The 57,671-nt window shown below is 58.5% G+C and carries 50 protein-coding genes, 2 tRNA genes and 1 pseudogene (1 of these 53 running past the window's edge); 24 read left to right on the top strand and 29 right to left on the bottom strand.

What is annotated here, in order from left to right; genetic code table 11:
- From MF268_RS12405 to MF268_RS12395, 3 genes are all read left to right on the top strand, one after another.
- Positions 1 to 381, top strand: partial view of a vWA domain-containing protein gene (locus tag MF268_RS12405; RefSeq protein WP_238371190.1) — the 3' portion only. Its footprint begins 804 nt before the window's first position; 381 of the gene's 1,185 nt are visible here — the last part of the coding sequence; the start codon falls outside the window, past its left edge; the stop codon is at positions 379 to 381.
- An 89-nt stretch (positions 382 to 470) separates the two neighbouring features.
- Positions 471 to 1,100 carry a carbohydrate binding domain-containing protein gene (locus MF268_RS12400; protein WP_238371189.1) on the top strand — a complete coding sequence of 210 codons (630 nt, stop codon included), beginning with the start codon at positions 471 to 473 and terminating at the stop codon, positions 1,098 to 1,100.
- 144 nt (positions 1,101 to 1,244) lie between these two features.
- Entirely contained in the window at positions 1,245 to 1,928 is a 684-nt protein-coding gene (locus MF268_RS12395; protein WP_238371188.1) for a M48 family metalloprotease, read from the top strand.
- Between the two features lie 6 nt (positions 1,929 to 1,934).
- On the opposite strand, the gene MF268_RS12390 is transcribed toward MF268_RS12395, so the two are convergent.
- From MF268_RS12390 to MF268_RS12370, 5 genes are read right to left on the bottom strand one after another with little or no spacing between them, the layout of a single operon-like run.
- Positions 1,935 to 2,474, bottom strand: a complete 540-nt coding sequence (locus MF268_RS12390) for an RSP_2648 family PIN domain-containing protein (RefSeq protein ID WP_238371187.1) — start codon at positions 2,472 to 2,474, stop codon at positions 1,935 to 1,937.
- Complete coding sequence (locus tag MF268_RS12385; protein ID WP_238371186.1) at positions 2,471 to 3,679, bottom strand: RSP_2647 family RNA methyltransferase; 1,209 nt, start codon at positions 3,677 to 3,679, stop codon at positions 2,471 to 2,473. The genes MF268_RS12390 and MF268_RS12385 overlap by 4 nt, the downstream gene beginning before the upstream one ends.
- 38 nt (positions 3,680 to 3,717) lie before the next feature.
- Positions 3,718 to 3,984 carry a hypothetical protein gene (locus MF268_RS12380; protein WP_238371185.1) on the bottom strand — a complete coding sequence of 89 codons (267 nt, stop codon included), beginning with the start codon at positions 3,982 to 3,984 and terminating at the stop codon, positions 3,718 to 3,720.
- Entirely contained in the window at positions 3,974 to 6,784 is a 2,811-nt protein-coding gene (locus MF268_RS12375) for a bifunctional [glutamine synthetase] adenylyltransferase/[glutamine synthetase]-adenylyl-L-tyrosine phosphorylase (protein WP_238371184.1), read from the bottom strand. The genes MF268_RS12380 and MF268_RS12375 overlap by 11 nt, the downstream gene beginning before the upstream one ends.
- A 39-nt stretch (positions 6,785 to 6,823) precedes the next feature.
- On the bottom strand, positions 6,824 to 7,216 hold the full coding sequence (locus tag MF268_RS12370) for a nuclear transport factor 2 family protein (protein ID WP_238371183.1): 393 nt from the start codon (positions 7,214 to 7,216) through the stop codon (positions 6,824 to 6,826).
- A 38-nt stretch (positions 7,217 to 7,254) separates the two neighbouring features.
- Between MF268_RS12370 and MF268_RS12365 the strand changes: the two genes are divergently transcribed.
- The 5 genes from MF268_RS12365 to MF268_RS12345 all read left to right on the top strand — a co-directional run bounded on the left by MF268_RS12365 (position 7,255) and on the right by MF268_RS12345 (position 10,556).
- Positions 7,255 to 7,722 (top strand): YbaK/EbsC family protein, encoded by a 468-nt coding sequence (locus tag MF268_RS12365; protein ID WP_238371182.1) that lies wholly within the window; start codon positions 7,255 to 7,257, stop codon positions 7,720 to 7,722.
- 138 nt (positions 7,723 to 7,860) lie between these two features.
- Positions 7,861 to 8,286: a DUF2852 domain-containing protein gene (locus tag MF268_RS12360; RefSeq protein ID WP_238371181.1), complete on the top strand. Its 426-nt coding sequence runs from the start codon at positions 7,861 to 7,863 to the stop codon at positions 8,284 to 8,286.
- 70 nt (positions 8,287 to 8,356) lie between these two features.
- The gene (locus tag MF268_RS12355; RefSeq protein WP_238371180.1) at positions 8,357 to 8,800 is read left to right on the top strand and encodes an RDD family protein; all 444 of its coding nucleotides are present in this window, start codon (positions 8,357 to 8,359) and stop codon (positions 8,798 to 8,800) included.
- A 64-nt stretch (positions 8,801 to 8,864) separates the two neighbouring features.
- Positions 8,865 to 9,686 carry an arginyltransferase gene (locus tag MF268_RS12350; RefSeq protein WP_238371179.1) on the top strand — a complete coding sequence of 274 codons (822 nt, stop codon included), beginning with the start codon at positions 8,865 to 8,867 and terminating at the stop codon, positions 9,684 to 9,686.
- A 150-nt stretch (positions 9,687 to 9,836) separates the two neighbouring features.
- A complete protein-coding gene (locus tag MF268_RS12345) occupies positions 9,837 to 10,556 on the top strand; it encodes a tellurite resistance TerB family protein (protein ID WP_238371178.1) in 720 nt (239 codons plus the stop codon).
- A gap of 83 nt (positions 10,557 to 10,639) precedes the next feature.
- Here the strand turns inward: MF268_RS12345 and MF268_RS12340 are convergent, their stop codons facing one another.
- The 3 genes from MF268_RS12340 to MF268_RS12330 form a co-directional block, all read right to left on the bottom strand.
- Entirely contained in the window at positions 10,640 to 13,012 is a 2,373-nt protein-coding gene (locus MF268_RS12340) for a TRAP transporter large permease (RefSeq protein WP_238371177.1), read from the bottom strand.
- A gap of 11 nt (positions 13,013 to 13,023) precedes the next feature.
- Positions 13,024 to 13,917: a TRAP transporter small permease subunit gene (locus tag MF268_RS12335; protein WP_238371176.1), complete on the bottom strand. Its 894-nt coding sequence runs from the start codon at positions 13,915 to 13,917 to the stop codon at positions 13,024 to 13,026.
- 76 nt (positions 13,918 to 13,993) lie between these two features.
- Entirely contained in the window at positions 13,994 to 15,082 is a 1,089-nt protein-coding gene (locus MF268_RS12330; protein WP_238371175.1) for a TRAP transporter substrate-binding protein, read from the bottom strand.
- A 684-nt stretch (positions 15,083 to 15,766) separates the two neighbouring features.
- On the opposite strand from MF268_RS12330, the gene MF268_RS12325 reads away from it, so the two are divergent.
- The 3 genes from MF268_RS12325 to ilvN are packed head-to-tail and all read left to right on the top strand — an operon-like array spanning position 15,767 to position 18,753.
- Positions 15,767 to 17,521, top strand: a complete 1,755-nt coding sequence (locus MF268_RS12325) for an acetolactate synthase 3 large subunit (RefSeq protein WP_238371174.1) — start codon at positions 15,767 to 15,769, stop codon at positions 17,519 to 17,521.
- A complete protein-coding gene (locus tag MF268_RS12320; RefSeq protein WP_238371173.1) occupies positions 17,521 to 18,138 on the top strand; it encodes a hypothetical protein in 618 nt (205 codons plus the stop codon). Before MF268_RS12325 ends, MF268_RS12320 begins: the two co-directional genes overlap by 1 nt.
- Before the next feature lie 54 nt (positions 18,139 to 18,192).
- Positions 18,193 to 18,753, top strand: coding sequence for an acetolactate synthase small subunit (ilvN, locus tag MF268_RS12315; protein WP_238371172.1), 561 nt, complete (start codon positions 18,193 to 18,195; stop codon positions 18,751 to 18,753).
- A 60-nt stretch (positions 18,754 to 18,813) separates the two neighbouring features.
- Here the strand turns inward: ilvN and MF268_RS12310 are convergent, their stop codons facing one another.
- Positions 18,814 to 19,140, bottom strand: coding sequence for a hypothetical protein (locus tag MF268_RS12310; protein WP_238371171.1), 327 nt, complete (start codon positions 19,138 to 19,140; stop codon positions 18,814 to 18,816).
- 255 nt (positions 19,141 to 19,395) lie between these two features.
- Between MF268_RS12310 and MF268_RS12305 the strand changes: the two genes are divergently transcribed.
- The 3 genes from MF268_RS12305 (at position 19,396) to MF268_RS12295 (ending at position 21,689) form a co-directional block, all read left to right on the top strand.
- Positions 19,396 to 20,193, top strand: a complete 798-nt coding sequence (locus MF268_RS12305; RefSeq protein WP_238371170.1) for a helix-turn-helix domain-containing protein — start codon at positions 19,396 to 19,398, stop codon at positions 20,191 to 20,193.
- Positions 20,194 to 20,295: 102 nt separating this feature from the next.
- Complete coding sequence (locus MF268_RS12300; RefSeq protein ID WP_238371169.1) at positions 20,296 to 21,468, top strand: aromatic ring-hydroxylating oxygenase subunit alpha; 1,173 nt, start codon at positions 20,296 to 20,298, stop codon at positions 21,466 to 21,468.
- Positions 21,465 to 21,689, top strand: a complete 225-nt coding sequence (locus MF268_RS12295) for a hypothetical protein (RefSeq protein ID WP_238371168.1) — start codon at positions 21,465 to 21,467, stop codon at positions 21,687 to 21,689. The genes MF268_RS12300 and MF268_RS12295 overlap by 4 nt, the downstream gene beginning before the upstream one ends.
- Here MF268_RS12295 and MF268_RS12290 read toward each other — a convergent pair whose 3' ends face one another.
- The 6 genes from MF268_RS12290 to MF268_RS12265 form a co-directional block, all read right to left on the bottom strand.
- The gene (locus MF268_RS12290) at positions 21,690 to 22,439 is read right to left on the bottom strand and encodes a DUF2189 domain-containing protein (protein ID WP_238371541.1); all 750 of its coding nucleotides are present in this window, start codon (positions 22,437 to 22,439) and stop codon (positions 21,690 to 21,692) included.
- Between the two features lie 68 nt (positions 22,440 to 22,507).
- Positions 22,508 to 23,899 carry an amidase gene (locus MF268_RS12285; protein WP_238371167.1) on the bottom strand — a complete coding sequence of 464 codons (1,392 nt, stop codon included), beginning with the start codon at positions 23,897 to 23,899 and terminating at the stop codon, positions 22,508 to 22,510.
- A gap of 166 nt (positions 23,900 to 24,065) precedes the next feature.
- Positions 24,066 to 25,187 carry a peptide chain release factor 2 gene (prfB, locus tag MF268_RS12280; RefSeq protein WP_088632458.1) on the bottom strand — a complete coding sequence of 374 codons (1,122 nt, stop codon included), beginning with the start codon at positions 25,185 to 25,187 and terminating at the stop codon, positions 24,066 to 24,068.
- 95 nt (positions 25,188 to 25,282) lie between these two features.
- Positions 25,283 to 27,835: a penicillin-binding protein 1A gene (locus MF268_RS12275; protein ID WP_238371166.1), complete on the bottom strand. Its 2,553-nt coding sequence runs from the start codon at positions 27,833 to 27,835 to the stop codon at positions 25,283 to 25,285.
- Positions 27,836 to 27,962: 127 nt separating this feature from the next.
- Entirely contained in the window at positions 27,963 to 29,180 is a 1,218-nt protein-coding gene (locus MF268_RS12270; RefSeq protein WP_238371165.1) for an N-acetylmuramoyl-L-alanine amidase, read from the bottom strand.
- A gap of 77 nt (positions 29,181 to 29,257) precedes the next feature.
- Positions 29,258 to 30,406 carry a pyridoxal phosphate-dependent aminotransferase gene (locus MF268_RS12265; protein ID WP_238371164.1) on the bottom strand — a complete coding sequence of 383 codons (1,149 nt, stop codon included), beginning with the start codon at positions 30,404 to 30,406 and terminating at the stop codon, positions 29,258 to 29,260.
- A gap of 375 nt (positions 30,407 to 30,781) precedes the next feature.
- On the opposite strand from MF268_RS12265, the gene MF268_RS12260 reads away from it, so the two are divergent.
- Positions 30,782 to 31,540, top strand: coding sequence for a DsbA family protein (locus MF268_RS12260; protein ID WP_238371163.1), 759 nt, complete (start codon positions 30,782 to 30,784; stop codon positions 31,538 to 31,540).
- Here MF268_RS12260 and MF268_RS12255 read toward each other — a convergent pair whose 3' ends face one another.
- The 5 genes from MF268_RS12255 to hemA all read right to left on the bottom strand — a co-directional run bounded on the left by MF268_RS12255 (position 31,541) and on the right by hemA (position 36,623).
- Positions 31,541 to 32,212, bottom strand: coding sequence for an RES family NAD+ phosphorylase (locus MF268_RS12255; protein WP_238371162.1), 672 nt, complete (start codon positions 32,210 to 32,212; stop codon positions 31,541 to 31,543). It lies immediately after the preceding gene.
- Between the two features lie 4 nt (positions 32,213 to 32,216).
- Positions 32,217 to 32,732, bottom strand: coding sequence for an MbcA/ParS/Xre antitoxin family protein (locus tag MF268_RS12250; RefSeq protein WP_238371161.1), 516 nt, complete (start codon positions 32,730 to 32,732; stop codon positions 32,217 to 32,219).
- 57 nt (positions 32,733 to 32,789) lie between these two features.
- Complete coding sequence (gene ispG, locus MF268_RS12245) at positions 32,790 to 33,911, bottom strand: flavodoxin-dependent (E)-4-hydroxy-3-methylbut-2-enyl-diphosphate synthase (protein WP_238371160.1); 1,122 nt, start codon at positions 33,909 to 33,911, stop codon at positions 32,790 to 32,792.
- 110 nt (positions 33,912 to 34,021) lie between these two features.
- Positions 34,022 to 35,272 (bottom strand): helix-turn-helix domain-containing protein, encoded by a 1,251-nt coding sequence (locus tag MF268_RS12240; RefSeq protein ID WP_238371159.1) that lies wholly within the window; start codon positions 35,270 to 35,272, stop codon positions 34,022 to 34,024.
- 127 nt (positions 35,273 to 35,399) lie between these two features.
- Entirely contained in the window at positions 35,400 to 36,623 is a 1,224-nt protein-coding gene (hemA, locus tag MF268_RS12235; protein ID WP_238371158.1) for a 5-aminolevulinate synthase, read from the bottom strand.
- Positions 36,624 to 37,131: 508 nt separating this feature from the next.
- On the opposite strand from hemA, the gene MF268_RS12230 reads away from it, so the two are divergent.
- Positions 37,132 to 38,511, top strand: a complete 1,380-nt coding sequence (locus MF268_RS12230) for a M20/M25/M40 family metallo-hydrolase (RefSeq protein ID WP_238371157.1) — start codon at positions 37,132 to 37,134, stop codon at positions 38,509 to 38,511.
- 140 nt (positions 38,512 to 38,651) lie between these two features.
- Here the strand turns inward: MF268_RS12230 and MF268_RS12225 are convergent, their stop codons facing one another.
- Positions 38,652 to 39,524 (bottom strand): glycosyltransferase family 2 protein, encoded by an 873-nt coding sequence (locus MF268_RS12225; protein WP_238371156.1) that lies wholly within the window; start codon positions 39,522 to 39,524, stop codon positions 38,652 to 38,654.
- Between the two features lie 139 nt (positions 39,525 to 39,663).
- On the opposite strand from MF268_RS12225, the gene MF268_RS12220 reads away from it, so the two are divergent.
- On the top strand, positions 39,664 to 40,368 hold the full coding sequence (locus MF268_RS12220) for a hypothetical protein (RefSeq protein WP_238371155.1): 705 nt from the start codon (positions 39,664 to 39,666) through the stop codon (positions 40,366 to 40,368).
- A 32-nt stretch (positions 40,369 to 40,400) separates the two neighbouring features.
- On the opposite strand, the gene MF268_RS12215 is transcribed toward MF268_RS12220, so the two are convergent.
- Together MF268_RS12215 and MF268_RS12210 are read right to left on the bottom strand one after the other, a co-directional pair.
- Positions 40,401 to 40,477, bottom strand: a tRNA-Asp gene (locus MF268_RS12215).
- A gap of 155 nt (positions 40,478 to 40,632) precedes the next feature.
- Positions 40,633 to 40,709 (bottom strand) — tRNA-Asp (locus MF268_RS12210).
- A gap of 193 nt (positions 40,710 to 40,902) precedes the next feature.
- Between MF268_RS12210 and MF268_RS12205 the strand changes: the two genes are divergently transcribed.
- The 7 genes from MF268_RS12205 to MF268_RS12175 all read left to right on the top strand — a co-directional run bounded on the left by MF268_RS12205 (position 40,903) and on the right by MF268_RS12175 (position 53,669).
- Entirely contained in the window at positions 40,903 to 42,150 is a 1,248-nt protein-coding gene (locus MF268_RS12205; protein WP_238371154.1) for a metallophosphoesterase family protein, read from the top strand.
- Positions 42,151 to 45,597 carry an ATP-binding protein gene (locus MF268_RS12200; RefSeq protein ID WP_238371153.1) on the top strand — a complete coding sequence of 1,149 codons (3,447 nt, stop codon included), beginning with the start codon at positions 42,151 to 42,153 and terminating at the stop codon, positions 45,595 to 45,597.
- 304 nt (positions 45,598 to 45,901) lie between these two features.
- Complete coding sequence (locus tag MF268_RS12195) at positions 45,902 to 47,734, top strand: PAS domain-containing sensor histidine kinase (protein ID WP_238371152.1); 1,833 nt, start codon at positions 45,902 to 45,904, stop codon at positions 47,732 to 47,734.
- Between the two features lie 279 nt (positions 47,735 to 48,013).
- The gene (locus MF268_RS12190) at positions 48,014 to 49,252 is read left to right on the top strand and encodes a GAF domain-containing sensor histidine kinase (RefSeq protein WP_238371151.1); all 1,239 of its coding nucleotides are present in this window, start codon (positions 48,014 to 48,016) and stop codon (positions 49,250 to 49,252) included.
- A gap of 508 nt (positions 49,253 to 49,760) precedes the next feature.
- The gene (locus MF268_RS12185) at positions 49,761 to 52,010 is read left to right on the top strand and encodes a sensor histidine kinase (protein ID WP_238371150.1); all 2,250 of its coding nucleotides are present in this window, start codon (positions 49,761 to 49,763) and stop codon (positions 52,008 to 52,010) included.
- A 48-nt stretch (positions 52,011 to 52,058) separates the two neighbouring features.
- A complete protein-coding gene (locus MF268_RS12180) occupies positions 52,059 to 52,523 on the top strand; it encodes a response regulator (protein WP_238371149.1) in 465 nt (154 codons plus the stop codon).
- 12 nt (positions 52,524 to 52,535) lie between these two features.
- Complete coding sequence (locus tag MF268_RS12175) at positions 52,536 to 53,669, top strand: sensor histidine kinase (RefSeq protein ID WP_238371148.1); 1,134 nt, start codon at positions 52,536 to 52,538, stop codon at positions 53,667 to 53,669.
- 864 nt (positions 53,670 to 54,533) lie between these two features.
- On the opposite strand, the gene MF268_RS12170 is transcribed toward MF268_RS12175, so the two are convergent.
- From MF268_RS12170 to MF268_RS12160, 6 genes and pseudogenes are all read right to left on the bottom strand, one after another.
- Entirely contained in the window at positions 54,534 to 54,845 is a 312-nt protein-coding gene (locus tag MF268_RS12170) for a hypothetical protein (protein ID WP_238371147.1), read from the bottom strand.
- A 32-nt stretch (positions 54,846 to 54,877) separates the two neighbouring features.
- The gene (locus MF268_RS12165) at positions 54,878 to 55,909 is read right to left on the bottom strand and encodes an SH3 domain-containing protein (protein WP_238371146.1); all 1,032 of its coding nucleotides are present in this window, start codon (positions 55,907 to 55,909) and stop codon (positions 54,878 to 54,880) included.
- Between the two features lie 376 nt (positions 55,910 to 56,285).
- Positions 56,286 to 56,411 (bottom strand): hypothetical protein, encoded by a 126-nt coding sequence (locus MF268_RS25210; protein WP_273545012.1) that lies wholly within the window; start codon positions 56,409 to 56,411, stop codon positions 56,286 to 56,288.
- Positions 56,412 to 56,532: 121 nt separating this feature from the next.
- A pseudogene (locus tag MF268_RS25480) lies at positions 56,533 to 56,850 on the bottom strand (MFS transporter); the annotation flags it as partial.
- Between the two features lie 6 nt (positions 56,851 to 56,856).
- Entirely contained in the window at positions 56,857 to 57,129 is a 273-nt protein-coding gene (locus tag MF268_RS25475; protein WP_420485432.1) for an MFS transporter, read from the bottom strand.
- 148 nt (positions 57,130 to 57,277) lie between these two features.
- On the bottom strand, positions 57,278 to 57,671 hold a 394-nt coding region (locus MF268_RS12160), incomplete at its 5' end, for a hypothetical protein (protein WP_238371145.1).

The following is a 57,671-nucleotide window of genomic DNA, read 5'->3' as shown; positions in this document are numbered from 1 at the left end:
TATTTCTACTTCCACAACTGCCTCTACGAAGGAGTCTGGCGCGACAACCGGCGGCGCTGGGATGCGCAGACACCGACCCACGAAGTGCTGCGCACCTACGGGCCGGATTACAAGGCAATCTTTGTCGGCGATGCCTCGATGAGCCCCTATGAAATCGCCTATCCGGGTGGCGCGAACGAGCACTGGAACCCCGAATCCGGGCAGACTTGGCTGCAGCGGGCGCGCGACCACTGGCAGTCGAACCTCTGGATCAACCCGGTCCCCGAGAAATACTGGGCGTATACCCACTCCATCAAGATGATCCAGGAAATCTTTGAAGATCAGATGGTTCCGATGACTCTCGCCGGACTTGGCAAAGGCATGCGCGAACTTACGCGCTGACGGAAAGGCTCTTTTTAGAAACCGTTTTGTAATAGCCCCCTTGCATGTTAACGTTGGGTTAATTTTATGACGAACTCACCGGGGGTATTATGCTCAGACTTGGACTTGCCGCCTTTGCGGCAGCATTCACATTCGTTGCAGGCAGTACGCAGGCAGCAGTGATCTTTCAGGACACGTTCTCGGACGACGATCAGGGCGGCGGAGGTTTTACGACCGTCACCGATCTGACGAACTGGGACATTGTGCAGGGTAATGTCGATATCCTGAACGCGGGCGGATCTTATGCCTGCCCGACCACCTGTATCGACCTTGACGGCACCGGATCGTCCGCTCCGGCCATCCTGCGCTCGAAAACGCTCTACGATTTCTACGCCAACGAGCAATATACGCTCACGATCGATATGCCGCGCGGCACCCAGCCGGATTCCTTGATTTTCGGCATCGATGTGCTAGGCGTTGGCGTTACATCCGAGACGGCGGTCAACTACACCTTTCCGTCGACCTACGTGATGAACTTCAGCAGCCCGACGGATATATCGGCCTATCTCTATCTCGAGATGCTGGCGCCGCCGAATAACCTTGGTCCCTACCTGAACACTTATACGCTCGAAGGACCGCTGCGCACGTCACAACCGCCAGCCATACCGCTTCCTGCGACGGGCATGTTGCTGGTGGGTGCGCTGGGACTGCTCGCGGCAAGACGTCGGCGGGCGACCTGATCTCGCGCGAATGGAACACGACCGGGGGTGGCATCTGCTGCCCCCGATTTCGTTCGAGCGAACGGCCTTTGATCGATGTTGCGACCAAGCGAATTTGATCTCTGACGCCTTGTTTCCCATCTCTCGCCGCGCCATATCTGGGTGATGCTGCGCTTTACCCCGATCCTGCTGGCCATACTCTATGCGATTGTCATGTATCGCTTTTCCGTTTGGCGTACCCAAAAGGAACTGAGCGCGAAATCGACGGAGCTGGCCGATCCACGCCTGAAAAAGCTGACCGACCGTCTGGCGGCCAGTCTCGAAGTGGCGCGCATCCCCGTCTACATCTACGAAATCGACCCCGTGAACGGGCTTGCCGCGCCGGACGGGCGAATATTCATCACGCGCGGTTTCTATCGCAAATTCCAGAACGGCGAAGTTACCGGCGAGGAACTGTCGAGCGTCATTGCCCATGAACTGGGCCATGTGGCACTGGGCCATGCGCGGCGCCGGATGATCGACTTTTCCGGGCAGAACGCCCTGCGCACGGCACTGATGATGATGCTTGGGCGGTTCATTCCCTTTATCGGACCATGGATCGCGGGCGCGCTGACCTCGCTATTGGCCGCGCGCCTGTCGCGTCAGGATGAATACGAGGCCGACGCCTATGCCGCCGCCTTGCTGACCAAGGCCGGGATCGGCGTCTCGGCGCAGAAATCGCTGTTTAACAAGCTGGACGCTCTGACGGAAAACCGCGCCGGTGTTGCTCCCGCGTGGCTGATGAGCCACCCGAAAACGCAGGAACGTATCGCCGCGCTGGAGCGGCTGGAAAGCGACTGGGGCGTCTGAGCCGGTTCACCCAAGCGCCTTTGCCAGTCGCGGCAAGCGCGCTTTCTTGAGCAGCGCGCGCATCTCCCACCCCTTGTCCGACAGGCGACGGGCTTCCTCGAGAACGGCGTTGGCCGCATCCGCGACATCATTTGGATGCTCTTGCCAGATGCCATGCAGGAAACCATCGGCATCGACGCGGGCCAGACCTTCCTCCTCAAGAATATTGCGCGGGAAATCCTTGGCGTTCAGGGTCATGATCGCATCTGCCGAGGCAGCGACAGCCACGGCCAGTACATGCAGGTCCGCCGGATCCGGCAGCCAGAGCCGCGCCTCGATCCCCGGTGCAGCCGCCTGTTCGGCATCGGGCCAGCGCGACCGCAAAAGCGCGATTTCAGACCGCGCCTGCATTTCGCCCTGCGGACCCAACTTGATCGCGGCCCGCGCCCATTCCTCGAGAATACGTGCCGACCAGATCGGCGTGAAATGGCCCTTCGCCGCGGCGGCCAGCACCATTTCCCGCATCACCGTCGGGTAAAGCACGCAGGTGTCGATGACGATTTTCACAGCCGGAAGAACACCGCTTTGAGATAGCCGCTTTCTGCAAGCTGCGGCAGCTGCGGGTGGTCCGGTCCCGCCGCGCCGGTATAGAGAAGCTGTGCCTGACGGCCCGCGCGTCCGATTCCACGCAGGCTCGCCTCGCGGAACTTGGCCAGATCGGCGGCGTGCGAACAGGAACATAGACCCAGATAGCCGCCCTCGGCGACCAACGGCGCAGCCAGCTTGGCAATCCGCTCATAGGCGCGCAGCCCGGCATCCAGCGCCTGTTTGTTTGGTGCAAAAGCTGGCGGGTCGCAGATCACGACGTCGAATTGCGCACCTTCCTGACCAAGCGCTGTCAGCGCCTCGAACGCATCGCCCTGTCGCGTGGTAAAGCGGTCTGCCACGCCACCGGCCTCGGCTCCTTTTTCTGCCAGTTCAAGTGCCGGGGCCGACCCGTCGACCGCCAGCGCCGAGGCTGCGCCGCCTGCCAGCGTGGCAAGCGCAAAGCCCCCCACATGCGAAAAGACATCCAATACCCGCGCGTCCTTGGCCAGACCGGCTGCAAAGGCGTGATTGGGGCGCTGGTCATAGAACAGACCGGTCTTTTGCCCGCCGGTCAGATCCGCCATATAGGTCGCCCCGTTCATCGGCACCGGCAGCGGTTTGGTCGGGGCTTCGCCCAGCAGAACCGAGGATTGATCGTCCAGCCCTTCAAGGGCGCGGGTCCGGCCACTGGCGTTCTTGAGGATCGTGGTCACACCGGTCACCTGCGCCAGCGCCTCGGCCAGTTGATCGATCCGCGCCTCTGCCCAGGCGGCGTTGGGTTGCACAACACAGGTATCGCCGAACCGGTCAATCACGACGCCGGGCATCCCGTCCGCCTCGGCATGGACCAACCGGTAATAAGGCGCGTCATAGAGCCGTTCGCGCAGGGCAAGCGCGCGTTCGAACCGTGTGGCGAACCAACCGGTGTCGACAGTCGCATTCAGGTCGGTGTCGAGCACCCGGCAGATGATCTTGGAGGTTGGATTGACCGCCACCAGCGAGATCGGGTTGCGCTCGCTATCCTCAAGCACCGCCAGCGCGCCGGGCGTGATTGCACGGGTGCGCCGGTCGGTCACCAGATCGTTGTCGTAAACCCATGGAAAGCCCCGGCGCATACCGCGCGCATTGGCTTTGGGTTTCAGGCGCACGCGCGGCAGGTCGGGGGTGGTTGGGTTCTCTGTCATGGCGGTCTCATACGCGGGTGCGCGGCGAGGCGAAAGGGTCAGTTGCGCGGACGCGAACGCCAGCCGCCCCGTCGGCGCGGCGTCGTCAGCGTGGTTTTGCCTTCGGCCAGCACGGCGGTCATCGGATGATCCGGATGATCCGGGCCGTAATGGCCTGACAGACGCTCGATCGCCGGGGCGGTATCCGCGTCGGCAGGCAGGCTCAACGCCCAGTCGAGAAAGATCGAGCGGCATTCGGCAAGGGTGATCCCGTCGATCCGATAGGCTTCGCGGATAAGCCCTTTGGGGTCGTCTTCATTCTTCATCGCATGATACCCCCTCAAGCGCCGCGTCTATCCGGGCCGCGGTTTCCGAATAGGACGCAACCAGCCCGTCCTGCAAGCTTTCGAGATCCTCGGCTTTGGCCGTCCGGCACAGGAAGGTTGCGCCGCCCTCGCCAATGCGGGCGCTGTCAAGCGGACCACCGGTGAGCAGCCGTGCTGCCGTGCGCACGGCCCAGAGCCTGTCGTAAACGGCACCAAGTGCGCCGGCATCCGCCTCCGACAGCCATCCTGCCGTCGCCGCCGCCCTGAGCCCCTTCCCAACGCCGCCGACTGGTTCGCCCGCCAGCAGCGCGCCGGCCTGCGCGACCAGTTCAATATCCTGCATACGCCCCGGCCCGGTCTTGGCATCCCACGGCCCGTCGGGGGATTTCGCGGCCATGAGCCTGTCGCGCATCTCGGCCACCTCGCGCAGGACTTTTTCGCGTTCCTGCGGCTGCCCCAGAAGCTTCGCCCGGAAGGCTTCGATTTCCTGCCCAAGGCCTGTGCCGCTCTCGGTGATGACCCTTGCCCGGGTCAGGGCCAGATGTTCCCAGACCCATGCCTCGTTCTGCTGGTAGTCGCGGAAGCTGGTCCAGCTTGTGGCGACCGGCCCCTGATTGCCCGAGGGGCGCAGGCGCATATCCACCTCGTAAAGCCGCCCTTCGGCCATCGGCGCGGTCAGCGCCGTGATCAGCGCCTGCGTCAGCCGCGCGTAATAGGGACGGGCGGCAAGCGGGCGTTTCCCATCAGAGCTTTCCTGATCCTCGGGGTCGTAGATCACGATCAGATCGAGATCGGAGGCCGCGTTCAGCGCCCGCGCGCCAAGCGAGCCCATGCCCAGCACTGCCGCCCCGCGGCCCGGCGGCGCCCCGTGCTTTTCCGCGAATTGCGTGACGACCACCGGGAATAGCGCCTTGATCACACTGTCGGCGAGATCGGCATATTGCGCGCCCGCCTCATCCGCGCTTATCAGGCCGCGCAGATGGTGCACCCCGATACGGAACCGCCATTCCTTGGCCCATCGCCGTGCGGCGTCGAGCTTGCTTTCATAATCCGGCTCGCGGGCCAGCGCATTGATCGCCCCCTTGGTCAACGCTTCCTCGCCCGGCCAGTCGGCAAAGAAATCGCCACCGATCACCGCGTCGAAAACCGAGGCGTTGCGCGACAGGTAGCCCGCCAGCGCGGGCGAGGTGCCGACAATATCCACCAGCAAGTCGATTAGCTGCGGATTTGCCTCGAAGAGCGAAAAGAGCTGCACCCCGGCGGGCAGACCGGCAAGAAACCCGTCAAGTGCCAGAAGCGCTTCCTGTGGCTCGCTGGTGCGCGACAGGCGGTTGAGAAGCTCTGGGCGCAGCCGTTCAAAAATGCGCCGCGCCCGTTCGGATCGTAGCGCCGGATAGCTTGGCCAGCGGCGACAGACCGAAATGTCGATCTCGGGCGGCGGATCTTCCTGTGGGGTGCCGTTGGTGTCGGGGGCGAAAAAGCCTTCGGTCAGCTCATGCACCGCGCTCAGCCGTTCTGCCAGTTCGGCGATCAGAGCCGCGCTGTCCTTGTCCATGAGGCAGGCGACGCGGGCCATTTCCTCGGGGTTGACCGGCACCTTGTGGGTCTGGGCGTCATGCACCATCTGGATGCGATGTTCGACTTCGCGATGGGTGCGGTAATAGTCGATCAGGCGATTGCTTATGTCCGAGGGGAGCCAGTTACGCGCGGCCAGCGCCTCCAAACCCGGTACCGTGCCGCGCAGACGCAGGCTTTCGTCGCGCCCGCCTGCGATAAGCTGTCGGGTCTGGGTGAAGAATTCGATCTCGCGGATACCGCCGCGCCCAAGTTTCATGTCATGGCCCGGCACCGTGATCGCGCCGCCAAGCCCCTTGGTCTGCCGGATGCGCAGGCGCATGTCATGAGCGTCCTGTATCGCGGCGAAGTCGAGATGCCGCCGCCAGATGAAGGGGCGCAGGGTCTTGATGAACCGCGCCCCCGCCTTGAGATCGCCCGCCACGGGGTTGGCCTTGATATAGGCCGCGCGTTCCCATGTGCGGCCAAGGCTTTCGTAGTAGGTTTCGGCCGCCGCCATCGACATGCAGACCGGTGTGACAGAAGGATCCGGGCGAAGCCGCAGATCGGTGCGAAAGACATAGCCGTCGCCGGTCCTGTCGCTGAGCGTCGCGCACATGTTGCGGGTCGCCCGGACAAGACCCTGCCGAGCGTCATGAAAATCATCCGCGTCATAGCGAATTTCATCGAACAGCACGATCAGGTCGATATCCGAGGAATAGTTCAGCTCGCCCGCGCCCATCTTGCCCATCGCCAGCACCACAAGGCCCGCCGCCTCGGCGATGTCATCTTCGCCCTGCCCCGGCAGTTTCCCGCGCCGTACAAGCTGTGCGATCTCTGCCTTGATCGCCACATCGCAGGCCAACGCCGCGAATTCGCTGAGCGCGCCGGTCACGCGTTCAAGCGGCCAGACCCCGGCCAGATCGGCGAGTCCGGCGATCAGCGCGACCCGCTGCTTGGCCCGCCGCAGCACGGGTTTCAGCTCATCCGGCTTTGGCAGGTCTTCGCGCTTTGCCGCGACGTCATCGAACAGTGCCGCAAGGGCCGCGTCCGCATCCTCGAGCGCGGGAACCAGCCAGTCCTTCTGGCGTTCGGCCAGTTCCTTGAGATAGGGGCTGCTGCCCGCCGCGCCCCGGATCAGCTCGGCCAGATCGCCGCTGAGACCGGGCATACGGTCAAGACAATCCTGCCCCAGTTCGGGATCATAGGCGCGGGGCAGACGGGTGATTTGACGGACGAATTCCATGGTCTGACGCAATCATGACGCGCGCGGCGGCGCAAGGGTTCAAGGAGCCTCGACCGGCGTATCCTGCGAGAAGAGGTTGTGCCATCCCTGCCCATGACGCTCCCAGAGAGAGGAAACATACATGTCATGCCAGTCCTGCCCGCGCCGGAACCGCGCGCGGTATGACAGCATGGCCAGATCCGGCGCATAGACCTGAATGCGCGTTTCGCTCAGCGCGTATTCGGCAATGCTCGGCCCCGCATCTAGCTGGGAAACATGGCCTTCTCGGTCGGAGAACCCGCTTGGATAGACGCCAAGGAAATCGGGTGAAAGGGCCGCGCGATCGGCCTCGGTATCGCCCCGGGCCAGCGCCTCCCAGACCGAGGTTTCCAGCGCCAGCATCTCGGGAAGGTCCGGGGGTGGATTTTCGCTTTGTAACATGGTTTTCAACATGCACGCCCGTCCAGCCGCGTCAATTGAGAGAAAGAAGAATGAGCAAGAGCCTGAAACGCGTCCGCGCCGCCCTTGAAGCCGCAGGCGAAACCCCGGACATTCGCGAAACCGCATTGGCCCGCACGGCACAGGATGCCGCCGATGCGCTGGGCTGCGGGGTCGATCAGATTGCCAAGTCGATCATCTTTCGCGGAACGGGGAGCAATGAGGCGCTGCTTTTCGTGACGGCGGGTGGTAATCGCGTCGATGCGGACAAGGCGACCGCGCTGGCGGGTGAACCGCTCGACAAGGCGGATGCCGCCCTGATCCGGGCACAGACCGCATTTGCCATTGGCGGCGTGTCACCGGTGGGCCATCTCAACCCGATCCGCAGCTTCCTTGATCCGCGCCTGATGGATTTCGAGGTTATCTGGGCCGCAGCCGGTACGCCGCACCATGTATTTGCCATCGCGCCGAAGCGCTTATCCGTTCTGACCGGCGCCGAATTAGTCGAGTTCACCGAATAGCGGCTGCCCCGGCCCGGTCAGACGCATTAATGTAAATTCTTTTCACATCACCCCTTGCAGAGGGCCCGGTGGCTTCCCATCTGTCGTAATGTGAAAGACATTCACATCCACATGATCCAACACCGGAGACTGACGACGATGCAAACACTGACCAGCACTGCCCACGCCCCATCGCCGATGGGCTGGCTTTCCAAGGCCGAACACTGGCTCGACACACGCGGTAAAGGCGCGTGGATCGCCGTGATGGTACTCGGTTTTGTCTTCTTCTGGCCTGTAGGTCTTGCCCTTCTTGCCTATATGATCTGGAGTAAACGCATGTTCAAATCTTCCTGCAAACGCCGCTCGGCGTGGAATTCGACGCAATTCAGCATGTCCTCGACCACCGGGAACAGCGCCTTTGACGCCTACAAGGCCGATACCCTGAAACGGCTTGAGCAGGAGCAGCATGATTTCGAGGCATTCCTCGAGCGACTGCGCGAAGCCAAGGACAAGGCCGAGTTCGACCAGTTCATCGACGAACGTGCCCGCAAGAACGAAGATAACGGCACCGAATCGACACTTTGACCGATATTTATGCAATCCCTGCGACCGGCAGGGATTGCCGCTTATTGCTAAACAAAGGACCCTAGCGACCATGTCAGCCCTGCCCGATGCGGATCGACAGCCGCAATTTTACGAAAACGTACCGGCCAAGCGTCTCATCGCCTGGATTGTCGACACGATCCTGATCGTGTTGCTCTCTCTGGTCGTGGTCGTGCTGACCGCCTTTGTCGGGCTCTTCGTCTGGCCCATCCTCTACCTGACAATTGGTTTTATTTACCGGACAGTAACCATCGCAAACGGCTCTGCCACTTGGGGCATGCGCTTTGTCGGGCTGGAGTTGCGCGACATCAACGGACGGCCTTTCGACCTTTCGCTGGCTTTTCTGCACACCTTTGGCTATACGCTCAGCATGGCCGTGCCGATCCTTCAGGTCATCTCGGTAATCATGATGATGACCGGGTCGCGGGCGCAGGGCCTCACGGATTCCCTACTCGGTTCGGTCGCGCTCAATCGCCGCGCATCGGCCGTGAGTTAACTTCGCCACTTGGCGGGGCCGTATCGCGTTGTTATCATCATTGAAACAGTACGATGAATGATTAATGCGCCACACTTTGCCAATAGCTCCGCAGTTCTATGTAACTGCGCCTCAGCCCTGCCCTTACCTCGAGGGCAGGATGGAGCGTAAGCTGTTCACGGCACTGCAGGGCGAAAACTCGGACAAGCTGAACAACTCTCTCTCGCAGCAGGGCTTCCGCCGGTCGCAAAACGTGTTGTACCGCCCGTCCTGCGCGGAATGTTCCGCTTGCCTATCAGCGCGGATCGACGTGTCGCGGTTCAAGGCCTCGCGCAACCAACGCAAAGTGATTTCGCGAAATGCCGAAATCCACCGCAAGGCCACCTCCCCCTGGGCGACCGAAGACCAGTACGATCTGTTTCGCCGTTATCTCGATTCACGTCACGCGGACGGCGGCATGGCCGATATGGACGTCTTCGAATTCGCCGCGATGATCGAGGAAACCCCGATCCGCAGCCGGGTGATCGAATATTCCGATCCCGAAGAAAACGAGATGATCGGTGTCAGCCTGACGGACGTGCTCGATGACGGGCTGAGCATGGTCTATTCCTTTTACACCCCCGACCGTCCCCGTGCGAGCCTGGGCACCTACATGATCCTCGATCACGTACAGATTGCCCGCGATGCGGGGCTACCTTACGTCTATCTCGGATACTGGGTGCCGGGCAGCCAGAAAATGGATTACAAGTCCAAGTTCTCGGGGCTTGAGGTCTACCTGGGGGGCGAATGGCAGCAGATGCGCGACCCTGCGGCCTATTCCTCTGACCTTCATCCCTTGTCGACCGATCCGATTGCCGAACAGGTCGCCAACATCAACCTTCCCGACCGCCGCCCGACCAGCGGCTGACGCCGTCTGTTGGCCTCGTTATGACGGCGGATATCTGCCGGTTTCTCCTGCGTGGGACACGTGCCTCTCCCCCCTCACTGCAGCTTTCTTGATTTGCCACGCCCCCGTGCCCACCTCGGTTACAACCGTATTTGTACAGGGAGATTTACGATGGATATCAACAGGCTGCTGGACAGTTTTCTGGGCTCGGGTCAGTCCGGTCAGGGCGGGTCGAAACAGGGAACATCTGTCAGCGACCGGATGTCGAACCTGCCTGGCGGGCTTGGCGGCGGTGCCGCAGCCGGTGGCATGATCGCGCTGCTGCTCGGCACCAAGAAGGGCCGCAAGCTGGGCGGCAAGGCGCTGAAATACGGCGGGCTCGCCGCTGTCGGCGGGCTGGCCTACAAGGCCTATCGCGACTGGCAGACGAACCAGAGCTCGGGCACCGAGGAAGCTCCGCTGAACCTACCGAAGCCGCCCGCGAACAGCGGGTTTGATATCGAGAACGATCAGGATGCCAGCGGTCAGGATTTCCGCCTGTCGCTGATGCGCGCGATGATTTCGGCCGCCAAATCTGACGATCACATAGATCAGGACGAACACATGCGTATCCGCGAGCAGATCGAGCAGCTGGGCCTTGGCGCCGAAGAGAAAGCCGCCCTGTTCGACTGTTTCTCGGCCCCTGCAGATTCCTCGGCCACCGCGCGACTTGCCCGGACGGATGAGCAGCGCGCCGAGATCTATCTGGCCTCGGTTCTTGCGGTCGATCCCGATACGCCCGAGGAAAAGGCCTATCTCGACGATCTGGCGCGCCACCTCGCCATGCCCGACGGTCTGCGCGGGCATCTTGATCTCGAGGCCAGCGCCGCGCGCAAGCAGGTTCTGGAATAAACCCGACCGACAGCCTGAAACGACAAAACCGCGCCCCGGAAGAGGCGCGGTTTTTTTTATTTAACGAGAAGCAGTTACCGGGATCAGTAACCACCGAGTATCTGCGGCACGATCGTCACGATGGCAGGGAACAGCCAGAGCAGCCCCAGACCCGCGACTTGGATCAGCACGAAGGGCAGGATACCGCGATAGATATGTCCGGTTGTCACCTCTGGTGGGGCAACGCCGCGCAGATAGAAGAGCGCGAACCCGAAAGGCGGCGTCAGGAAGGACGTCTGCAGGTTCACCGCGATCATGATCGTCACCCATTTCGGATCAAAGCTGCCCCCGTAGATGACGGGGCCGACGATTGGCACGACGATGTAAATGATCTCGAGGAAATCGAGCACAAAGCCCAGCACGAACAGCACCAGCATAACGATCAGGAAAACTTTGAATTCGTTGTCAAAGCTCATCAGGAACTGCTGGATGTAATGCTCGCCCCCAAAAGAGATCACCACGAGGTTCAGCAGTTGCGACCCGATCAGGATGGTGAACACCATCGAGGTGACCTTGGCTGTTTCGCGCACAACCGGCCGCAGAACGCCGGTGCGGTAAAGCACCCAGCAGGAATAGGCCAGACCGAAAGCCGCAACCATGTAGCTTGCATAGGCAAGGAAGAACGCGACCCAGCCTTCAAACGTCACATTCGCCTGATTGATCCGCAGGTCAAAGTTCATCCCAAGCAGGATCATCACGACAACGGCCAGCGTGGCCATGATGATGATCTTGCCCGATCCGCCCTCGTCCTTGAGCTTGCGATAGGCGGCGAGCATGATGGCCCCTGCCGCGCCAAGCGCCGCTGCCGGTGTCGGGTTAGTGATCCCGCCAAGTATCGACCCCAGCACCGCCACGATCAGGACCAGCGGCGGAAAGACGACACGGATCAGGTCGTTTTGCGCCAGCCGTGCGGCCGCGTGCCGACAGGACCAGAGCGTGATCGCCAGCGGGATCGCCAGCAACAGCACCGTGGCACCCGACGAAGTCAGCGGACCGATCAGCAGCAGATCGACGATCAGAACGAGGACAAGCCCAAGCGCACCCACCAGCAACGGAACCGGTGACGCCATCGGCGCAACGCCGCGCGCCGTGGTGAGGACCAGACCCAGCAGAACCACGATGGTGGCAACGCCGGTGCCGATCGGTGCGGCATTCATGACCGGCACAGCATCGGCCGGTGTTTCAAGACCGTCTGCTTCGGCGGCGTCTTCCGCTGCCTGTGCTTCGGCCTCGGCCACGGCAGCCGCCCCCGACGCACGCAGTGCTACGGATTCATCCCATTTTTCCTGCCCGTGCAGCTCGATCATCGAGGCCTGGCACTGTTCGCTGACATTCGTGCGCAGGATCGAAACGTTTTCGGCACTGCTACTGGTGTCGAGATGCCGGTCCTGTGCACCGATCACGCCGATTTCGGCAAGCAAGACCGCGCCACCGATCAGCAGAACCGGCGCGGCGATGAACCAGCCAAGACGTTCGTTACGGGTCAGCGGGTTGCCGACCCGCGCAGCAAGCGTAACGGCAGGTGCACGTGACGGGTTCAGCAGCGCATAAACAAAGGCGTAGCCTGCGTAGAGGATTGCCAGCAGAATGCCGGGCAGCATGGCCGACTGGAACAGCGTGCCCACGGAAACAACCGCCGGACGGCCCAGATAGGTCAGCGCGTCGGAACAACCCGCCGCCTGCGCCCGCGCCTCTTGCGCGGTGGAATAGAGATCACCCGCGAGCGTGCCCAGCAGAACGATCACGATGGACGGCGGAATGATCTGCCCCAACGTTCCCGAGGCCGCGATGACACCAGTCGAAATCTCGGGTGAATAGCCGTTGCGCAGCATGGTCGGAAGGGAGAGCAGCCCCATGGTCACCACGGTCGCGCCGACGATCCCAGTCGAGGCGGCAAGGAAGGCGCCCACGACGACAACCGAAACGGCCAGACCGCCCGGCAAGGGGCCAAAGACACGCGCCATCGTGGTCAGAAGATCTTCGGCAATTTTCGAGCGTTCGAGCACGATGCCCATCATCACGAACATCAGAACCGCAAGCAGCGTCTCGATGGACTGACCGGCAAAGACACGGTCGTTCATACGGTTGACGATAAAGGAAAGGTTGCGGTTCAGCGCCTGTTCCCAACCACCGTCGAACACCGGCGTTTCGTAGCGTGGTAGCTCGGGGTATCGGAAGACCGATATGGCATCCCTGTGAACTCCGGAATTAACAAGCTGCTGATAGGCGTCCGACCCGGTGTCGATCGCCTGATGGATCAGCAATCCGGCACTGTCGAGCCCGGCGATGATGCCAAAGGAAATGGCACCGGCACCGGAAATGGCGAATGCCACCGGAAAGCCCGAAAGAATACCTGCGAAGAGGCAGAGCAGAACGATGATCAGGCCGATCTCGACGCCGTCTAAACCCAAAAACATATGTCGTTCCCTTAGTGTGTGCCTTCGTAGGCTTCTTCGCCCGCGCCCAGCGTGTCACGGTCGAGATACTTGTTCTCGCTCTCTTCGCCCTCGCGGAATTCCAGCAGCGAGCGATAGAAGAACGCGATCGCATGGATCAGCACCATGCCGGTGAAGATGACCATCAGGATCTTGAAGAGGAAATAGCCGTTGAATCCGTTCGGCGAGAAGCCGATGGTTTCGACGTTCCATTTGACGATCTGCGCCTTGCGCAGCATCAGGTCGAGCTTGTCGGTCGCCGACACTTTTGGCGTGATCATGTTCCGCCACAGGAAGAACCACGCATAGAGCCATGTCAGCACCGCCGCGGGCACCATGAAGAAGATAGACCCGAACATGTCGATGATCTTCTTGGTGCGGAATTTCACGACCGAATAGACAAGGTCGACGCGCACATGACCGCCTTGCACGAAAGTGTAGGTGACGCAAAGCGCAACGACCATCGCGTTGTAAAGCTTGAGTTCTTCAGTGAACCATCCAACCGACTGGGTGAAACCGAAGCCAACCGGTGAAATGGTAAGTTCGCCGAGGCGGAAGATCGATTGCAGGAAAACGATCATCACCTGCTGCAGGACCATAAGCAGACCGACCCAGGCCGCCGTGCGCCCAACCGTGTTGGCGAACCCTTCAAGCACGCGCACGCAGCCCCACATAAAGGCCGGGCGGATCAACCCGATGATGGTGATCACCAGAACGATGTCGAAGACGGCAAAGAAGAGTTCGACCGAGGCGCCGTAATAGATGAACCGGATCAACGCCTGCTTGTCGGACCAGTCCAGCCAGAGGGCGGGATGGGAGAGGGCATAGAATATGTTGTAAAAGCCAAGCGCAATATTCTGCACCAGCCAGATCAAAGCGTCGCCCATTCGGATTTGCCCCTAGGTCTGAAAAGGTCGCGCGCGGAGACCGCGCGCGACCGGTTTATAACACGTTTGAAGCAGATTACATCGACGCAAGAACGCGGTTGCGCTCGCGCGAGTAGAAGCTGTCGGACACCGAGAGCCAGCCCGAGGAGGCGCGCATCGACGCCTGCGCGGAATCGTGGATCTTCTTGAAGGTGTCATCGCTGGTGTAGCCGTTAAGCAGTTCCACCGAAGCCGCACCGAAGGCATCCCAGACATCGCTGGAGAATTCGTGGATCTGCGTGCCGCCCGATTTCAGACGCTCGAGCGCGGGGCCGTTGTTCGCGATGAACTGTGCATAGTTGGCCTGGTGCGCTTCACCGGAAACCACCTCGATGGCTTTCTGCTGCGCCGGGGTCAGGCTGTTGAACACTTCAAGGTTGACCGCAACCGACAGGGCCGCACCGGGCTCGTGGAAACCGGCCGGGTAGTAGTGCGGACAAACTTCCTGCAAACCCAGCTTTTCGTCCGACCACGGGCCGATCCATTCGGTCGCGTCCAGAGCACCGGTCGACAGCGCCTGGTAGATTTCGCCGCCCGGCAGAACCTGAACCGAAGCGCCCAGTTTCGACAGGGCTTCGCCGCCCAGACCGGGCATACGGAACTTGAGCCCCTTGAAATCGTCTGCCGAGGTAACCGGGTTGCGGAACCAGCCACCACCCTGCGCGCCTGTCTGACCTGCGAGGAAGGAACGGATACCAAAGATTTCACCCAGTTCGTGGTGCAGCGCCATGCCGTCCTGACCATAGTACCAGGTCATGATTTCCGGCGCGGTCATGCCAAAGGGAACTGCGGTAAAATAAGCGAAGGCCGGGTGCTGACCGACAAAGTAGTAATCCGCACCGTGGTACATGTCGGCCTGACCTGCAGTCACGGCGTCGAACACTTCCAGCGCGCCGACGAGTTCGCCCGCGGCCTTGGCTTCAACCGTCACCTGCCCATCGGTGATTTCGGTGATGCCCTGCGCGACGCGCTCGACCGAATCCCAGACACCGGCAAGGCCGCGCGGCCATGTGGTCACCATCGTAAGGGTCCGCTTGCCCTGCGCATAAGCTGGTGCGGCCAGGGTTGTGGCGGCAGCTGCAGTGCCACCCATTGCCGAAGTCTTCAGAAAAGAACGACGATCCATAGAGTACTCCTCCCATGAACTTTTTTGTTATGCCCATGCTCTTGCGACAGGGCGGTTCGTTAAAGTGTAGCTACACTACTGAAAGGGGCTTCAAAGGGAATACCCCTAACGCTCGGTAAGCGCACAGATTTTCAGCCGCGCCCGATTTTTTTTGCCCAAATGTCGCACAACCCTTATCCAAACCTTGCACAAATGTTGCGGGCCTCCCCAGCGGGCTCTGCCAGATGTTGTCAGCGGCCAGCTTTCTGAGAAATGATTCGCCACTCGGATGGCCGCCCACGGTCGCGACGGCATGCCCGTCTCAGCCAAAATACAGACGAAAGCACCGACCGCGCCGCAGACCTGCTGGCGTTTGACACGTAAATTCCTAACAGAGGACCACGCTTATTACCGAAAATGTCGCATTACGCGCGCCTTGCGCAATAAAACGTCAAAAAATGCGCATCCAGCATCACTTTTTCTTCTCGATTGCCTGTTGACGCCCCTGCATCACACCCATAAAGTCCGCCCAGCACAAAGGAGTCTCTAGGAATGAAAAGCCTAGTCGTCATCGTAGGAAGCATGCGCATGGGCCGGTAACGGTAAACCATATTAAGACCCATGCGCCTCCGACACCCTCGGGGGCTTTTTTGTGTTCAAGGACAGGTTTGGAAAACCGGTGATGTCGCGGATGGAGCTAGACAGATGAAACGAGAAATGACCGGCGCAAAGATGGTCGTACAGGCGCTCAAGGATCAGGGCGTCGATACGATCTTTGGCTACCCGGGTGGGGCCGCTCTGCCCATTTATGACGAGATCTTTCAACAGAATGACATTCGCCACATCCTGGTGCGTCATGAACAGGGTGCCGTGCACGCTGCCGAAGGCTATGCCCGCTCGACCGGCAAGGTCGGCGTCGTCCTCGTTACCTCGGGGCCCGGGGCCACGAACACCGTGACCGGCCTGACGGACGCGCTGCTCGACTCCATTCCGATTCTCGTGATCACCGCGCAGGTGCCGACCTTCCTGATCGGCTCGGACGCGTTTCAAGAGGCCGATACCGTCGGCATCACGCGCCCCTGTACGAAACACAACTGGCTGGTCAAGGATACCAACGCGCTTTCAGGTGTCATTCACGAGGCATTCCACGTGGCGACCCACGGGCGCCCCGGTCCGGTCTTGATCGACCTGCCCAAGGACGTCCAGTTCGCCACCGGCACCTATGAGGCGCCGAAACCCTCGACCTCGCATTACCAGCCGCGCGTCAAGGGCGACATGGAAGAGATCACCGAACTGGTGGCCGCCATCGAAAAAGCCAAGCGCCCGGTCTTTTATACCGGCGGCGGCGTCATCAACTCGGGCCCGGCGGCAAGCCAGCTTTTGACCGAACTGGTGGATGCGACGAACATCCCGGTGACCTCGACCCTGATGGGTTTGGGCGCCTACCCGGCGAGCGGCAAGAACTGGCTCGGGATGCTGGGTATGCACGGCCTATACGAGGCCAACCTCGCCATGCATGGCTGCGACCTGATGATCAACATCGGCGCACGCTTCGACGACCGGATTACCGGACGCATCGATGCTTTCAGCCCGAAATCGATCAAGGCGCATATCGATATCGATCCTTCCTCGATCAACAAGGTGATCAAGGCCGATATTCCCATCGTCGGTGACGTGGGCCATGTGCTTGAGGACATCCTCAAGGTCTGGAAATCGCGCGGCCGCAAGACAGATACTGAGGCGCTGGTGAAATGGCACCGCCAGATCGACGAATGGCGCAAGGTGAATTGTCTTGCCTACACGGCTTCGGAGACCTCGATCAAACCGCAATACGCGCTGCAACGGCTCGAGGCGCTGACCAAGGATCGCAAGGACCGTTTCATCACGACCGAGGTCGGCCAGCACCAGATGTGGGCGGCACAGTTCCTTGGCTTTGAACAGCCTAACCACTGGATGACCTCCGGGGGACTTGGCACAATGGGTTATGGCTTCCCCGCGTCGATCGGCGTTCAGATGGGCCATCCTGATGCGCTCGTCATCAACGTCGCGGGCGAGGCTTCGTGGCTGATGAACATGCAGGAAATGGGCACCGCCGTGCAGTACCGTCTGCCCGTCAAACAGTTCATCCTGAACAATGAACGGCTTGGCATGGTGCGCCAATGGCAGGAACTGCTGCATGGCGAGCGCTACTCGCAAAGCTGGTCCGAGGCCCTGCCCGATTTCGTCAAGCTCGCCGAAGCCTTTGGCGCCAAAGGCATTCTTTGCAAGGACCCCAAGGATCTGGACGACGCGATCATGGAGATGATCAATCACGACGGTCCAGTGATCTTTGATTGCCTTGTCGAAAAGCACGAAAACTGTCTGCCGATGATCCCGTCGGGCAAGGCTCACAACGAGATCCTGCTTGGCAATGCCCAGACGCAAGACATCATCGACACCAAGGGGTCGGTTCTGGTCTGATGCGGGGTCTGCGCCATCTTGCACTGGCCTTTGGCACGTTCCTTGGCCTGACCTTTCCCGGTCAGGCGCAGGAATTCGCCGGGCTTGACGTGGGACAACCGTTTGCCAATTCGGCGCGGCTGGGCATTCCGGCCGGACAGCAAAAGCATCTTGGCTATGACGTCAAACGCTGGATGCGCCCGAACGGGATCGACCTGTCGGTCACCGGCGTGCCCGGCGGACCGATTGTCTACATGGAAAGCTTCCCCCGCCCCGAGGCCCCGGCCATTCCGGGCGAGGGTCTGCGTTTCAAGGTGACGACACTTGGCAAGGCGCTCGAAATGCTGGGCGCACCTGGGTTCTATTATACCGGTCGAGGGCAGATGGCGACGTTCGGGCCCAACGACGTATGGTTCCATTCCTACGCGCTGCACGACCGGCACGACGTCATCGTGACCTTTGCCTTTGCGGCTCCAACCCAGAACCGTCGATATAACCCCGACGGCACGGTGATCGAAAACACGAACGCGCTGCTCGATAGCATGATCATCGCCGATTACGGCTATCAGCTGCGCATCTGGGGAGGCGAGGCCATCGCCCGCCCCGGTTATCAACGCATCAACCTGAATTACCAATAACGGGCACCGCCCCATTCTCGCCGCCCCGCGGGACACAAGACGAAAGGTTCACCGATGAACGCCCTACAGATCAAGAAAGGCGCGACCAAACATTCCGCCTATAACCTGCGTCCAACCTTCTCCGAAATCGAGGAACGCCACACGCTCGCCGTGCTCGTCGAGAACGAACCCGGGGTGCTGGCCCGCGTGATCGGACTATTTTCCGGGCGCGGCTACAACATCGAAAGCCTCACCGTGGCCGAAGTCGACCACACCGGACACCTGTCGCGCATCACCATCGTGACCAAGGGCACGCCGCAAGTGATCGAACAGATCAAGGCGCAGCTGGGTCGCATCATCCCGGTGCACGAGGTGCATGACCTCACGGTCGAAGGCCCCTCGGTCGAGCGCGAATTGGCGATGATGAAGGTAGTCTGCGATGGCGACAAACGGGTCGAGGCACTTCGGCTCGCCGACATCTTCCGTGCCAATGTCGTCGATACCACGCTGCACAGCTTTATTTTCGAACTGACAGGCGCCCCGGAAAAAATCGACGCCTTTGCCGATCTCATGCGTCCGTTGGGTCTATCCGAACTGGCCCGGACCGGCGTTGCCGCCCTGTCACGCGGCGAATAAGACAAAGTTACGGGCGTCCGTGCGAACCGGGCGCCTTTGTCTAATACTACTGTTCGAAGATTAAGCCTTCAGATCTGCCATCTCGGCAAATTCGATGATCTTGGCGCCGCCGTGATCGACCGGTACTTTGTCGGCGTTGGCGCGGTTCAGCGCCCGAGCGAGACAATCGGCCAGCGGATTAACACCACCCTCGACGACCAGTCGCGGGTTATGCGCATAGCGTTGCTGCGCGTTCTGGGTGATATCGAACTGCACCCAGTCACCGGCATGGATACTGCCCGCACCATGCTCTGCGGTCTGGCGACAATAGGCCAGATCACCCTGATCCTCACACCAGATTACTGCCTGACGCTCGCTCCTGTCGCTCCAAAGCACAATTCCGTACATATCCGGCCTTTCGTCCTAAATTAGACGTTGTGACATATGTTTACAGGTTCACATTGAGTTAAAATGCGCCTTCTCAACAAGTGTAATTGGAAAACTTTAACTTGAAATTTGTGTCACATTTGAGCACATATGACGTTAGTTAGCCACAATTATGACACTATTTGGCGTCAGAGCTTGAACAAGGAAAATTGTTTGGTGTTAGACTGACTTGGCCTTATTCTTTAAGAGCTTTTTCGAGAGCGGCTTAGGACAGAGATGAACCAGATATCCAGATCCCCGGCTGATCTTCGCGACATGTTCGGCGCGAACCTGCGCCGATTGTCCAAGCGCTATAGCTCAATCTCAGAACTTTCCCGCCAACTGGGCATCAACCGGACACAATTTAACCGGTACTTGTCCGGCGAAAGCTTTCCTAGACCGGATGTGCTAGACAGAATCTGTCGGTTTTTCGGCGTCGACGCCCGGATCCTCCTCGAACCCGTTGAATCGCTCACCACCAACAACCACGTCATCAGCGGTCCGTTCCTGTCGGATTTCCTCGCCAATGGAACGCGCAACATCCCCGAAGAATTTTTTCCCTCCGGTTTTTACTGTTTCTACCGTCGCAGTTTCCTGAACACTTCTCTGTTCCTGCGCGGTCTCGTGCATGTGTCTCGCTCTGACCAGATCACCCATGTGCGCGGCTTCGAGGCACGTGAGGCGATGCGCAGCCAGGGGCTGTCCGAAGATCTTCCGTCGCGCGAATTCCGCGGCTATGTCGCGCGTACCGAAGACGGCGTGACCATGATGATCTCGCGCCGTCACGCACTCAGCTCCACCTTCAATTACCTGTCTCGCATATCGTCGTTCGAGAACAACTTCTGGTCCGGCTACGTGTCGCGCTCGATGCGCGAAAGCCCGGGTGGCATTCGTGTCACGCGGATGATCTATGAATATCTGGGCAAAGGCTGCGCCAAGGCGCTGCCGACCGCCAGAAACTGCGGCTTCATTCAGGAAAGCGACCTGCTGCCATTTCACCGGCGCCTTCTGCAGCCAGATGAACCTTTCGCCTGAAACGACCCGATTTGTCGCCATGAGACAGGTGCAGGTCGTGAATTAATCGGACAAGAAGGCATTTCCTGCAGAAACTGACCCCGTCAAAAGGGGAAAAATGCCATGTCCAGTGAACCGACAAATCTCTCCGCCGTCCGTCGGCCGATCGAAACGGCCAATGGTCTCCCGAACGCCCATTACACCGATCCGGTCGTTTTTGCCGAAGAGACCCAAGCGCTTCTGGCCAGCCAGTGGGCCGGGCTTGCCGTGGCGGGAGATGTGCCGGAGCCGGGCGATGCGGTGCCGCTGGAATTCTTTGGCATGCCGCTGTTGTTGATCCGTGACCGCGATGGCGCGGTGCGCGTGTTCCAAAACATCTGCCGCCACCGGGGCATGATCCTTGTAGATGCGCCCCGCAAGATCGAAGGCGCGATCCGCTGCCCCTATCACAGCTGGTGCTATTCAACGCAAGGCAGGCTCGTTTCAACGCCGCATGTGGGTGGCCCCGGGCAAAACAAGCACGAAGGTATCGACCGCGCGACTCTTGGCCTGATCGAGGTATCCTCGCATGTATGGCGCGACATCGTCTGGATCAACCTGTCAGGCACCGCCCTGCCCTTTGAGCAGGCCATGCACAAGATGATCGACCGCTGGGCGGAATTCGACCAACCGCTCTTTCACGGCGGCGACGACAGCCGTTTCGACCTCTCCGTCAACTGCAACTGGAAACTTGCGGTCGAAAACTACTGCGAGAGCTATCATTTGCCTTGGGTACACCCTGGGCTGAACAGCTATTCCCGTCTGGAAGATCACTATCACATCGAGGAAACCGGTGAATATTCCGGTCAGGGAACGCTCGTGTATCGCCAGATCCGATCAGAAAAGGATGGCAGCGTGTTTCCCGATTTTGACGGACTCAGCAGCAAGTGGAATGAGGCGGCCGAATATATATCGGCCTTTCCCAATGTCCTGCTGGGCGTACACCGCGATCATGCCTTTGCGATCATACTGACCCCGGAAACCTATGATCGCACCACGGAACATGTGCATATTTACTATGCGACCCCGGATACCGACCCCGATCTGCGCGCCCGCAATACGCACCAGTGGAAGCAGGTGTTCGAAGAGGATATCTTTGTCGTCGAAGGCATGCAGAAAGGCCGCCACAGTCCGGGTTTCGACGGCGGGCGGTTCTCACCTGTGATGGACGGACCGACCCACCTATTCCACGACTGGGTCGCGCTCAAGATGGATCAGCATCGAAACGGCTCACAGGGTATCCGGGCCGCAGAATGACTGCGCCGACCGGCTCGCTCGAAACGCGCCTTCTCGAAGCTCATGCGCAGGACGACCGCACGGCCTTGGTCGCCCTTTATGCCGAGGCTGCCGATACGGCGAACAACCCGACAGCCTCGGGCTTTTACCTGACGCATGCTTATGTCTACGCGCTTGAGACGGCGCATCCTCTGGCGGAAAAGTTGCATTCCCGGCTTGTCGCCGAAGGGCGGGATACCTGATCAGTCGGGATCTGGCCCGTAGCTCAGTAGGCTGTAGAAATGCCAAGTCGCATGCCCCAAGAGCGGCAGAACAAGGAACAACCCGATGAAATAGGGCAACAACGCCCAAAAGGTTATGATCGCGATCAGGAAAGCCCAGCCGAACATGACAAGCGGGTTGGCCAGAACGTATTGAAACGACGCGATCATCGCGGTCACGAAATCCACCTCGCGATCCAATAGCATCGGCAGGGACAGCACCGTGATCATGTAAAGCAGCGCGGCAAACCCAGCCCCGACAAAGCTGCCGACCAGCAACATCACCAGCCCGTTCGCGCTGAAGAAGACCTCGTAGGAAGACGACACGTTCGTCATGACCGACAGGCCCATAAACAACGCAAAGATCATATGCCCAAGAAAGAACCAGAACAAAAATACCACGACAATGATGGCGCAGATCGACGGAAGCTGTCGGCGGCTTTGCTGAAACACGACGCCAAAAATTTCGGACGCCCGTAGGGGCTCGCCGGTTTCGAGCCTCCGTGAGACCTCGTAAAGACCAACCGCAGCAAAGGGGCCAATCAGGGGAAAGCCGATTGCCGCAAGCACCAGCCAGAAAGTCGTGCCGGTTGCATAGGTCACGGCAAGCATGGCCCAGCCGCCCAGCACATAGAACCCGGCAAAGCCCAGCCCGTAGAGCGGCGCGCGTGTCAGATCGGACAGGGCTCGCCCCAGAATGGTCTTGATGTCCTGCCATTCGGCCCGGCGCATTTCCGGTGTACCGAAATCATACTCTTTGTGTACAGGTATCACCCCCCATTTTCCTCCCCTTTTCGTGGCTAGAACGCCGGACGCTTGCCGGGCCAGCCTGTCGCTTCGTGATAGGTCTCACCCATGCCCAAAATCTTGAGGTCGCTGTCCCGTGGACCAAAGATCTGGATACCCGCAGGCAATCCGCTCTCTCCAAACCCAGCGGGCATGGCGAGAGCGGGCAGTCCCAGCAGGCTTACCGGCGTTACCACCTGCATCCAGCGGTGATAGGTATCCATCGCGATACCGTTGATCTCGGTCGGATAAGGCTTGTTCACGTCAAAAGGCCAGACCTGTGCGGTTGGCAGAACCAGCGCGTCATACTGCTCGAACAGGGTCGCAGCGACCTTGAACCAGTCCGAGCGGATGACGCTAGCGCGATGCACCTCCATCGCACTCATCGAGAGTCCGCGGTCAAGTTCCCAGATGGCCGTATCCTTGAGCACCTCGCGTTCGAGGAGCTGAAGCCCGGCCGCAACCGACCATGACCGCAGATTGATCCAGCTTTCCCAAAGCGCGTCCGCGGAAAACGGCGGTGCAACATCCTCGACAGTTGCACCGAGTTTTTCATAAACGCCAAGCGCTTTGCGAGACAGATCGAGGATGCCGGGCTCTGTCGGAAAGGCGCCACCCCAGTCGCCTAGCCAGCCGATCCGCATCCCCTTGATATCCAAGGGTTTCAATGGCGCAGCAGGTGTATTGTCGGCCCGATGCGGCAGGCGAGGATCGGGTCCGGACATGACATCGAGCAGTATAGCGATATCGGCGGGGCTGCGCGCCATCGGGCCAAGGGTTGCAAGCTGGTGCAGGAAGTTATCGCCTATGGGTTCGCTCGGCACCCTTCCGAAACTGGGCCGGAAGCCGTAGACGTTGCACCAGCCTGCCGGGTTGCGCAGGCTGCCCATCATGTCTGACCCGTCCGCCAGCGCCAGCATGCCCGTCGCCAGTGCCGCTGCGGCACCGCCAGACGACCCGCCACAGGAAAGCTCTGGGGCATAAGGGTTGCCCGTCGCCCCGTAGACCGGGTTGAAGGTATGCGATCCAAGGCCGAATTCGGGCGTGTTGGTCTTGCCAATCAGGATTGCCCCGGCCGCGCGCATACGCGCTGCGACAAGATCATCCTTTTCTGGCACGAAATTCGCGAACTTGGGAGAGCCATGCGAGGAAACGATGCCTTTGACGTCCATCAGATCCTTGATGGCAATCGGCAAGCCGTGCAGCGGGCCCCTGCTCTCTGCCGCATCGGCCCTTCGCGCTTCGGCCAGCAGATCATCGGCCTCGCGCAGCGCGACGATGGCATTGACCTTGGGGTTCACCTCGGCAATTCGCGCGAGCGTTTCCTGCATCAAGGTCTCGGCGCTCAGGGCGCCCGAGCGGAGATCTGAAAGAAGTGATGCAGCGGAAACGGGGGAGAGATTCATCGGCAGGCCTTAGATAGTTCTACGCAAGCCTATCCTCTGGTTTTTCCGCTGAAAAGCAGTAGTGACATGTCCGGCGGTTCAAACCGCCGATCACGGACATGCCTTTTCGGGCGGACGCATGATCGGGGATGCGACCGCTATCGATGGAAAAGAGCGGAGGTCTGGTTTAGCCCTGTGCTTCGGCCCGGCTTTTGCCTGAAACGTCGAGTGCGAGGGTCGCGGCCATGAAACCGTCAAGGTCGCCATCGAGCACGCCCTTGGTATCCGAGGTTTCGTGGTTGGTCCGCAGATCCTTGACCATCTGGTAGGGCTGAAGGACGTAAGAGCGGATCTGATTGCCCCAGCCAGCGTCGCCCTTGGCTTCGTGCGCTTCGTTGATCGCGGCGTTACGGCGATCAAGCTCCATCTGGTAAAGCCTTGATTTCAGCGCTTTCATGGCGATGTCGCGGTTCTGGTGCTGTGACTTTTCAGAGCTGGTCACCACGATGCCCGTCGGCGCGTGGGTGATCCGGACCGCCGAGTCCGTCGTGTTCACGTGCTGACCGCCTGCGCCCGAAGACCTGTAAGTATCGATACGGATATCCGCCGGGTTCACTTCGATCTCAATATTATCGTCCACCACCGGATAGACCCAGACAGAGCTGAAAGAGGTGTGCCTCTTGGCCGCCGAGTCAAAGGGGGAAATGCGCACTAGCCGGTGCACGCCGGATTCCGACTTGAGCCAGCCATAGGCGTTCGGTCCGGAAATCTTGTAGGTGGCGGATTTGATCCCCGCCTCTTCGCCTGCGCTTTCAGCCTGAAGTTCGACCTTGTAGCCCTTTTTCTCGGCCCACCGGACATACATCCGCGCCAGCATCGATGCCCAGTCGCAGGACTCGGTTCCGCCCGCGCCCGAGTTGATTTCAAGGAAAGTGTCGTTGCCGTCGGCCTCGCCGTCGAGCAGCGCTTCGAGTTCCTTTTCAGCGGCCTTTTTCGACAGGGTTTTCAGCGCCTCTTCGGCGTCCGAGACGACCTCGGCATCGTCTTCCATTTCACCCAACTCGATAAGCTCGAGATTATCGGCCAGATCCTGCTTGATGCTTTGATAGGTATCCATCGCATCGACCAGCATCTGCCGATCCCGCATCAGCTTCTGCGCAGCTTCGGGATCGTTCCAGAGGTTCGGGTCCTCGACGCGGGCGTTGAATTCCTCAAGCCGGTGCGGCGCGGTTTCCACATCCATCCGCTGGGCCAGCAGGTCCAGTGATTTTTCGATCTCGGCCACGGTGTTCTGGGTCTCGGCGCGCATGAATATCCTGCCATCGGGGTTGGTGTTCGGGGGTGATACAGCAGGCCCGTGGACCGGGCAAGGGCAGCCGGTCAACTAGCTGCCCTGCACCTCTTTTAATAAAGCCCGCCCGAGCTGACGGTGCCGAAATCCGCCTTTGGCCCTACGACCGCAGTTTCCCCGGTCGATGTGGTAACCTGTCGACCGGTCTGCCCGACTTCTTCAAACATCGGCAGGTTCGATCCCATCGCAAAGCCACCGTCGAAGGCGAGACCAAAAGTCGGCTCCCACCCGTCGCGGAAATACTCGGCGACGACATAAGGCCCGCTCGCATCATCCGGCAGACGCATACCGGTGTAACGGTCGATCTTGATAAAGTGGCCACCGGGCGGCACGTCGAACGGGCCACCGCCAAATTTTTTCACCGCTTCGGTCATGAATTCCTGAAACACAGGGCCGCACATGGAAGACCCGTAGGCACTGCGACCCAAGGGACGCGGCCGGTCATAGCCGATATAGCAGCCAGCGACGATGTTGCTGGAAAAACCGATAAACCACACATCTCGCGCGTCGTTGGTCGTACCGGTCTTGCCCGCAATCGGCACCGGCAGGTTCACGGCGCCCGACGCAGTGCCGCGATCAACCACGCCTTTCATCATCGATGTCAGCTGATAGGCGGTCACCGCATCCATCACCCGGTTGCGATTGCTGACGATGCGCGGGGCCTGCCCGGTCATCAAGTTTGTGGAGTCGCAATCGACGCAGTCGCGTTTGTCATGACGATAAATGGTCTTGCCATAGCGGTCCTGAACCCGGTCGACGAGCGTTGGTTCGACGCGTTCGCCGCCGTTGGCAAACATCGCATAGGCCGCGACCATCTTGTAAAGCGTGGTTTCCTCGGACCCGAGCGAGTTGGCGAGGAATGTGCCCATGTGATCGTATACGCCGAAACGTTCCGCGTAGCCGGCCACGACCTCCATCCCGATTTCCTGCGCCAAACGGATGGTCATCAGGTTCCGGGATTGTTCGATCCCTGTGCGAAGCGGCGTCGGCCCGTAATACTTGTTGGATGAGTTGCGCGGACGCCAGAGTCCCTGGGGCGTGTTGATTTCGATCGGGGCGTCGACCACAATGGTTGCCGGGCTGTAGCCACTGTCGAGCGCGGCGGCATACACGAAGGGCTTGAATGAGGACCCCGGCTGGCGCTGCGCCTGCGTAGCGCGGTTAAAGACCGAATCCTGATAGGAGAAACCGCCCTGCATGGCGATGACGCGACCGGTGTTTACGTCCATTGCCATGAACCCGCCCTGAACGTCCGAAACCTGACGGAGCGTCCAGCGGATGAACGACCCATCGCTGTCGTCGGTCATCGCACGGACCAGAACGACGTCGCCCACCGAAAGGATATCGCCGGCGGTGCTGGCCTTTTTCGCCAGCGTGCCGTCCGCGTTGCGCTTGCGCGCCCATTGCACATCCTTTGCGGTGATCCAGTGGCCGTCTTCGTCCTCTTCGACGCCTTCAATGCCGATGCGGGCGTCGCTGTCGCCGACACGCAAAACCACTGCCGGGTGCCAGACACCATCGAGTTCCACGTCGCGCGGAACGGAGGCATTCGACAGCGCCTCGCGCCAGGATGCCTCATCGCTCAGCTGGTCCTCGGCAACCTTGTCGTAGGTGCCGTGCCAGATGCCCCTGCCCCGGTCGTATTTCTCAAGCTGGCGCTGAAGCGCGGCCTCGGCCACGACCTGCATTTCCTCGTCGATCGTCGCGCGGACCGTAAAGCCGCCGGTAAAGAATTCGCCCTCGCCAAAGTCCTCGCTCAGTTGGCGCCGGATCTCATCGGTAAAGTAGCTACGCGGCGGCAAGGCGGTACGGAAACCTTCGAAATCGCCGTTCTGGACCGAACGAACGGGCTGGGCGACTTCTTCTTCATAGACAGCTTGAGTGATATAGCCGTTCTCTCGCATTTCACGCAGAACATAATCCCGGCGCTGCTGGAGCCGTTCCTTATTGCGCACCGGATGGAAATCCGACGGTGCCTTGGGAAGCGATGCAAGGAACGCGGCCTCATGCGGTTCGAGCTGGCCAAGCGTCTTGTTGAAATAGGTCTGGGCCGCGGCAGCGACACCATAGGAGTTCTGCCCGAGGAAGATCTCGTTCAGGTAAAGTTCGAGGATCTTGTCCTTGTCGAGCGTTTCTTCGATCCGCGTTGCAAGGATGATCTCCTTGATCTTGCGCTCGGCCCGACGGTCGCCAGAGAGCAGGAAGTTCTTCATCACCTGCTGCGTGATCGTCGAAGCACCGCGCACGTTGTCGCCACGCGACCGAACCGCTTCGATCGCAGCCGCAGCGATGCCGCGCAAATCATAGCCGTGGTGGTTGTAGAAATTCTTGTCTTCGGCAGAGATGAAGGCTTCTTTCACCAGTTCTGGGATTTCATCCGATGGCACGAATAGACGTCGTTCGCGGGCGAATTCGTCGATCATCTTGCCTTCGCCCGAATAGATCCGGCTGATCGTCGGGGGCTTGTACTGGGCAAGGGATTCATGGCTGGGCAGGTCACGACCGTACATCCAGAATACGCCGCCAACGCTGAGCGCGACCATGGCGATGCCTAGCGTCAGCGCGGTAAAGATTGCGCCGAAAAAGGATAAAATGAACCTGATCACGTGCCTGTCCTAACTCGTCAATTGGGCCCTATATAAGCCTGTGCCCCAACAGGGTCAAAACACGATGCGGTTTGCCAGCGGCCAATTCACGCCCATCGGGCATACAATCCGTTCCCGCTCCTGCGTATTACTGACGCACCAGCGGGCGCACCGCCTCGTCCGCCTCGCGCCAGCGGATAAGGCCGTTTCGAATTCCCCGCGCCATTTTCTGCCGCCATTCCCGATTCTGCAGATTTTCGAGATCACGCGCCGAAGAGATAAAGCCGATCTCGATCAGAACCGATGGGATATCGGCCGCCTTGAGGACAGAGAACGCGGCCGAGCGCAAGGGGCGGCTGTTCATCGGCGCGCCGGTTTCGGCAATCCCGTCAACGAGCGACCGGGCCAGCGTCCGGGTACGCGGAGAGGTTTCCTGTCGGGCGAGGTCAAGCAGCACATCCGTCACCACATCATCCGCCGAACTGAGATCGACGCCGGACAGTAATTCGTCCCTGTCGTGACGCTCTGCCAGTTTGGCGCTCGCCGCATCCGAGGCGTCGCGGGAAAGGAAATGCACCGTTGCCCCGTGGGCCTGCCCTTCGGCGAGGGAATCTGCATGAAGCGAAACGAAAACATCGGCCCGGGCCTGATGCGCGATGGCCACCCGACGTTCGAGTGAAACAAATCGATCATCCTCGCGCGTCAGAACGACCTCGAACCCGCCAGCCCGCAGAAGTTCCTCGCGCAGCTCGCGCGCGAAGGTCAGCATAAGGTTCTTTTCGTCGAGCGTTTCGGTTTCCGCGCCCGGATCTATGCCCCCATGGCCGGGATCGAGCACCACAAGCAACGGCGCATCAGGTCCGCGCCGCGCGGCGGGAGCGACATTTTCCGGCGGAGGAAGATCCCAACCCGCCGTTTTTGGGGCGCCGGTCTGGGCGGCAAAAGCCTCTTCGGTAGTCGGAAAAAGGCGCACGATCAGGTGAGCCGCCTGGCTTTGGCTGTCGACGGTCATGGCAACCCGGGAAACCTTCATCGGCTGCGCCAGTTCAGCCACAAGCCGCGACCATCCCGGCACGTAACCGCCGAACTGAACCTGTTTGATATGTTCGCCAGTTAGAAGTTCATCCGATCTCACCCCGCTCCAGTCGATCTCTTGGAAATCCAGCACAAGGCGCGGCGGGCCGTCGAGGGTAAAGACGCGATATGGGACCCCAAGATTCAGAAACAGGTCGATGCGCGCACCTTCGCCCTCGTCGGCGATACGGCTGCGTTCCGTGTCGACGCGGGTCAACGCGTTGAAAGATTGTGCAGCAAGGGAGCCAGCATATAAAAGTGCGACCGCCAGCGCTGCGATTAATCTGCTCATTCCGCCAATTCCATTTCGGGGCCTGTATCCCGCCCTTTTCGGTCACCCTAGCCCAAACGCATCGCGTATGGAATGTCTCAGCCGCCTTGACGCTGGGCCATGAAGCGCTTCAGGCGCGCGAGCCCCTCGCGGATGTCGTCGGTGCTGCGGGCATAGGAAAGACGTAAAGTTGTCGCACCGCGCATTGGGTCGAAATCGAGCCCCGGCGTGACAGCCACCCCTGCCTGATTGAGAATCTCTGCCGCGAAGGCACGGCTGTCATTCGTATGCGCGCTAACGTCCGCATAGACATAAAACGCTCCGTCAGGCGGTGCGATGTCCGTAAATCCCGCTGCGGGCAGACCTTCGAGCATGAGGCGTCGATTCTCCGCGTAGACCGCGAGGTTCGCCTGCAGCTCCTCCTCGCAATCCATCGCGGCGAGCGCCGCGATCTGGCTGGCGTGAGGCGCGCAGATGAACATGTTCTGCGCCAGTCTTTCCAGCACGCGCACGTGATCCTCGGGGACGACCATCCAGCCGACCCGCCAGCCGGTCATGGAGAAGTACTTGGAGAAGGAATTGATTACATAGGCATCATCGCTGATCTCCAGCGCGGTGACGGCTTTCGCCTCGTATTCGACGCCGTGATAGATTTCGTCAGAGATGAAATGCGCCCCCTGCGCCGCCGTCGCGTCGATCAAGGTGGAGAGGGCCGAACGGTCGAGCATCGTCCCGCTCGGGTTGGCCGGAGAGGCGACCATAAGCCCCTTGAGGTTCAGATCCGCAACATCCTCGGCCACTGGTTGAAGACGGTTTTCTGCGGAGGTCGGAAAATCGACCGGCTCAAGATCGAGCGCGCGCAGGATCTGCCGATAGGACGGGTAGCCGGGCGCGCCAATACCTACCCGGTCGCCGGTATCGAACAGGGCGGTGAAGGCGAGGATGAAACCACCCGACGAACCGGGCGTGATCACCACTCTCTCGGGGTTGAGGTCGACATCGTACCAGTCGCCATACAGCCGCGCGATCCGCTGGCGTAAGGCAGGCAGACCAAGCGCCACTGTGTATCCCAGTGAGCTTTCGCGAAGCACATTCGACAAGGCATCTATCGCACCTGAAGGCGCACCGGTCCCCGGTTGTCCGACCTCCATGTGGATGATGCTTTTCCCCGCATCCTCCGCACGGCGGGCGGCATCCATCACATCCATCACGATAAAGGGATCAACTTGCGAGCGTTTGCTAACCATCTGTCTTCCTGAAGAGTCTGCGTCGCCCCGGACCGACGGTTCGGGGAGGTCCCTCTGTCATAAGTTGCCCCAACCGGTTGAACAAATCGAAAATAACAATCCGTCTGGTCAGGCTGAGTGACACGAAAAACCCTTTAAAATTCTCAATTTCCGCCTCTGAAAAGCTGATTTTGAACGCGAATACTGCTGAATAACAACCATTCAGGAACGCAGCTCGGCAGTCGGGACCAATCACAAATCGGGGAAAAGATTGCGGTCGGGTTGAGTTTCTTTCCCGCGTCTTTCATGGTGCCTCATCGGCGCTTGCCCTGATCGTTCCGCTGATCCGATCTGTGCAGACCAGCCGCCATTAGGCAGAAACGAAAAGGTAAACCCATGATCCGCAAAGCTGCAAAGGCCTTGCTCGCAACCACCACCGCTCTTGTCCTGAGCGTACAGGCCGCTTTTGCCTTTGACCCGGCAAACATGACTGAACAGGAACGGACGGCTTTCGACGCCGCGGTGCGGTCCTACCTGCTGGAAAACCCCGAGGTCATCGTCGAGGCGATCAATCTCATGGAACAGCGCAATGCCGAACAGCAGGCGGCTGCAGATGACGAATTGGTCGCAGCCTATTCAGACGAGCTGTTCAATGACAGTCACTCTTGGGTGACCGGCAATCTCGATGGCGATATCGTTCTTGTTGAATTCATGGATTATCGCTGCGGCTATTGCCGCCGGGCTGTGCCCGAAGTTAATGCATTGCTTGAGGATGACGGCAATATCAAGCTGATCATCAAGGAGTTCCCGATCCTTGGCGAGGCTTCCGTGATCTCTTCGCGCTTTGCGATTGCAACGCTGCAGGTCGCGGGCGACGACGCCTATGGGCTTGTTCACAATGCGCTTCTCGAGCTCAACGGCGAGATCAACGGCGTGACCCTGCGCCGCCTTGGCGAAGAGCTTGGCCTTGATGTGGATGCCATCATGGATCACATGGACAGCGACGAGGTAACGTCGGTCATCGTCACCAACCGTCAGCTGGCACAGGCACTCAAGATCAACGGGACCCCGACATTCATCCTCGTCGATGAAATGCTGCGCGGCTATCTTCCTGCCGACCAGATGGCCGAGATCATCGCCGAAAAACGCAGTTGATCAATCGCTTAGCTGCTCGACGAAAATCTTTCCGCTAATACCGACGCGGGCCCGCCAATGGCTGGCCTGCGTTACTTTTTCAACCTGCCTCGGCCGATAGCAGACGAAATTCCAGCCGCCCGGATCTCTCTGGCTGTCATAGCTGATCCCGGTGCCACCGCTGGCGCGGACCTGTTCACCAAAGACCTGACCAGCCATGTAACTGTCCGGGTCATGCAGATCGGGAGCGGCGCCACGGATGTCAATGAACATGCCGTCCAGACTGGCTGAGTAAGCCCGGTATTCTTCCGTTTTCTCTTCTAGCCCCGACAGTGCAACTTCCTGCCGTAAGCCGTTCAGCACTTCGATCAAAGCGGTTTCGACATGCGCCGCCGCATACCACGCCCCAAGATCAGACCCCGCAAAACGAGTTCCGGACGGGCTGCCATGCAGAAAAGCCGCCATCACGACGCTCGCATTTGAGCGCCCATAGACCCACTCGGAAGGATCCAAACGATGCAGCCTGTGAGAGACGATCCGGTCGTTGGTCCATCCTTCCAGCTCCATGGCCGATTCAAGGTCTCCTGCCTGCGTCACGGTATCAAATGCATCGATAGGCGGAAACCGGCTGGGGATCACGCGATAGGTGGTGTCCGGCGCCGAAACCTTTGGGAAATCGTCCTGTCCAGTCAATGGATCAACCAAAGACGACGGTGTCGCGCGTCACAGGTTCGATGACCTGACCTTTTACCGGCATGCTCGCGCTTCCGCCGCGCCAGGCATCGAGGTAGCGGCGCACCAGCATAAGCCCGTCCTGCGTTCCTGACCTCATGAGGTCGACCGGCGCCTGCCCCGAAAAAGGTAGCCCACGATGGGGGCCACTGAGCCAAACGAGCGCCTGATCCTGTTTCTGAAACAGAATGCTCAGGGCCTTGTGAATTCCCAGCACGGCGGAGATCCGCAGCAGCATGTCGAGGCTCAGCGAGATATCATCTCCATCCTGCGCCTTGCGAACCCAGTTGTAATAGGCAGATCGCGACGGATGGCCCAGAACGGCAAGTCGATCTTTTTCGCTCAGCTTCCACTGATCGGCGATCACAAGAAAGCTGCGCAGTCCCGGACCGCTCAGCCGTTTTCGGTGAGCCGGTCCCATATCCTGCGGCGAAACTACATCGACGGGATGATCGTGTTTCTTGATCGCGGGTTCGGCCATATCAAAGCCTCCATGTCTGCAAACAAACATAGCGTCCAAATATGGATATTTCAAGTGTTACTCGGCAGCCTCGGCCATTGCGTCAAGCTCGGCGGCCTTCTTTTCCACCTGTTCGACGATGTGATCGATCATCGCATCATTGCCCATTTTGTGGCTTTGCTTGCCCGCCAGATAGACCATGCCCGACCCCGCACCACCGCCGGTAAAACCGACATCCGTCATCAATGCCTCGCCCGGCCCGTTTACGACGCAGCCAATGATGGAAAGGCTCATCGGCGTCTTGATATGCTCAAGTCGTTTCTCAAGCGCCTCGACCGTCTTGATGACATCGAACCCCTGTCTCGCGCAGGAGGGGCACGAGATGATGTTCACCCCGCGATGACGAAGTCCGAGCGATTTCAGAATTTCGAAACCGACCTTGACCTCTTCGACCGGATCAGCGGAAAGGCTGACCCGAATGGTATCGCCGATGCCCATCCACAGCAGATTCCCCAAACCTATTGCAGATTTGATGGTACCAGACATCAATCCACCGGCTTCGGTAATGCCCAAATGCAAAGGCGCGTCCGTTGCTTCGGCTAGCTGCTGGTAAGCGGCTGCCGACATGAAGACATCGGAGGCTTTGACGCTGATCTTGAATTCGTGGAAATCGTGATCTTGCAAGATCCGGATATGCTCGAGACCGGACTCCACCATCGCGTCCGGGCAAGGCTCCCCATATTTTTCGAGCAGGTGTTTTTCGAGGCTCCCAGCATTCACACCGATGCGGATGGAACAGCCATGGTCTCGCGCGGCAGAGACGACTTCGGCCACGCGGGTCTTGTCACCGATGTTACCGGGGTTGATCCGCAGGCAGGATGCGCCCGCCTCGGCAGCCTCGATCCCGCGTTTGTAATGAAAATGAATATCGGCCACGATCGGTACGGGGCTTTCCGCCACGATTTCCTTGAGCGCCTTGGACGAGGCCTGATCCGGTACAGAGACCCGTACGATGTCAGCGCCTGCCTCGGCCGCGGCCTGAACCTGAGCGATGGTTGCCGCGACATCCGTCGTCAGCGTGTTCGTCATGGTTTGCACGGCAATCGGCGCGTCACCGCCAACTGGTACATTGCCAACCATGATCTGACGGGATTTGCGGCGGTAAATGTCCCGCCATGGGCGGATACTGTTCAACGACATGGGATCTGGGCCTTTGCAATAGCGATGCGGCGCACCGTTCCAACTTGGCGTAGAGATAACTCTCTCAGCCCCTGGCTGCAACGGCAGCTTGTTTCAGGCAAGTGGATTCGTCAGTCGCTTACCGGCGTTGCAGCCAGACCAAGCGCCTCGGCATAGCGGATCAAACCTTCGTCCCGCTGCATATCGGCAGGGAGATAGGTTTCCTGCAAACTGGCGATCGACAGCGGCAGATTTGATGTGACAGCGCCGGCCTCACCAACCGGCCCGTAGAACTTCTCGCCCATCGCAAAGTAAATCGCGCCGCTTTCGCCGGTCCGAAGTGTCGGAGGTTCCTCTGTCAGAGGTGCTTCCCATGTTTCGCCGGGCTGCATTGTCTTTTCGAAGATAACGGTGCCATCAGCCGATCTTACGCGCACCCAAGACGGGCGTACCGCGACGACCTGCAAGGCTGGCGCAACAGGTTCAACAACTTGCGGGACATTCTCAGTCACGTTCCGAGCTTGCTGCGGCTCAAGGCTCGCGATGATCATGTCGACGTTTTCCGAAAGATCGACAACTTCAGGCAGGCTGGGCTGGTTTAGCATACCCACGTTGCGCGGATCGAGAGTAGAGATCGGACCGTCGCGCGCCACAAGCACCGGAACATCCAGCGCCTGCGGGCGATATAGCCGGTCAAATGCATCTGCGTCGGGCACGTTGATGGCTGTAGAATCGGTTTCACTTTCCGAAAGCGCCGGGCGCGTAGCTTCGGCAAGCGGATCGAGATCGGCCAGAACGACAGGCGCCTGTTCAACGGGAGCGAACTGGACCTGCTGGACTTCTTTCAGAACCGCCCATCCACCATAACCGATGCCGCCGATCAGCGCCAACAGCACCAGCGTCGACCCTACGGCGCGCGGTTCAATCTGGCTGAAAAAGGAATCGGCACCCGGAACAAAGGGCGTGTTCGGCGCGGTAAAAGGATCACGAGGGGCAGCGACAGACTTGATGCCTTCTTCCTTGCCGCTTTTCTTTACGACAGAAGCCTCGGCGGACATGCCATGCGCAACCGCGAACCCGCTTTCCTGACAGAAGTTATGGAAGGCCTCGTCCGGGTTCATGCCCAGATAGCGCGCATAAGACCGCACGTAACCGGCAATGAAACCGGGCGTGTCAAAGGCAGAAGGATCGGAATTTTCAATGGCAGCTATATAGGACGCCTTGATGCGCAATTCTCGCTGCACATCCAGAAGGCTTTTGCCCATCGTTGCGCGTTCACCGCGCATCGTGTCACCAAGACGCAATTCAAAGTCGTCAAACCCTTTGGGCTTGACGACACTCAGGTCATCTTCTGATTTGCGCTGTACTTTGCGCCCAATCATGCCTGCCGCCCCATCTGCTCTTAATGCCCTAGTCGCAGCGTTTTGGAATCGTCCCATCGATTCGTCTACGCTTTTTGTTGCTAAGACTTTAACACACGGCCTTTAGCTTGGATACAAAAGGCGGCAATTATCCGGCAAGATCGGCGCGATTAAGCGCACAATGAGACCAAAGCGCATCCATTGCGCGCACAAGGCGATCCATTTCCTTGGGTCCGTGCACCGGCGACGGCGTGAAACGAAGCCGCTCTGTGCCGCGCGGAACAGTCGGGAAATTGATCGGCTGCACATAGATACCGTGGTCCTGCAACAGCATGTCGCTTAGTATCTTGGTGTGGACCGGATTACCGACCATGACGGGCACGATATGCGAACCGTGGTCGATGATCGGAAGTCCCATCGCCTTGAGACGCGTCTTGAGGATGCGCGCCTGTGTCTGATGCTGTTCACGGATCTCGGGCGTCTTCTTGAGATAGGCGACCGACGCTGCCGCGCCGGCTGCAACCGCCGGCGGAAGCGAAGTTGTAAAGATGAATCCAGGCGCATAAGACCTTATGGCATCACACATTTTTGCGCTTGCTGCGATATAGCCGCCCATCACGCCATAGGCTTTGGCAAGGGTTCCGTTGATGATATCGAGGCGATGCATCAGGCGATCACGCTCGGCCACGCCACCACCGCGAGGTCCGTACATGCCGACCGCGTGAACCTCATCAATATAGGTAAGCGCGCCGAATTCATCGGCGAGATCGCAGATCGCCTCGATCGGGCCAAAGTCGCCATCCATCGAATAAATGGATTCGAAAGCGATGAGTTTCGGGGCATCCGGGTCGTCGGCTTCGAGCAGTTCGCGAAGGTGATCCAGATCATTATGCCGGAAGATGCGCTTGGCCCCGCCATTACGGCGTACGCCTTCGATCATCGACGCATGATTTAATGCATCAGAATAAATGATCAGGCCGGGGAAAAGTTTGGGGAGTGTCGAAAGTGTCGCATCATTCGCAATATAGGCAGAGGTAAAGAGCAGCGCCGATTCCTTGCCGTGCAAATCGGCCAGTTCCGCCTCTAGTCGCTTATGATAGACAGTCGTACCTGAAATGTTCCGCGTTCCGCCGGAACCGGCGCCGGTTGCTTCAAGCGCCTCGTGCATCGCGGCCAGAACGACCGGGTTCTGTCCCATGCCAAGGTAATCATTGCCGCACCAGACCGTGATATCGCTTTCACCGCCATCGGGGCGCGTCCATACCGCATGCGGGAAGTTGCCGTTACGGCGTTCGATGTCGATAAATGTCCGATAGCGACCTTCATCATGCAAACGCTGGATCGCGTCATCTAATTTAGCGGTGTAATCCAACCGGCTGCTCCTTCACTTCTGGCTGATCCCGTCGGCAATATTCAGATCATCGCCACGCATTCGCATCGCGGTGTACTTAGAGGACCTATTCTTCTCGATCAACCAAATACGCCCGGGCAGCATGTCGCAGCCTTGATATGGATCAACTGATTTCGCCATGCCGGACCCATTTCGCCAAGTATTGAATTCCAGACTGTGCCAAGTCTGTCGAATAAGGCATTCTGCTCCTTGTTAGCGAGTAGTGTATTTCACGATCAAGTTCTTAGTAGGTAACATTATATTTGTTAAATTCGTTAGGAACATTGCTTCTTAAGTACTGATTGCAGTTGCTGCACGCTGTTTCGTGCTGCGGAGAACCATCGTTGTCGCCACGCTGCCCTCCTCCTCCTCGGCACGCCTGAACTGCGGTGGTTCTCTTTCTCGCGCCCGAACTGCAAAGCCGGGGCTCTGGACACCGGATTTGCGACTGGTAGTTTGGCGCCAGAAACTGATGAAAAGGCTGCGTCACATGTCTCTTGACGATGTTCTCTCCCGTATCGATGCGGATCTGCCCGCCGCGACCGACCGATTGCTGGAACTGCTGCGAATTCCTTCGATTTCGACCGATCCCGCGTTTAAGGCAGACTGCGACCGGGCGGCAGACTGGCTGGTCGCGGATCTCAACAGCCTCGGGATCGCAACCGAAAAACGCCAGACGCCCGGGCATCCGATGGTTGTCGGACACCTGGACGGTGAAGGTCCTCACCTGTTGTTCTACGGACATTACGACGTGCAGCCCGTCGATCCACTGGAGCTCTGGGACCGTGATCCCTTTGATCCGGAAGTGCAGGATACCCCCAAGGGCAAAGTCATCCGTGCGCGCGGTGCGGCGGATGACAAGGGTCAGCTCATGACCTTTATCGAGGCCTGCCGTGCGTGGAAAGAAATCAACGGCTCCCTGCCCTGCAAGCTGACGTTCTTTCTCGAAGGCGAGGAAGAGTCCGGCTCACCTTCGCTTGTGCCGTTCATGAAAGAGAACGCAGATGAGTTGAAATCGGACATTGCGCTGATCTGTGACACCGGTCTTTTTGAGAGCCGGGTTCCGGCCATCACCACGATGCTGCGCGGCCTTCTGGGCGAAGAGCTGACGATCACCGGACCGTCCCGCGACCTGCATTCCGGCATGTACGGCGGTGTTTCTATGAATCCCATCCGTGTATTGTCGCGCATCATCGCGTCCCTGCATGACGAAACCGGCCGGATCACTGTGCCCGGCTTCTATGATGGCGTGCCGGAACTTCCGGATGAGATGCGCCAGCAGTGGCAGGGGCTCGCGTTCGATCACCAGTCTTTCCTTGGCGATGTCGGCCTTTCCGAGCCGGCCGGCGAACAGGACCGGACACCGCTGGAAATGATCTGGGCACGTCCGACCTGCGAAGTGAACGGAATCTGGGGCGGCTATACCGGTGCCGGGTTCAAGACCGTGCTGCCATCGGAAGCCCATGCCAAGATCAGCTTCCGGCTTGTCGGCACGCAGGACCCGCTGAAGATCCGCGAAAGTTTTCGCAAGATGGTGCAGGATATGCTGCCACCCGATTGCTCGGTTGAGTTCAAGGCACATGGCGCGTCTCAGGCAGGTGCATTCGACACGTCGGATCCGGTGTTCGAGCAGGCCCGTCAGGCGCTCTCCGACGAATGGCCGGATGAGGCCGCATTGATCGGCTGCGGCGGGTCGATTCCGATTGCGGGACATTTCGACCGCATTCTTGGCACAACGCCGATGTTGATCGGGTTTGGCAAGGACGACGACCAGATTCATTCGCCCAATGAGAAATACGACATGGAAAGCTTCCACAAGGGCATCAGAAGCTGGGCGCGTGTGCTCGCGGCATTGACCAAGTCGAACTGAAAACAGGTGGTGCGGTCAGCCTGAATGCTGGCCGCATCGTTTTTTTCCTAGCTGCCATATCGTAGATGACGACGACAGTTTGCAAAGCGATCAGGCCTTCATTCTGCTTCATGCCTGCATCATTACCAAACTGAGCCGTCCTAAACCAATCCGATGAACCGATCTGGCAGAATATAGCGCTGCTTTGGTTCCGTTCGGTCAAATTCGTAATAGCCGGTATCTCCTCTCGGTTTCCATGTCTCGCGCATGGATTGCCGATAGGGCGACATGTCGAACTCTTCCTGCAAGGGCAGTTCGGCAAAGCTTTCAAACAGGGCGCGATCTTCGCCGCGGGTTTGCGGGAACCAATGTCGACCGATTGAGGCTTCTTTGATCGAGGCACCCGTTTCTACCGTAACCGCGTTGCGGCGATCCATCGCTTCGGAATAGGCGTCGATGTCACAGAATTTAAGATGCAATAGGTAGAGATGTTCGGGCAGATGTAGCTTGGGATACTGCGTAAAATGCCCACCGCGAGCGATCTTTGTGCCGGCCGAGATAACGCAGGGTTTAGAATAATGGGGCGCGGGCCGGACCTGCCGTCGTGGACCTATGACATGATCTTTAATCGGTTCAGCTTCGGTTTCGATGTCATGGACAACTTCGAGCCCGACGGGTGTCAGTACCCGATTGGCTGGCACATTGCGCAGCAACTGAGGCAGGCTTAAGCCCGAAGCCGGATCAAGCACCACCAGTTCGTCCACATCCCCGACGATCACGTGATCGTAATAGCAGCGCAGTCCCATGACAAAATTGTTGAGCATGCGCCAGCGCTTCATATCGAAGTTCTTGTGAGCGTCACCAGGTATGCCGATGATGTTGCACCCCTCGGCCAGTGAGGCCACGTCTTTGCCCCGGCCATGATTGATGACGTAACAGTTTTCCCGCCCAAACAGGGTGCCATAGTGGCGCAGCCACGCGCTCAGAAAAAACGCATCGTCACGCACCATCGTAAGCGCCGCCGCTGTCTGCATGTCCTGCCCTGTCCTCGCCGAGTTACGCCTTACTCTTATCCAAGATAAAGTTATAAGAGAATCCAGTATTTGAACGCAGGCTCTACAGGGAAAGGAAAGTCAGCTGCTTTCTTCTGAATTTACCCGGACCGGCATTCATGTGGAACACTCAGGCGTCGTTCCATCACGCTTTCAGGTTCTGGGCGAACGGTCCTCGGGCACAAATTTCGTCAAAAGGTTGCTGGGGCGGAATACGTCGCTTACGCCAAGCGAAGAACTCGGTTGGAAGCACGGGTTTCCCTCGGCATTGGCAATCCCCTTGGAACTGGTCGTCATCTGCGTTGTTCGAAGTGCCGACGATTGGGCAAGATCGATGCATGCCAAACCATGGCACGCCACCCCTGCCCTGCAAGCGTTCGGGTTTTCGGACTTCATCCGCAGCCCGTGGCTATCGGTGGTCGATCGGGCAAAATATTTTAAAGACAGCGAGACCTTCGTTGGCCAGCCGCTTCAGGCGGATCGACATCCGCTTACCGGCGATGTGTTCGAAAACCTATTCGCACTGCGACAGGCAAAGCTTCAGGCGTTGATGAGTTACCTGAACAGGGACTGCACATGCGTTTTTCTTCGCATGGAAGAGGTTCAGGAAAATCCGCAAGCCGCTCTGAAGCAAATCGTAGAACGTCTGGCTCTTCCCACCAGCGATGCTGCGTTCCGGCCGGTTCACAAGCGCCTCGGGTCGAAGTTCAAACCAGCCGTGGATGATCGACCAAAGACCCCCGACACATTCTCCGAGCGTGACCGTGCTTTTCTGCTGAATGCCATCGATCCCAATCAGGAAGCCGCACTTGGCTATCGCTACTGATCAAAAGTCGAATGAATGACTGAGGGGGAAAGTGGCGCGGTTGACGGGGCTCGAACCCGCGACCCCCGGCGTGACAGGCCGGTACTCTAACCAACTGAGCTACAACCGCGCGTGAGGTCGGGGGATAAGGTAAGCGGCAGAGACCGTCAAGCGACTTTTGTCGAGTTTGTGAAAGGTTTTCCTGCGCTGATTTCAAATCGCCGGAAAACGGCAGAACGCGCCGTGCCAGAGGCAAACGTCGTTAAAAAAAGTTATGGGAGAAAGTGGCGCGGTTGACGGGGCTCGAACCCGCGACCCCCGGCGTGACAGGCCGGTACTCTAACCAACTGAGCTACAACCGCGCGTGGGGTGGGAATTAGGATAAGCGCCGGGAAGGGTCAAGCGGCTTTTATGCAAAAAAGAGACCGTAGGCCAGAAATCCGCCAGGTCCGGCAGATGGTATCGTCTCCGGCCACTGGCACGGCGTTGTCCAAAGGGTTGACGTTTCAAGGATGCTGCGACCAGATTGGTCTTTCAACTTGTCCGGAGAGCGGCGTGGCGTTCAAATTCATTCATACCGCCGACATCCATCTGGACTCGCCTCTCAAAAGCCTTGCGATGAGGGACAAGGGTCTGGCCGAGCTTGTGGGCAATGCAACGCGGACGGTCCTGAGTCGCCTGATCGATCTTTGCATAGCCGAACAGGTCCACGCCCTGCTGATCGCAGGCGATCTTTACGATGGCGCGCAGACATCCATGAAGACCGCCCGCTTTCTTGCACAGGAACTGGAACGGCTGTCGGCGGCAGGAATCCCTGTGTTGATGATCCGGGGCAACCACGACTCTCTGTCAAAAATCACCCGCGAACTGGTTTTGCCGAAAAGCGTGCATGTATTTGGCGACAAGGCCTCTGTTCATGAAATACCCTTGAATGGCCATGACGTGGCTATTCACGGGATCTCTTTCCGCCAGCCACATGCACCCGACAGCCTACTGGAGCAGTTTCACCCTCCGCTGCCCGGCGCATTCAACATCGGCATGCTTCATACCAGCCTTGGGGGCGTCGTCGGCCACGATTCCTATGCGCCCTGCAGTCTGATCGATTTACAGAAAACCGGATTCGATTATTGGGCCCTTGGCCATATCCATAAGCGGTCTGTTCATGCGGGGCGCCCGACGATCACGATGCCGGGCATCCCGCAAGGCAGGGACATTGGCGAATCTGGCACTAAATCAGTCACGCACGTGTCTGTGAGCGACGACGGTACGGTTGATACCACCGAGCGCAATATCTCGGTCGCGCAATTCGAGCTTATCGAGATAGATTGCACCGGCCTTTCCGAGTGGGACGAACTTATCACCCATATCAGCGACCACGTTTCCGAGACGCGGCGCCATTTCGATGGGGAGCACCTGATAATCAGGCTCAGGCTTACGGGGGCATCACCGATGGCCTGGCGCGCTTTGCGCGATGAGGACCTGATACTAGCCCAAACGCAGAATGTGGCGGCGAGTATAGGTACGCTCTGGATCGACAAGATAGAAATACAGCTTACCGATGCCGCAAATGACACGGCCCATGGCCCGATTGCCGAAATCTCGGACCTGATAAACGAAATCGACTTCCGGCCTGACGAAAAGCGGATTCAAGAAGAGGTCAAACGGTTGATGTCTAAACTGCCACCGGAATTGCGGGGCATCTTCGGCGAGAGTGAGACACAGGTAGACAGCTTTCTGCAGAAAGAAATGCAACTTGGCGCGCGCGAAATACTGACCCGCCTGGACGGATCCGAAGAGCTCTGAATGCGACTGAATCGCCTTGACCTGACACGCTATGGCAAGTTCACCGAAACTGCCCTGTCTTTTCCGAAACCCGCCCCCGGCGCGCCAGATATTCATATCATCTACGGCCCGAACGAAGCGGGAAAGTCCAGTTTTCTTTCTGCATGGCTCGACTTCCTGTTTCAGATTCCTACCCGCAGCCCGATGAATTTCCTGCACAGCTACGGAGCCATGCAGATCGGCGCGGAGGTCGAGGTTGATAGTGTCGGTCACGACCTCACCCGCATCAAGAAGCGGGACAATTCCTTGCTTGACCAGCAAGGGAGTTCGGTCGCGGAATCCGTTCTACAAAACGGGCTGCGGGGTCTGGACAGGGCCGCCTACAGCGCGATGTTTTCTCTCAACGGCGAGACGCTGGCGGCCGGTGGCGAGAGCATACTGCGGTCCGAAGGCGATCTCGGCCAACTGCTGTTTTCGGCAAGCGCCGGGTTGAACGACCTTGATACCAAGTTGGCGCAGTTGCGTACTGAGAGCGAAGCATATCTATCAGATTCGGGGCGTAAGGGACGGTTGCTGGAGCTCAATGCCGAACGCGACCAGATAGCTGCCCGGATACGCGAGCTGGACGTGCTGGCCAATGACTACAGGCGTATGCGCGACGAAAGGGAGTCGTCCCAAAAATCATGGGAAGCCGCCGAGAAAGCCGTTCTGGAGACGCGTACACAGCTGAACGATCAGCAAAGAATGCTGGGCGCCCTGCCCCTGCGCAGTCGGGTTTTGTCGTTGAAGGCCCAGATATCTGCCTTTGGCGCGTTGCCTCATCCATCCGAAGAATGGATGAGCAATCTCTCCGTACTTGATCGCGAACAGACCGAATCTGCCTTGCGCCTGTCGCAGGCAAAGCAAGAGCTGTCGAAGCTGCGAGAGGAGCTGGGGAATACGAAACCGGATCACGGGGTTCTGCAGCTCGCGCAGGCCATTGCAGATACGGAAAAGCTGAAAGCCTCCCATGACACCGCAGCCGAAGATCTTCCGAAACGGAGAAACGAACGCGACATCGAATCCGGTGTAATTCTTGATTGCCTCGCGCGGCTGGATCGCAAAGGTACTGATCCCAAAGAACTGCGGCTTGCCTCAAGGACCGTTGGGCAGCTGACCGACCTCATCGAAACCCGATCCGGTATTCAGACGGCTCTTTCAAACGCGCGCCGGGAGTTGGAAGAGGCGAATGCCGACCTCAAACGGCTTCGAGGTAAGCTGCCTGCTGAATCCGACAAAGCAACCGACCCACCCATACTTTCTGCCCTGATAGCCAGACTTCGCCGTGAAGACCTGAGCGGCAAGATTGCGAACGCAGCGGATATACGCTCACAAGCTGAGCGGGACATGAAAGCGGCGCTAGCAGCGCTCGCCATCGGGGCAAAGAGGCCGGAAGACATCACCGATATCCTTGCACCAGAGCGCGCTTGGCTCGAAAGGACGCAAAACGGTTTACGTGAAGCGGAACGTCAATTCGAGCAGCTGACCAATGAACAATACAAGCTTGCAAACGAAATCGCTCGTTATGAAGCGCGCCAAACTGCTGACGATGCCTCAACCATTGTGACGCTGGTCCAAGCAGCTGAAATACGACAAGAGCGCGAACAGCTTTGGTCAGAGCACCGCGCCAAACTTGACGGTCCGAGCGCTGATGCATTCGAAAAAGCCCTACGGCTTGACGATCAGGCATCGGCTGCATTGACCGATCAGCACGCCAGACTGGCGGCAGAGGCAGAAGCTGCGCGGGCCATATCTGACCTACGAGCTGACCTGGTCGCGAAAGATCTGGAACTCTCCCGCATCAAGACCACGCAAGAGCTGTATAAGCAGGAACTCCGCGAAAGCATTTCGTTGGTTTCACCACAGTTGAACCAAGCGATGTTGATCGAAGAATTCATCGAATGGCTTAATCGGCTGACATTCGCAAAGTCCAAGGCGGAGGAATTCGAGAAAGCGAGCCACACGGTGGCGATTATTCAGAAACAGACAGACGATGCCAGACAAGAGCTTGTCGACGCGATTCTTGCCAGCGGCGGCCGTGCGACTTTGAAAACCAGCTATGATATGCTGCTGGATAAGGCCCAGTCGATCAATGATCGCGCAAGTCAGATGCAGTCCCTTCGAGAGCGGCTTGAAGAAGCACAACTGCAGGCGGAAAGACGAGAACGGGCGCTAGAGCAAGCTCAGCAAGCAGAGGAAAATTGGCAAAACGCATGGAAATCTGCCTGCCAAGATAGCTGGCTGGCCGGAACGGAACCAGACCCGGCCGGAATGCGCGCCATTCTCGACACGCTTCAAAAACTTGAGACAACAGCCGAAACGCGTGCGCGGCTGGACAATCGCATCCATCAGATGGAACAAAACCAGATCCGTTTCTCGGAGGCGGTGCGTTCGCTGTCTTCCTCTCTTTCTCTTCCCAATGATGGTGATCCAGTCGCACAGTGGAGAAACATTAACCAACGATACGCGCAGGCTTTGAAACTGAAAGACAAGCGAACTGAATTGAGCGGACGCATCGAAACAGCAGAAGAACACCTGCGAAAGGTAGAAAGCGAAGCAGCCGTTAGCCAGCAAAGACTGACCGAAATCCTAAAATTCTTTGCAGCCCCCGACTGGACCACGGCCCGCGAGGCAATAAACAAAGCACGCGAACGACATGCGCTTATGGGTAAACATAATGAAGCGGTCGCCGATCTTTACGAAAGGCTCAACACGACAGACGCAGAGGCCGCTGTCACCCGCCTCGAAGAGTTGGATCCTTCGGTGCTGGAGGCACAGATTGCCGCTCTGGAAACCGAGTTAAAGGAAAAAGAAACGGATGTGCAGGAAGCCTATGCCCGGATGAGCCATGCCCGCGACGCACTTCGGGCTGTTGATGCCGATGGCACCGTCGCACAGCTTGAAGAGGAACGCGCGACGCTATTGCTTGAAATCGCGGATGGCGCGCAGCACCACCTGCGGCGCAAACTGGGGCTGACTGCTGTAGAAGAAGCCCTGCGCCGTTACCGTGATACGCATCGCAGCGGCATGCTGAATCGCGCCTCGCAGGCTTTTTCCAGACTTACCGGTGGCACCTATCGAGAACTGGCAGTTCAGCCGGATGGCGCGCGCGACCTTCTGGTCGCGCTGGCTCAGGATGGCGGATCAAAAAGGGCCGAAGACATGTCCGACGGCACAAGAGCCCAGCTATACCTGTCGCTCAGAATTGCCGGATATCGTGAGTTTACAGAGGCTTACGGCCCTGTGCCGTTTGTAGCCGATGACATCATGGAAAGCTTTGATGATGATCGAGCGGAACAAGCCTTTGGACTTCTGGCGGAAATCGGCCAGATTGGGCAAGTCATTTACCTGACTCATCATGCTCATGTCCTCGATCTCGCAAAAACAGCCTGCGAAACCACATTAATTCAGACCCTTTCAATTCCGTAGCCCTCACTATTCAGGAAAACAAAAAATTGCGCGAGCCTTACCGCTGCGCCAACAAGTAATTTATAAACAACAGCTTACAAGGCCGCCTTAAAAAACTGCGCGTATAGCTCAGAAAGAAATCAGGTAAAAATCTACATCACCCGACGTCAAGGATTTCTATGACACATTGCCTTCGCGATAATGAATCCGCAAGATCTCCACGGGAAAAACAACTGTAGATCCTGCAACACAGCCATACTTCCAAATGTCAGACAATCGATCTGACGCTTTATCATGATCCTGTTGTTAAATATGTTACCGTAGAATGTTCCGAGCAATTGTAGATAGTGCTGTCGCGAGTATCCTGGTCATTGATGGCTCGGGCACTGTTCAGTTCTGCAACAAGGCTGGCCTGAAGCTCTTCCACCGGGAGGATGCGTCGATCGAAGGCGGCTGCATCACCGATTTCCTGCCAAATTCTGAAGTGATTGATGGAGAGCTTGTCGTCCACGGCATCCGCCATGCATTCGGCTTCGCCCTCATTACACTCACAACGCCAAACGGAGATAGGCGCGACTTCAATGTCCGGCATGACCTCGATCTGAACGAAGAGAATGAGAAGCTCAACATCCTTCGCATGACCGATGTCACCGAAGCGGTGGCGACGCAAAAAGCTCTGTCCGCGCAAAAGGAACGCTGGGATCTCGCCCTGAAAGGCAGCCAGATCGGCATCTTCGAATCCGATCTGCGAACTAACGAGGGTTCGGCGACAAATACCTGGTTCCACCTCTTTGGTGTCGAAGACCCGGCTGATCTGGACTCGGACAAGTTTTGGCACGAACGCGTCCATCCGGACGACCTGCAGGGCGTTCTGGATAGCGATGCGAGCTGTATCTACGGCGACAAGGAGCGCTCCGATACCAAGTACAGGGTGCTGCACGAGAATGGCCAGTGGCACTGGATGCACTCGGTTCTGTTGGTCGCGGAAAGGGATGCTTCGGGCAAAGCCATCAGGCTGCTTGGAACGATGACTGATATCACCGAACTTCGGCAGGCAATGGAACTTGCAAAAGAACGGGAAAAACAACTCAGACGCTTGATCGCCAGCGCTCCGGTTCCGATGGCCGTTCTTTCAACGGATGGACGGTTCCAGATCACCAATGAGGCCTGTCAGACTTTCCTTGGTTACTCTGCCGATGACCTTATGGAAAGCTCGCTTTGGTCGTTGGGGGATCGCCAGATGCTCGCCGATCTGCAGGACGAGATCAAACCGCTGCTGGACGGTTCGATAGATGTCTACGCGGGAGAGAAAACCTTCCAGCGGCCCGACGGTGCCGAGATAGAATTCGCGATCAGGTTCTCCAAGCTTGATGGTGAAAGCGGCAGTTACCGCAGCCTGATCGTGCAGTTCATCGATATTACTGAACAGAATCGGGTGGCGCGACTTAAGGACAACTTCATCGCCACGGTCAGCCACGAATTGCGAACGCCGCTGGCCTCGATCAGCGGCGCGCTTGGACTTATGCAGGCGATGAGCGCAGAACGTCTCGACGAAAAGGCGCTGAACCTGCTGACGATCGCGTCTCGAAACGGGCAACGGCTCAAGGAATTGGTCGATGATCTGCTCGATTTCCAGCACCTGAGTTCCGGTGCCCTGTCCCTGAAAATCGCACCAGTCAATATCATCGCGGTCGTGGATCAGGCCGTCGAAGAAATACAGCCATTCGCCCACAAGCTGGATGTCGGATTAAGCTTCAAGCACCAACCGCAACAGCTGACTGGAAACCTCGATCCGGTTCGCTTCAAGCAGATCATTGTGAACCTGCTCTCGAACGCCATAAAATTCTCAACCACGGGTGAGAAAGTTGATGTGCAGGTCGCTCAGTCGCAAGGTTTTTGCCGCGTTGACGTGACCAATAAAGGCATCGGGATCGCACCGGAATTTCGTGAGCATATATTTCGCCCGTTCTCGCAACAGGCCGACCCGGCGACCCGCGACCGGGAAGGGTCCGGTTTGGGACTGGCAATCAGCAAGGGCCTGATCGAACGGATGCGCGGGTCTATCGGATACGAATCCGTTCCGAACGGTCAGACGACTTTCTGGATCCAGCTTCCACTTGAGGACATTCCTGATCCAATTGCCGAAAAGGCTCTCTGAAAGCGCGCGAGTCAATGCACATCCCGAGTTGGTGATAAAGACTCAAATTCTAGCCATCCTCGGCTTCATTGCCACCACCTCCGTGGCATGACTTTGGCTTTCAAGCGCTATTCTCTCCTAAGTGTTGAGCACATTAAACACTGGATCCACTAGAAACAGACGATGTTGCAAACATTTTCTGCCCCACCTCGCCGCCAAAGATTGTTATCATGCTAACGACCCCAAAAAGTCAGATTTCTGATCCAGGAACGGTCGAAAATCGATTGAGAAGATTCGAAGATGAAGAGCTACCCCACTCCTTTCAACGAAACGCTACGTCAGAATGCCGTAGAGAAACTTCGCTGGATCGAGCCAGGAGAAGATCCCGTTCTCGAAGAGGTTGTGGCGACCGTCACGAAAATTTTTGATGTACCAACCGCTTTGGTCAGTCTCGTCGACCAAGACAGGCAGTGGTTTCCTGCTCGGGCCCAATTTCCATCTGCCGAAACGTCCCGAGACTATTCGATCTGCGCACATGCGATTCTTCAGCACACGCCCCTGATCTTACCTGATACATTGGCGGAGCCTCGGTTTGCCGAACACCCTGTCGTCGTAAATGCACCCTACGTCCGTTTCTATGCGGGAGCACCGATTGTTCTCAGTTCTGGATTAAGGGTCGGTAGCCTGTGTGCCTTGGACTATGTTGCCAGAGCCCACCCCACACCGGAACAGGTGGAGTTACTTACGCATCTTTCACGTATTGTCGCATCTACTCTCGAGCGTCGTGCGTCCGAGCAGAACCAGCTCCCCGCTAACGCCAATCAAGATTCTATCCGAAGAGACCTTCTCGCACTCATCGGTCATGAACTGCGTACGCCGTTGACATCCGTATTGGGATTCAGCCGCATTCTGGAGGCTCGACTGACTGGCCCTGAGAAAGAAATGGCCAAAGCATCGACGACTGCCGCCTTACATCTCTCCGAGATCATAGATCACCTCATCACTTACGCTGATCTGAGAACAGGGGAAGTCCTCCTTAGCGAAACCGATATAGAACCAAACGTACTCGTATCCGAGATTTTAACTGTTCTCGAACCGCTTTTCTCTGAAGTCGAAACAGACCTGAGCGTGAGCATCGACCCGTCACTCGAGTCGCTTAGCCTTGACCCCGCGCATTTTAAGTCGGCCTTGACCTGCCTGCTCATGAATGCCGCAGTTCACGGAGGTAGCGACGCAGCACTTTCAATATATGCCACAGACTCGCAAGAGGTCGTTTTCGAGGTGGCTGACAATGGAAATGGCTTCACAGATTCCGCTGCAAAGTGTCTCCAACCTTTTCAGGTTGGAGCCGATATCGATACGCGCACTTCAGGCGGCATAGGTCTCGGGTTGCCTCTGGCCCAGCAGTTGGTAGAGCTTCATGGCGGAGAACTGAGTATAGTCTCGATGAAAGATGGCGTCCGAGCAGCAATAAAGTTGCCAAAGTCGCGCGCCACTTTCACCGAGCTGCCCCCGTTACAAGCCAGCGTTGCCAGCTAATTACGATTGCCCCGCTGAATACGGCTTTTCTCCGCTTTGAAAAGGTGAACGCCACTCAGGCGCGTTAAGACATCCGCAATTGCCAGAGAGGCGAGGTACTTCTGGCTTACTAAGTCTTAGACCCTTTGATTTCGACGCTAAAAGGTCCTTCGCAGGTGGCGCGGAGAAGGTCGGGGCCCATCCCATGTTGAAGAATGCTGCGCGCTGGTGAAATGACCTCAATGCGCAGGAACTGACTTTGGCAAAGCTTGGGCGCTCAGCATGAGCCCGGGTGCGTGACCGGCTCTTTACGCCAAACACAGCGGATGATCGGCTCCTAGCCTTCCGAAACATTCACAGTTCGCAACGTGGGGAATCCAGATCAGCTTTCGCAGCTTGTGAAATAGCTTCAGTGATGCATCAGCCTCAGCGCATTTAACCCCGCGTTAAGGAAACCATCTGAATGTCCGGTCGGGCTGGAAAGCTTATGGGCTGAACGCCCACAGCCTGCTTGACCTGGAGCCTTCGGATGTACCGCAACTTCACCACCGCGTCTTTCGGCACACGACTTGTCGTGCTTTTCATGGGTCTCGCGCTGGCGCTGGCGGGCGGGCTGAGCGCGTTGCAGCTTTTGTCTCTAAGGTCCGAACTTATTGACCGAGCAAAGGCTGAATTGACCAACGCGGCGCGCGTCTCGGCGGTGCAGGTTATCGACCGGGTCGAGGACATGCGGAAAGACGCCCGGCTTGTTGCGGCAATGCCCCAGGCAGAGCGGCTTCTGCGCGACGTGACGTCCGGCACGGCCGGTGCCGACATCACTGAGCGCCGGACCGCCCTGGAGCAGGTTCTGACTGGTGTCCTGCAGGCGCGGTCGCCCTACGCACAGGTTCGGCTGATCGGTCTCGCCGACGACGGGCTCGAACTAGCTCGGGTGGATGCCGGGCCGGAGGGACCACGGGCGGTGCCAGTGGACGCGCTGCAGGCAAAGAGCGCGGAACCCTATATGCAGCCGCTGCTGACCGGGACGCCCCCCACCGAAGGTTATGTCGGGCGCGTAAGCCTGAACCGCGAGAATGGTCGCGTCGCACCGGATGCTCCTGCCATGCTGCGCTACGTGCTGCCGATGGCCGGACCGGGCGGGCAGATCGAGGCGGCTGTGGTCATCAATGCCTTTGCCGAGCGCCTCTTTGCGGCGACGGTCACGGACCTTGCGCCCGGTGACCGAATGAACGTGGTAAGCCTGAGCGGGAGCTACCTGAGCTATGCGCCCGGGGAGCAGACCCCAACCATGCACTTGCCGGAGATGCGGGACTTCGCGCCGGTCGCCTTTGCTGGAGGGATGCCGCAGGAGGGCTTTTCACTGGACCCCGAAGAGGGACATGGCGTGGTGCGGGTCGCACTTCCTGGGCCGAATGGGCCGTTTTCTTTGTACTTCGTGGCTTCCCGAGAGCGCGACGCGCTATTTGCACCGGTGCGGCGAGCGATTTGGCGCGCGGCTGGCGTGTCCCTCCTCGCCTGCCTGCTGACCGTAGTTCTGGCGGCGACACTGACCCGACGGTTCCTACGCCCGCTATCCGAACTCTCGGCGCACGCCAGCGCTCAACGCGCCCCGCTGAAGCGCGTACGGTTCAGCTATGATCGCGACGACGAGATCGGCAGCTTAGCGCGCAGTTTCGAGGCGCTGGTCGATCGCCTCATCGTCGAGGCGCATCACCACGAGGCTGTCTGGATCAACTGCGCCGAAGGGCTACTGACCGCAGATCAGGATGGCATCATCCTCCATGCCAACCCGGCGGTCGAGGCGCTCTTTGGCTATCCCGAGGGCGAGTTGCTAGGCAAGTCGGTGGACTGTCTTATGCCCGCCGCCGCCCGTGCCCGCCATGGGGCGTTTGTAAATGACATGGACAAGGCGTCGGCCCGTCGGATGGCGCAGGACCGGATGGTCTATGGGCTGCACAGGGACGGCAGCACCCTCCCGCTTGAGATCCACATCTCGCGCTTCGCCACCGATGGCCGAGACCAGTTTCTTGCGGTGATCCGCGATATCAGCGCCGAGCGTGCGCAAAAGGCAGAGCTGGAGGTTGCCGTGGAACGTCTACGCCGGTCCAACGCGGAATTGGACCAGTTCGCCTATGTCGCCTCGCATGACCTGCGCGCGCCGCTGCGGGTGATCCGCAACGCGTCGCGCTGGATCGAGGAAGACTTGGGCGATCAACTCGACGATGAGACGGTGGAGAACATCAACCTGATGCGCAGCCGGATCGACCGCATGGACCAGCTGTTGACCGACCTTCTGGCACATTCGCGCATCGGGCGCGAAGCCAATGACGACCGGACCATTACCGGCGACGAGATGCTGGAAGAGATTGTAGAGTTGATTGACGCGCCCGATGGTTTCACCATTACCGCCAGCGAAGGCTTCACCGGAATGGTTATGCAGAAAATCCCCCTGCAGACCGTGTTGCTGAACCTGGTATCAAATGCGGTCAAACACCACGACCAACCCATGGGAACAGTCGTCATGGATCTCGGTTGGACGGACGATGGGGTGGCCCGTTTCTCGGTAACGGACGACGGTCCCGGCATCGCGAAGGAATTTCACGAACGTATCTTCGGCATGTTCCAGACTTTGCGCGCCCGTGACGAGGTCGAAGGATCAGGGATGGGGCTGGCCTTCGTCAATAAGATCGTCGCAATCGCGGGCGGCAAGATCGACCTGAAATCCACCCCCGGAGAGGGCAGCAGCTTTGCCTTCACATGGCCCGTCCCGTCACCATAGCCCGAAGCTGCCCAATCGAAAGTGCCCCGTAAAACGAGGATTAAAGAAATGCCCTTAACGTGGAACAAAGAGGATCTGAAAACCCTCACCATCTTGCTGTTGGAGGATGACGATGGCGAGGCCAAGGCCGTGCTGCGCGCCTTCCGAAAATCGCGTATTCTCAACCACATCGTCCGCGTTAAGGATGGGCTCGAGGGGCTTGAAATGCTGCGTAAGAGGCTGGCTGAGGACATCCGCGAGCCGGTCGTGGCACTGGTCGACATCAACATGCCCCGGATGAACGGGCACGAGTTTGTCGAGGCAATCCGCGCGGACAGCGACTTGCACGAGCTGACCGTGTTCATGCTGACCACCTCCGAAGACAGTCACGACATCGAACGGGCTTACGACAGCCACGTGGCTGGCTACATCGTCAAGGAGCGCGCGGGCGAAGATTTCCTCCTCCTTGTCAACACACTCGAGAGCTACTGGCGTGTTGTGGAGCTTCCACACATCGGAACAGCAGCGAGCTGACGGTGGGACGACATGTTAAAAGATGAAAACATGCCGCAAGGCCGCATTACGGTCCTCGTGATCGACGATGAAATTGGTGATCGCCGGCTGGTCCGCAGATCCCTGACCGACAGCGGATTGGATTTCGACCTCTTGGAAGCGACCGCACTGTCCGGTGCCGAAGACCATCATGGTCAGCATGTCGACCTGATCGTGCTCGACAACCAACTCCCTGACGGCGACGGCATTGGCAACATTGGCACGCTCCGGGAAACTTTTCCCGAAGCTGCAATTATCGTGGCGACCGGCAGCGGAGACGAGCAAGTCGCCGTCTCGGCCATCCACGGCGGATCCGAGGATTACATCAGCAAGGCGCGCATCACGGGTCAGGCCCTGCGCCGCAGTGCCTTGAACGCGATCCGTGTCAGGCGCCTGCGTCGCAAGGTGGACGCCCAGAACGGCGAAATGCAGGTTTTCGCGCACATGCTGGTGCATGACTTCAAGGCCCCGATCCGGAACATATCGTGGCTGGCCAAAGCCGCTGAAGATGATCTCGGAGCAGTGCCCGAGGCTGAAACCAGGACGTCCCTGCGGGACATCCAGACCTGCGCCCTCCGTCAGATGAAACTGATCGAGGCGTTGACCGCGCACATTGGGTTCGGCGAAACCGCGGCCTTCGAACGGCAAGAGATGGCAGAGCTCGTGCGAGACGTGGTGCGCTCTCTTGGCCCTATCGTGGCGGAACGTGACGCAAAGATAGACATTAAAGCAATGCCGCAGGCCATGTGCAGCGGGGCCGAGATCCGCCAGTTGCTTCAGAACCTCATTGCAAATGCAATCAAGTTCTGTCCGGAGGCACCAGTAATTCGCGTCGGCTTCGAAACCGGCAGTGATGGATCAACGATTTTCACGGTGACCGACAACGGCATCGGGATTCCCGAGGCACTTCAGACGGAGGTTTTCCTGCCTTTCAGACGCTTACACACGCATGACGAAGTTCCCGGATCCGGACTGGGGCTGGCCACCTGCGCCAAGATCGTGACCCGGCACGGGGGCAAGATCTGGTGCGAGACTGCTCCCGGCGGCGGTCTGCGGGTCTGCTTCACGCTTGGTAGTCCAAGCGCGATGGTATTCCCTCTCCTCGGACAACCTGCGCAGGCATCCTAGAGATGTGGTAAACAGGGATCCATGCCGCATGCTTTCAGCGTCGCCGACTAGGGTCAAGACCCATTGATTTCCGCTTATTTGCGTGAGTTAGGGTTCGAGAACCGAACGGTGAAAATGTCTGATTTTTCCTTTTGAGTTGGATTATGCGGGTGTCTCTAACGTTGCCGACGGCGTCCTTTGATAAAGATAACAGCTGAAAGCCGCATTCCATCATGCAAGCGACAGCTGCCCTGTTCCGACAAGTAAGAGTACACTCGAAACCCACTACCGTTTTTCGGCCACATGCCGTAGATCAATTAGATACTTAAGAACAAGATAAACGACCAAGGCAATGATACCTGGAACCACTTGTCCGTCGTTGGTTCCCCTATATTTGTTTCCCGGTCTAAAATGGCCAGATGATGTTCAAAAGAAACATCACTACAAGGATCGCCAAGAAAAGCGGCCAACTCCACAGCGGGCCGCCATCTTTGTGGCGCACATAATAGCCGGCTTTTTGCATGCCGATTATAGTGGGAGGATCACCGCACCGGAGACGAGAGCGTGGGCTAGGTCATATTGCATGTTTCCAAGTCCTATTTTTTCAGTATCGGTTCCCGCGTCAGCGTCCGACATAAAAAGTTCAAGATGACAACGTTTATAAGCGGTGCGAGCACGGCCATAATCGGGCGAAATGTGTCGGAAGTATCGTGGGTCCAAAGTATCCACGGAAGACCGAGCGGCAGGAGAAATACGCCAGAAAGGGGGTCCTCCTCCTGACCGAACAATCCGAAAGTACCAATGATCAGGATGATGACTGCCATACCCCAGAGAGCCACGTAGATCGCCACCACCCACCTGCAAAGGCGTGCCACGGACCTTGCGTCAGCAGTCTTCAGACGGAAGCTCCGTTATATCGGAGTACCGACCTTCCGATGTGGTCACGCGCGCGCACGCGCCAGTCGATCGGTTGAACCAGTAAGTCGTCAGTCCTTCGCTGCGGATCGCTTCATAGCCCAAGGCACGGATACCCCCTTCGGCCTGACCTGCACGGGCACCTTCGAACGCTGAAAGATCGGAGGCGCTGCCTACAGCAGGTGTGCCCACGCCGGATGCTACCTCGTCGCCCGTATCTTCGATGCAACCGCTGAGAGCAAGGGCGGCGATAGCGCTGACCGCGAGTGTGGTTTTCTTCATGTTATTCCCCCTTTGTGCCAATGAAATGAGCTTCACTGGATACTGAAAATCGCGTTGAAAGACTGTGCGCCATTATCGCGATTTATGACCTCGATGACATGATCGCCCGACTGCCAGAATTGCCCTCGGTATTCACGACTGGACGCCGTTTGTTCCAAGAGGAATGTCCCGTCGGGATTGAATATCTGATAGGATATTAGCGGACCGTTGGCTAAGAGCCTGAAATAAAGGCTCTGCCCATTCTGGGCGCCGAGCACGTAACGCTTCGACGCTCCGGGCAGAAGTTGGTCGGTGTATTCGGCACCAGATGAGCCCGGCGCGAAACGGACCCGTTCCTCTGACGTTGCGGGCTCGCGGCTTTCGTTGATCGAGCCACCAAGATAGCGCGCCGCGACCCAACCTCTTTCGCGCATGTCGGTCATCATCTCGATCTCACACCATTCGGTCGATCCCGACATCTGACAGCCAAGACGTCGGACGCTATCTCCATTGGCGAGTTGCCCCGTAACAGAGTTGCCAGTGCCGGGCCCCGCCCGCACGTTCAGCAAGTCCGTCCCTTGCAGACCGGACACAACGACCATGTCACCCATTGCGATAGAGGCGCCCGCTGATCCGGTATCAGTGCCGCCGGGCGGAATCAAAACGTCAATCGAATAACCCACGGTCTTCCCCGTGTCGCGGTCATTGCCCATCAGGTAGACGCGGATTGCCCACTCGCCGCTTTCGGAAAGCACGACTTCAGCCCGATTGTCGTCGTCGTTATCGCCAGCATAGATCGCCGGGTAGTCCTGACCCGCAGGCACGATGTTGAACATCGCCGTGCCATTCCCGTTTGTGCCAATCACGCTCAGGTCGGCAACAAGGGTCTGGCCGGCCCGTGCGGTGAGTACATAGTCGATGTACTCGTTGCCGATGATCGAGCCATTGATCGTCGTTCCACTCGCGCCCGGTGGGAACTCGATGGGTACGCTGTCCTGTGCCTTGGCCGGTCCGCACAGTGCCAACGTCGCGGCAACGATTCTCGCAAAATTCACGAGGCGGAAGGCAGAAAAAGAGTTCTTCATGAATTCCCCCCCCCCCGAACTTACATACAAGCAGTAGCGAGAATAACTAACGCCTAAGTTGAGTCGAGTCTTTTCCTTTGTTTGTAAATGTACGCATTGAGAGAACCAGACTGCCTTGGAACCGCCGACGCGGCATCTTTCGCTTGCATTCAGGCTCCGGCTTGGCCCAGAGCGGCCATCCGTTGCACCTTCGATCAACATCTGCTCAGCATGGATTTTTAGGCCATAAACCTCCGATCGCAGCTACAATTTTTCGCATTTTTGCATTGATTTCAAAACCAAGTCCAAAGCTGCCGAGACGACGGCGCCACTTGCAACTCTCTTGGCATTTCGCGGCAACCAACCTTGATGTTGCTCGGTTAGAGCAATCGGATACTCAATAGCCTGCGTCAGGCAAATGGTCCGCGTGTCGCTTTTCAGTGAGTGCCAGCGCCATGATCGCGCTGGCCAGCAGGCTGAGCGGGATCATTAGTAGAGCGGTACCGAACACACCGTCGGTCATGTCGATTGTAAGTCCGGTAAGTGGTTGGAAGATAAGCGCTCCTCCGATGCCAATCATGTTGGTGAATGCGATCACAGTTCCGCTGACGTCTTTTCCTTGACCTTCCTTCCATAGCGAAGGTGAGCATTTGAGCTCCCCCCATCAGACCACCCATGAAGAGCATTGTTGATATGAAAATGGGGGATACGCTATCAGAGTAGATGGCTGCGCTGTAGAAAACGGCTGCGAGGACGGCATTTGATACGACAATCCACTTCCGGTTCCCCAGCCGGTCGGACACCCAGCCCGCAGCCATCGACCCAGCCGCCATACCCCAGAAAATCATGGACACAGCGGTCTCCGCATTCACCGCTGTCGGGTTGTGATCAGTTGTAAGTTCGGCTTCGCCCCACAACCCTCCAAACACATTCACTGGCATGTAGTAAAGGGCACCGAGGATCGCGATTCACCAGACACGCATTTCCCGAACGACGCATTTGAGTGGCGCCAAAAAAGGCTGAGTTTCCGCTGCTAATTCTTCAGCATCCCGCAAAAGAAAAACTGCCGCGAAGAACAGGACGACTCCGACCGTAGCACTTAGGTTGCGCCAACCCGCTGCTTCGATGATGCCTGTGAGGACGACAGCCCCAATCGCCGTTCCAAACATTCCGATTGCATTCAATGCGCCAGACAGCAGGGCAAAGCGAGATGGCGCAAACCAGTGGTTTACGACATACAAGATACAAGGAACTCAAAAACGCAAAGGATGCACCTAGGCCGGTAAGCAGCCGTCCTATGCCGGCAAGTAATGGGTTCGACGTCGCAGCGAAGAGCGCGACACCCGCCGACAACACCAAGATCGCGGGAAAGACAAATCGGCGAGGCCCTTAGCGATCAAGGACCATCCCGACGACGAGCTGCATCGGAGCATAGATCAAGAAGAAGACGCTCGATAACGTGCCGAAACCGCCATTGGTCAAACCGAACCACTCGGCGATTTCACCAGATGCCAGCGAAGGCTTAATCCGAGCAACGAACTCGTAAAGAAAGAAAATGGAGACAACGGCGAACACGCTCCGCGCACCTGGCCTCATCGCCTTTTTTGAGCCGGAAGCCGGAGCAAGCTTATCTGTCATGCGGAATGCTTCATTACGCCGTCGAACGGCTTCGGGAGCAGCGTTACTCGCGCCTAAATCCAATGATATTGGACCTGTCCCGTTTTTGTGCCGCCCCCGGCGCTCGTTTAGGCCACCTTCCGCTCGAAAGCGACTGGGCTTTTCC

This window comes from Heliomarina baculiformis (genome assembly GCF_019966545.1).
Classification (GTDB): domain Bacteria; phylum Pseudomonadota; class Alphaproteobacteria; order Rhodobacterales; family Rhodobacteraceae; genus Heliomarina; species Heliomarina baculiformis.
This window is presented reverse-complemented; position numbering and strand designations above follow the sequence as displayed.

Coding starts and splice junctions, on each gene's coding strand:
- MF268_RS12400 (WP_238371189.1), top strand. CDS start 471: ATGCTCAGACTTGGACTTGCCGCCTTTGCGGCAGCATTCACATTCGTT.
- MF268_RS12395 (WP_238371188.1), top strand. CDS start 1,245: ATGCTGCGCTTTACCCCGATCCTGCTGGCCATACTCTATGCGATTGTC.
- MF268_RS12385 (WP_238371186.1), bottom strand. CDS start 3,679: ATGACAGAGAACCCAACCACCCCCGACCTGCCGCGCGTGCGCCTGAAA.
- MF268_RS12380 (WP_238371185.1), bottom strand. CDS start 3,984: ATGAAGAATGAAGACGACCCCAAAGGGCTTATCCGCGAAGCCTATCGG.
- MF268_RS12375 (WP_238371184.1), bottom strand. CDS start 6,784: ATGGAATTCGTCCGTCAAATCACCCGTCTGCCCCGCGCCTATGATCCC.
- MF268_RS12370 (WP_238371183.1), bottom strand. CDS start 7,216: ATGTTGAAAACCATGTTACAAAGCGAAAATCCACCCCCGGACCTTCCC.
- MF268_RS12365 (WP_238371182.1), top strand. CDS start 7,255: ATGAGCAAGAGCCTGAAACGCGTCCGCGCCGCCCTTGAAGCCGCAGGC.
- MF268_RS12360 (WP_238371181.1), top strand. CDS start 7,861: ATGCAAACACTGACCAGCACTGCCCACGCCCCATCGCCGATGGGCTGG.
- MF268_RS12355 (WP_238371180.1), top strand. CDS start 8,357: ATGTCAGCCCTGCCCGATGCGGATCGACAGCCGCAATTTTACGAAAAC.
- MF268_RS12350 (WP_238371179.1), top strand. CDS start 8,865: ATGCGCCACACTTTGCCAATAGCTCCGCAGTTCTATGTAACTGCGCCT.
- MF268_RS12345 (WP_238371178.1), top strand. CDS start 9,837: ATGGATATCAACAGGCTGCTGGACAGTTTTCTGGGCTCGGGTCAGTCC.
- MF268_RS12340 (WP_238371177.1), bottom strand. CDS start 13,012: ATGTTTTTGGGTTTAGACGGCGTCGAGATCGGCCTGATCATCGTTCTG.
- MF268_RS12335 (WP_238371176.1), bottom strand. CDS start 13,917: ATGGGCGACGCTTTGATCTGGCTGGTGCAGAATATTGCGCTTGGCTTT.
- MF268_RS12330 (WP_238371175.1), bottom strand. CDS start 15,082: ATGGATCGTCGTTCTTTTCTGAAGACTTCGGCAATGGGTGGCACTGCA.
- MF268_RS12325 (WP_238371174.1), top strand. CDS start 15,767: ATGAAACGAGAAATGACCGGCGCAAAGATGGTCGTACAGGCGCTCAAG.
- MF268_RS12320 (WP_238371173.1), top strand. CDS start 17,521: ATGCGGGGTCTGCGCCATCTTGCACTGGCCTTTGGCACGTTCCTTGGC.
- ilvN (WP_238371172.1), top strand. CDS start 18,193: ATGAACGCCCTACAGATCAAGAAAGGCGCGACCAAACATTCCGCCTAT.
- MF268_RS12310 (WP_238371171.1), bottom strand. CDS start 19,140: ATGTACGGAATTGTGCTTTGGAGCGACAGGAGCGAGCGTCAGGCAGTA.
- MF268_RS12305 (WP_238371170.1), top strand. CDS start 19,396: ATGAACCAGATATCCAGATCCCCGGCTGATCTTCGCGACATGTTCGGC.
- MF268_RS12300 (WP_238371169.1), top strand. CDS start 20,296: ATGTCCAGTGAACCGACAAATCTCTCCGCCGTCCGTCGGCCGATCGAA.
- MF268_RS12295 (WP_238371168.1), top strand. CDS start 21,465: ATGACTGCGCCGACCGGCTCGCTCGAAACGCGCCTTCTCGAAGCTCAT.
- MF268_RS12290 (WP_238371541.1), bottom strand. CDS start 22,439: ATGCGCCGGGCCGAATGGCAGGACATCAAGACCATTCTGGGGCGAGCC.
- MF268_RS12285 (WP_238371167.1), bottom strand. CDS start 23,899: ATGAATCTCTCCCCCGTTTCCGCTGCATCACTTCTTTCAGATCTCCGC.
- prfB (WP_088632458.1), bottom strand. CDS start 25,187: ATGCGCGCCGAGACCCAGAACACCGTGGCCGAGATCGAAAAATCACTG.
- MF268_RS12270 (WP_238371165.1), bottom strand. CDS start 29,180: ATGAGCAGATTAATCGCAGCGCTGGCGGTCGCACTTTTATATGCTGGC.
- MF268_RS12265 (WP_238371164.1), bottom strand. CDS start 30,406: ATGGTTAGCAAACGCTCGCAAGTTGATCCCTTTATCGTGATGGATGTG.
- MF268_RS12260 (WP_238371163.1), top strand. CDS start 30,782: ATGATCCGCAAAGCTGCAAAGGCCTTGCTCGCAACCACCACCGCTCTT.
- MF268_RS12250 (WP_238371161.1), bottom strand. CDS start 32,732: ATGGCCGAACCCGCGATCAAGAAACACGATCATCCCGTCGATGTAGTT.
- ispG (WP_238371160.1), bottom strand. CDS start 33,911: ATGTCGTTGAACAGTATCCGCCCATGGCGGGACATTTACCGCCGCAAA.
- MF268_RS12240 (WP_238371159.1), bottom strand. CDS start 35,272: ATGATTGGGCGCAAAGTACAGCGCAAATCAGAAGATGACCTGAGTGTC.
- MF268_RS12230 (WP_238371157.1), top strand. CDS start 37,132: ATGTCTCTTGACGATGTTCTCTCCCGTATCGATGCGGATCTGCCCGCC.
- MF268_RS12225 (WP_238371156.1), bottom strand. CDS start 39,524: ATGCAGACAGCGGCGGCGCTTACGATGGTGCGTGACGATGCGTTTTTT.
- MF268_RS12200 (WP_238371153.1), top strand. CDS start 42,151: ATGCGACTGAATCGCCTTGACCTGACACGCTATGGCAAGTTCACCGAA.
- MF268_RS12195 (WP_238371152.1), top strand. CDS start 45,902: ATGTTCCGAGCAATTGTAGATAGTGCTGTCGCGAGTATCCTGGTCATT.
- MF268_RS12190 (WP_238371151.1), top strand. CDS start 48,014: ATGAAGAGCTACCCCACTCCTTTCAACGAAACGCTACGTCAGAATGCC.
- MF268_RS12185 (WP_238371150.1), top strand. CDS start 49,761: ATGTACCGCAACTTCACCACCGCGTCTTTCGGCACACGACTTGTCGTG.
- MF268_RS12180 (WP_238371149.1), top strand. CDS start 52,059: ATGCCCTTAACGTGGAACAAAGAGGATCTGAAAACCCTCACCATCTTG.
- MF268_RS12175 (WP_238371148.1), top strand. CDS start 52,536: ATGTTAAAAGATGAAAACATGCCGCAAGGCCGCATTACGGTCCTCGTG.
- MF268_RS12170 (WP_238371147.1), bottom strand. CDS start 54,845: ATGAAGAAAACCACACTCGCGGTCAGCGCTATCGCCGCCCTTGCTCTC.
- MF268_RS12165 (WP_238371146.1), bottom strand. CDS start 55,909: ATGAAGAACTCTTTTTCTGCCTTCCGCCTCGTGAATTTTGCGAGAATC.
- MF268_RS25210 (WP_273545012.1), bottom strand. CDS start 56,411: ATGACCGACGGTGTGTTCGGTACCGCTCTACTAATGATCCCGCTCAGC.